The 57,171-nt window shown below is 62.9% G+C and carries 50 protein-coding genes and 1 rRNA gene (1 of these 51 only partly in view); 18 read left to right on the top strand and 33 right to left on the bottom strand.

The window, feature by feature from the left end; all coding sequences use genetic code 11:
- The 12 genes from MHX52_RS07225 to MHX52_RS07170 all read right to left on the bottom strand — a co-directional run.
- On the bottom strand, positions 1-778 hold the 5' portion of the coding sequence (locus MHX52_RS07225) for an acyl-CoA carboxylase subunit beta (RefSeq protein WP_034984417.1). The gene continues 815 nt to the left of window position 1, outside the view; only the first 778 of its 1,593 coding nucleotides appear in the window; its start codon is at positions 776-778; its stop codon lies beyond the left edge, outside the window.
- 75 nt (positions 779-853) lie between these two features.
- Positions 854-5,908: a polyketide synthase Pks13 gene (gene pks13 / locus MHX52_RS07220; RefSeq protein ID WP_239317395.1), complete on the bottom strand. Its 5,055-nt coding sequence runs from the start codon at positions 5,906-5,908 to the stop codon at positions 854-856.
- A gap of 97 nt (positions 5,909-6,005) precedes the next feature.
- On the bottom strand, positions 6,006-7,895 hold the full coding sequence (locus MHX52_RS07215) for a FadD32-like long-chain-fatty-acid--AMP ligase (protein ID WP_239317393.1): 1,890 nt from the start codon (positions 7,893-7,895) through the stop codon (positions 6,006-6,008).
- Positions 7,896-8,123: 228 nt separating this feature from the next.
- Entirely contained in the window at positions 8,124-9,053 is a 930-nt protein-coding gene (locus MHX52_RS07210; protein WP_049049316.1) for a cutinase family protein, read from the bottom strand.
- 106 nt (positions 9,054-9,159) lie between these two features.
- Positions 9,160-9,747, bottom strand: a complete 588-nt coding sequence (locus tag MHX52_RS07205; RefSeq protein ID WP_239317391.1) for a DUF732 domain-containing protein — start codon at positions 9,745-9,747, stop codon at positions 9,160-9,162.
- 2 nt (positions 9,748-9,749) lie between these two features.
- A complete protein-coding gene (locus MHX52_RS07200) occupies positions 9,750-11,711 on the bottom strand; it encodes an alpha/beta hydrolase-fold protein (protein ID WP_370642230.1) in 1,962 nt (653 codons plus the stop codon).
- Positions 11,712-12,216: 505 nt separating this feature from the next.
- The gene (locus MHX52_RS07195; RefSeq protein ID WP_239317390.1) at positions 12,217-13,230 is read right to left on the bottom strand and encodes an alpha/beta hydrolase family protein; all 1,014 of its coding nucleotides are present in this window, start codon (positions 13,228-13,230) and stop codon (positions 12,217-12,219) included.
- A gap of 320 nt (positions 13,231-13,550) precedes the next feature.
- The gene (locus MHX52_RS07190) at positions 13,551-14,579 is read right to left on the bottom strand and encodes a decaprenyl-phosphate phosphoribosyltransferase (protein WP_035005858.1); all 1,029 of its coding nucleotides are present in this window, start codon (positions 14,577-14,579) and stop codon (positions 13,551-13,553) included.
- Positions 14,576-15,178, bottom strand: a complete 603-nt coding sequence (locus MHX52_RS07185; RefSeq protein WP_239317389.1) for a phosphatase PAP2 family protein — start codon at positions 15,176-15,178, stop codon at positions 14,576-14,578. Before MHX52_RS07185 ends, MHX52_RS07190 begins: the two co-directional genes overlap by 4 nt.
- Positions 15,179-15,251: 73 nt before the next feature.
- Entirely contained in the window at positions 15,252-17,315 is a 2,064-nt protein-coding gene (locus MHX52_RS07180) for a glycosyltransferase (RefSeq protein ID WP_239317388.1), read from the bottom strand.
- A gap of 248 nt (positions 17,316-17,563) precedes the next feature.
- Positions 17,564-19,030, bottom strand: coding sequence for an ATP-binding protein (locus MHX52_RS07175; protein WP_239317386.1), 1,467 nt, complete (start codon positions 19,028-19,030; stop codon positions 17,564-17,566).
- A 193-nt stretch (positions 19,031-19,223) separates the two neighbouring features.
- The gene (locus MHX52_RS07170; protein WP_239317384.1) at positions 19,224-20,105 is read right to left on the bottom strand and encodes an EamA family transporter; all 882 of its coding nucleotides are present in this window, start codon (positions 20,103-20,105) and stop codon (positions 19,224-19,226) included.
- Positions 20,106-20,271: 166 nt separating this feature from the next.
- Here MHX52_RS07170 and MHX52_RS07165 point away from each other — a divergent pair, with 166 nt between their 5' ends.
- Positions 20,272-21,453, top strand: coding sequence for an ATP-binding protein (locus tag MHX52_RS07165; protein ID WP_239317382.1), 1,182 nt, complete (start codon positions 20,272-20,274; stop codon positions 21,451-21,453).
- Between the two features lie 20 nt (positions 21,454-21,473).
- Here the strand turns inward: MHX52_RS07165 and glf are convergent, their stop codons facing one another.
- Positions 21,474-22,676, bottom strand: a complete 1,203-nt coding sequence (gene glf / locus MHX52_RS07160) for a UDP-galactopyranose mutase (protein WP_239317380.1) — start codon at positions 22,674-22,676, stop codon at positions 21,474-21,476.
- 266 nt (positions 22,677-22,942) lie between these two features.
- Here glf and MHX52_RS07155 point away from each other — a divergent pair, with 266 nt between their 5' ends.
- From MHX52_RS07155 to MHX52_RS07140, 4 genes are all read left to right on the top strand, one after another.
- Complete coding sequence (locus tag MHX52_RS07155; protein WP_338027551.1) at positions 22,943-23,704, top strand: methyltransferase domain-containing protein; 762 nt, start codon at positions 22,943-22,945, stop codon at positions 23,702-23,704.
- Positions 23,705-23,841: 137 nt separating this feature from the next.
- Positions 23,842-24,618, top strand: a complete 777-nt coding sequence (locus tag MHX52_RS07150; protein ID WP_239317376.1) for a hypothetical protein — start codon at positions 23,842-23,844, stop codon at positions 24,616-24,618.
- A 5-nt stretch (positions 24,619-24,623) separates the two neighbouring features.
- On the top strand, positions 24,624-25,352 hold the full coding sequence (locus MHX52_RS07145) for an ATP-binding cassette domain-containing protein (RefSeq protein ID WP_239317373.1): 729 nt from the start codon (positions 24,624-24,626) through the stop codon (positions 25,350-25,352).
- Positions 25,349-26,131, top strand: a complete 783-nt coding sequence (locus tag MHX52_RS07140) for a hypothetical protein (RefSeq protein ID WP_239317370.1) — start codon at positions 25,349-25,351, stop codon at positions 26,129-26,131. The genes MHX52_RS07145 and MHX52_RS07140 overlap by 4 nt, the downstream gene beginning before the upstream one ends.
- Before the next feature lie 31 nt (positions 26,132-26,162).
- Here MHX52_RS07140 and MHX52_RS07135 read toward each other — a convergent pair whose 3' ends face one another.
- From MHX52_RS07135 to serS, 6 genes are all read right to left on the bottom strand, one after another.
- Positions 26,163-26,618, bottom strand: a complete 456-nt coding sequence (locus tag MHX52_RS07135) for a TIGR02611 family protein (protein ID WP_239317367.1) — start codon at positions 26,616-26,618, stop codon at positions 26,163-26,165.
- Positions 26,619-26,655: 37 nt separating this feature from the next.
- Positions 26,656-27,174, bottom strand: coding sequence for a PT domain-containing protein (locus MHX52_RS07130; RefSeq protein ID WP_239317365.1), 519 nt, complete (start codon positions 27,172-27,174; stop codon positions 26,656-26,658).
- Positions 27,117-28,835, bottom strand: a complete 1,719-nt coding sequence (locus MHX52_RS07125) for an HtaA domain-containing protein (protein WP_239317363.1) — start codon at positions 28,833-28,835, stop codon at positions 27,117-27,119. Before MHX52_RS07125 ends, MHX52_RS07130 begins: the two co-directional genes overlap by 58 nt.
- 98 nt (positions 28,836-28,933) lie before the next feature.
- Positions 28,934-29,752 (bottom strand): HAD family hydrolase, encoded by an 819-nt coding sequence (locus MHX52_RS07120; RefSeq protein WP_239317361.1) that lies wholly within the window; start codon positions 29,750-29,752, stop codon positions 28,934-28,936.
- A 9-nt stretch (positions 29,753-29,761) separates the two neighbouring features.
- The gene (locus MHX52_RS07115) at positions 29,762-30,712 is read right to left on the bottom strand and encodes a 1-acyl-sn-glycerol-3-phosphate acyltransferase (RefSeq protein ID WP_239317359.1); all 951 of its coding nucleotides are present in this window, start codon (positions 30,710-30,712) and stop codon (positions 29,762-29,764) included.
- A 103-nt stretch (positions 30,713-30,815) separates the two neighbouring features.
- The gene (serS, locus tag MHX52_RS07110) at positions 30,816-32,090 is read right to left on the bottom strand and encodes a serine--tRNA ligase (RefSeq protein ID WP_239317357.1); all 1,275 of its coding nucleotides are present in this window, start codon (positions 32,088-32,090) and stop codon (positions 30,816-30,818) included.
- A gap of 142 nt (positions 32,091-32,232) precedes the next feature.
- On the opposite strand from serS, the gene MHX52_RS07105 reads away from it, so the two are divergent.
- Both MHX52_RS07105 and MHX52_RS07100 read left to right on the top strand, forming a co-directional pair.
- Positions 32,233-33,348 (top strand): septum formation family protein, encoded by a 1,116-nt coding sequence (locus MHX52_RS07105; protein WP_239317355.1) that lies wholly within the window; start codon positions 32,233-32,235, stop codon positions 33,346-33,348.
- 13 nt (positions 33,349-33,361) lie between these two features.
- The gene (locus MHX52_RS07100; protein WP_239317353.1) at positions 33,362-33,712 is read left to right on the top strand and encodes a metallopeptidase family protein; all 351 of its coding nucleotides are present in this window, start codon (positions 33,362-33,364) and stop codon (positions 33,710-33,712) included.
- Here the strand turns inward: MHX52_RS07100 and MHX52_RS07095 are convergent.
- On the bottom strand, positions 33,709-34,560 hold the full coding sequence (locus tag MHX52_RS07095; RefSeq protein WP_035005891.1) for a histidine phosphatase family protein: 852 nt from the start codon (positions 34,558-34,560) through the stop codon (positions 33,709-33,711). The two genes, MHX52_RS07100 and MHX52_RS07095, sit on opposite strands and share 4 nt — an antisense overlap.
- A 3-nt stretch (positions 34,561-34,563) precedes the next feature.
- A complete protein-coding gene (gene pheA / locus MHX52_RS07090; RefSeq protein WP_239317351.1) occupies positions 34,564-35,568 on the bottom strand; it encodes a prephenate dehydratase in 1,005 nt (334 codons plus the stop codon).
- A 96-nt stretch (positions 35,569-35,664) separates the two neighbouring features.
- Here pheA and MHX52_RS07085 point away from each other — a divergent pair, with 96 nt between their 5' ends.
- From MHX52_RS07085 to MHX52_RS07075, 3 genes are all read left to right on the top strand, one after another.
- Positions 35,665-37,032, top strand: coding sequence for an amidase (locus MHX52_RS07085; protein WP_049049292.1), 1,368 nt, complete (start codon positions 35,665-35,667; stop codon positions 37,030-37,032).
- Positions 37,022-37,756, top strand: a complete 735-nt coding sequence (locus MHX52_RS07080) for a CPBP family intramembrane glutamic endopeptidase (RefSeq protein WP_239317350.1) — start codon at positions 37,022-37,024, stop codon at positions 37,754-37,756. The genes MHX52_RS07085 and MHX52_RS07080 overlap by 11 nt, the downstream gene beginning before the upstream one ends.
- Before the next feature lie 81 nt (positions 37,757-37,837).
- On the top strand, positions 37,838-39,241 hold the full coding sequence (locus MHX52_RS07075; RefSeq protein WP_239317348.1) for an LCP family protein: 1,404 nt from the start codon (positions 37,838-37,840) through the stop codon (positions 39,239-39,241).
- 44 nt (positions 39,242-39,285) lie between these two features.
- Here the strand turns inward: MHX52_RS07075 and MHX52_RS07070 are convergent, their stop codons facing one another.
- From MHX52_RS07070 to MHX52_RS07060, 3 genes are all read right to left on the bottom strand, one after another.
- Positions 39,286-40,158, bottom strand: coding sequence for a DUF5926 family protein (locus tag MHX52_RS07070; RefSeq protein ID WP_255721483.1), 873 nt, complete (start codon positions 40,156-40,158; stop codon positions 39,286-39,288).
- A gap of 34 nt (positions 40,159-40,192) precedes the next feature.
- A complete protein-coding gene (locus tag MHX52_RS07065; protein WP_239317345.1) occupies positions 40,193-41,104 on the bottom strand; it encodes a glycerophosphodiester phosphodiesterase family protein in 912 nt (303 codons plus the stop codon).
- 79 nt (positions 41,105-41,183) lie between these two features.
- Positions 41,184-42,179 (bottom strand): L-lactate dehydrogenase, encoded by a 996-nt coding sequence (locus MHX52_RS07060; protein ID WP_239317342.1) that lies wholly within the window; start codon positions 42,177-42,179, stop codon positions 41,184-41,186.
- Between the two features lie 235 nt (positions 42,180-42,414).
- Here MHX52_RS07060 and MHX52_RS07055 point away from each other — a divergent pair, with 235 nt between their 5' ends.
- A complete protein-coding gene (locus MHX52_RS07055; RefSeq protein WP_005297298.1) occupies positions 42,415-43,017 on the top strand; it encodes a superoxide dismutase in 603 nt (200 codons plus the stop codon).
- Positions 43,018-43,286: 269 nt separating this feature from the next.
- Positions 43,287-44,048: an LppP/LprE family lipoprotein gene (locus MHX52_RS07050; protein WP_239317339.1), complete on the top strand. Its 762-nt coding sequence runs from the start codon at positions 43,287-43,289 to the stop codon at positions 44,046-44,048.
- A gap of 20 nt (positions 44,049-44,068) precedes the next feature.
- Here the strand turns inward: MHX52_RS07050 and msrA are convergent, their stop codons facing one another.
- Both msrA and MHX52_RS07040 read right to left on the bottom strand, forming a co-directional pair.
- Positions 44,069-44,773 (bottom strand): peptide-methionine (S)-S-oxide reductase MsrA, encoded by a 705-nt coding sequence (msrA, locus tag MHX52_RS07045; protein ID WP_239317422.1) that lies wholly within the window; start codon positions 44,771-44,773, stop codon positions 44,069-44,071.
- Positions 44,774-44,812: 39 nt separating this feature from the next.
- Positions 44,813-46,474: a TM0106 family RecB-like putative nuclease gene (locus MHX52_RS07040; protein WP_239317337.1), complete on the bottom strand. Its 1,662-nt coding sequence runs from the start codon at positions 46,472-46,474 to the stop codon at positions 44,813-44,815.
- 189 nt (positions 46,475-46,663) lie between these two features.
- Between MHX52_RS07040 and MHX52_RS07035 the strand changes: the two genes are divergently transcribed.
- The 4 genes from MHX52_RS07035 to MHX52_RS07020 all read left to right on the top strand — a co-directional run bounded on the left by MHX52_RS07035 (position 46,664) and on the right by MHX52_RS07020 (position 50,323).
- A complete protein-coding gene (locus tag MHX52_RS07035) occupies positions 46,664-47,290 on the top strand; it encodes a DUF6474 family protein (protein WP_035005910.1) in 627 nt (208 codons plus the stop codon).
- Positions 47,291-47,344: 54 nt separating this feature from the next.
- On the top strand, positions 47,345-49,117 hold the full coding sequence (locus tag MHX52_RS07030) for an alkaline phosphatase (protein ID WP_239317335.1): 1,773 nt from the start codon (positions 47,345-47,347) through the stop codon (positions 49,115-49,117).
- Between the two features lie 239 nt (positions 49,118-49,356).
- On the top strand, positions 49,357-49,701 hold the full coding sequence (locus MHX52_RS07025) for an Lsr2 family protein (RefSeq protein ID WP_035005917.1): 345 nt from the start codon (positions 49,357-49,359) through the stop codon (positions 49,699-49,701).
- A gap of 76 nt (positions 49,702-49,777) precedes the next feature.
- Positions 49,778-50,323: a DUF2020 domain-containing protein gene (locus MHX52_RS07020; RefSeq protein WP_239317333.1), complete on the top strand. Its 546-nt coding sequence runs from the start codon at positions 49,778-49,780 to the stop codon at positions 50,321-50,323.
- Here MHX52_RS07020 and MHX52_RS07015 read toward each other — a convergent pair.
- Both MHX52_RS07015 and MHX52_RS07010 read right to left on the bottom strand, forming a co-directional pair.
- Positions 50,304-50,486 carry a hypothetical protein gene (locus MHX52_RS07015; protein WP_035005919.1) on the bottom strand — a complete coding sequence of 61 codons (183 nt, stop codon included), beginning with the start codon at positions 50,484-50,486 and terminating at the stop codon, positions 50,304-50,306. The genes MHX52_RS07020 and MHX52_RS07015 overlap by 20 nt on opposite strands.
- Positions 50,487-51,287 carry a class E sortase gene (locus MHX52_RS07010; protein ID WP_239317330.1) on the bottom strand — a complete coding sequence of 267 codons (801 nt, stop codon included), beginning with the start codon at positions 51,285-51,287 and terminating at the stop codon, positions 50,487-50,489.
- Positions 51,288-51,366: 79 nt separating this feature from the next.
- Here MHX52_RS07010 and yidC point away from each other — a divergent pair, with 79 nt between their 5' ends.
- Positions 51,367-52,305, top strand: a complete 939-nt coding sequence (gene yidC, locus MHX52_RS07005; RefSeq protein ID WP_035005953.1) for a membrane protein insertase YidC — start codon at positions 51,367-51,369, stop codon at positions 52,303-52,305.
- Here the strand turns inward: yidC and MHX52_RS07000 are convergent.
- The 3 genes from MHX52_RS07000 to MHX52_RS06990 form a co-directional block, all read right to left on the bottom strand.
- Positions 52,302-53,045 (bottom strand): TetR/AcrR family transcriptional regulator, encoded by a 744-nt coding sequence (locus MHX52_RS07000; RefSeq protein ID WP_239317327.1) that lies wholly within the window; start codon positions 53,043-53,045, stop codon positions 52,302-52,304. The genes yidC and MHX52_RS07000 overlap by 4 nt on opposite strands.
- A 144-nt stretch (positions 53,046-53,189) precedes the next feature.
- Positions 53,190-54,101, bottom strand: a complete 912-nt coding sequence (locus tag MHX52_RS06995) for a universal stress protein (RefSeq protein WP_035005928.1) — start codon at positions 54,099-54,101, stop codon at positions 53,190-53,192.
- A 162-nt stretch (positions 54,102-54,263) separates the two neighbouring features.
- Positions 54,264-54,419, bottom strand: coding sequence for a hypothetical protein (locus MHX52_RS06990; protein ID WP_239317324.1), 156 nt, complete (start codon positions 54,417-54,419; stop codon positions 54,264-54,266).
- A gap of 21 nt (positions 54,420-54,440) precedes the next feature.
- On the opposite strand from MHX52_RS06990, the gene MHX52_RS06985 reads away from it, so the two are divergent.
- On the top strand, positions 54,441-55,457 hold the full coding sequence (locus MHX52_RS06985) for a pseudouridine synthase (RefSeq protein ID WP_080722718.1): 1,017 nt from the start codon (positions 54,441-54,443) through the stop codon (positions 55,455-55,457).
- Between the two features lie 11 nt (positions 55,458-55,468).
- Here the strand turns inward: MHX52_RS06985 and MHX52_RS06980 are convergent, their stop codons facing one another.
- The gene (locus MHX52_RS06980) at positions 55,469-56,980 is read right to left on the bottom strand and encodes an MFS transporter (RefSeq protein WP_239317322.1); all 1,512 of its coding nucleotides are present in this window, start codon (positions 56,978-56,980) and stop codon (positions 55,469-55,471) included.
- Between the two features lie 89 nt (positions 56,981-57,069).
- Positions 57,070-57,171 (bottom strand): 5S ribosomal RNA (gene rrf / locus MHX52_RS06975); the annotation flags it as partial.

The raw sequence follows: 57,171 nt of genomic DNA, 5'->3' as shown, positions 1-57,171 counted from the left end.
AAGGTAGGAAGTCCAGCAGGTCCTTGACGTAGTTGAAAGCGTCTTCCTCGCTGGTTGCGACGTAGGAGACGTTGCCGTTGCGGGCTTGCTGACGCGCCCCACCGAGCTCTTCCATCGAAATCTTCTCGCCCGTCACCGATTCGATAACCGCCGGGCCCGTCACGAACATCTGCGTGCGGCCTTCGACTGCCACCACAAAGTCGGTGGTCACGGGGGCGTACACGGCACCGCCGGCGGACGGGCCGAGCAGGATGGAGATCTGCGGGGACTGGCCGCTCAGCGGCAGCTGGCGGCGGGAGATCTCGGAGTACATCGCCAGGGACATCACTGCATCCTGAATGCGGGCGCCGCCGGAATCGTTAATGCCGATGACTGGGCAGCCGATGCGGATGGCCATGTCCATGACCTCGCAGACCTTCTTACCGAAGGTCTCGCCTACCGAGCCGCCATACACCGTCTTATCGTGGGCGTACACTGCCACGGTGCGGCCACCGACCCGGCCGTAGCCGGTGACCACGCCGTCGCCGTAGGGGGCGTCCTCCTCGCCGGGGGTGCGTCCCAGCGCGCCGATCTCCACGAACGTTCCCTCGTCCAGCAACGCGTCGATGCGCTGGCGGGGCGTGGTCAGCCCGGCTTCGTCGCGCCTGGCCTTGGCCTTTTCGGACCCCGGGTCCTGCGCCTGTTCCAACCTCCGGTGCAGCTCCGCCAACTTCTCGGCGGTAGCGCCGGTGGCTTCGGTGCCGTTGGCGGCGGTTGCTCCCTCATCGGCAGCAGTCACAGTGAAAGTCCCTTCGTTTTTCGACAAACCCCTTCTCCTAAGGGGCTATCTATTTAGTGGCCGTGTGTGTTTCAGCTAGGCGCCATCCGCAATGTGCTTGGCGATCACACGTCCCACTTTAGAGATCTCTGGCTCGTCCACAATAGCCAGGTGGTCGCCGCGCAGCTGGACGATCTCCAGGTCCTCGACGATCTCGCCCCAGCCACCGTCCGGAGCCACCTCGGCGTAGGCCGGTTCCAGCTCGATCGCGCCGTCGTGCATCCGCTCCGCGCGGAACAGCGTGACCGGCGCCTTCACGTCCGCCCAGGCCCAGAAGTCCAGGGATTCCAGGATGCGGTTATCCACGAAGCTGGCTCGCTGGTGTTCCAGCACGCCCGCGGGCAGGCCCATTCCCTTGGCCTCCGGGGAGGTCAGGAACTGCTGGAACATCTGCATCATCACACTCTCGCCCTGCTGGTCCAGCAGCTCGTGCGGAACCTCTAGCGGCAGGCCGTAGGTCTTCTGCGCGAATGCCGCGTAGCGATCCCACCGCGCGTGCATTTCTTCCTTCGTATCCGGGGCGGGGTTCTTCGGCTGCACGGTGTCCAGCAGTACGATGCGCTCGACCTCCGCGCTCGTTTCGCCAGCCGCGGCGCGCTTGCCCAGCTGGTGGGCAACTTCGTACGCCAGGGCGCCACCGAAGCTCCAGCCTCCCAGCAGAATCGGGCGGTCGTCGGCCAGCTCGATGATCTCCTCGAGGTAGGCCGAAGCGCGGTCAGCCAGCTCACCTTCCAGCCGCTCTACGCCGTAGACCGGCACGTCCTCCGGCAGGCGGCGCATGAGTGGCGCGTACACCACCGAGGAGCCACCTGCCGGGTGGAACAGGAACACCGCAGGCTGAGTGCTGCCTTCGGGGCGTGCCCGCAGCACGCGGATGTTGCCCTCGACTTCGCTTTCGAGGCTGCTGCGCACCTTCTCGCTCAGCGGCTCGAGGGTTTCGGCGGCCAGCACATCCTCGGCGCTGACCTCCGCCCCGGAGCGCTCGGACAGACGCTCCGCAATGCCCCGCGCCTGCTCCTCATCGATGCTCGGCAGCTGGCTCGTCACGCCCTGGGCGGCCTTGCCGGTAACCTTTGCCCAGGTCGCAAACACCAGGCGCTCGCTCGCATCTCGCGGTGCCACGCCGCCCCCGGTCGCGGTGTAGTCGGTCGCAGCACCGTCTTCTGCGCCATCTTCTTCGCTACCGTCTTGTTTAGTGACGCCACCTTCTCCCCCGGCAGCGGCCTCAGCACCGTCGGCAGCATCGGCGCCGTCAGCGCTTGTGTGACGCTCTGCAATCATCTGCTCCACGAGCGCGATCACGTCATCCACCGAGCCATCGCGGAGTGCCTGAACCTGCAGCGGCGGCAGGTCGAAGTCGTACTCCACGCGGTTCTTGATGCGCATGCCCATCAAGGAATCCAGGCCCAAGTCGATCAGCGGCAACTCGCCCGGCAGATCCTCGATGTCGTAGCCCATGGATTCGGAGACGATGGCGCGCAGGCGATCCCCGGCGGACTCGCCGGAGTTCGGATCCCAGCGGTCAGCGGACTCGTCAACCTCGGGCAGCGCGTTGCCCGCGCTCTCCTTTGTGGAAGCGTCAGCGGCGGAAGCATTCGGCGCCTCGCTGGCCTTGGCGGTGGCTGGAGCCGAGGCGGCGTCAGTACCCCCAGCGCCAAAAGCCCCAACCGCACCACCGAGAGTGGCGACGAAAGCCTCCGCGACCAGTGGCATCGACTGCGCACCGGGCGCGTCGGCGGCGTAGACGGACAGGGACCAGCCGCCGAGGGAACCGGCGGCGATGGTCGTCAGCTGGCCCGCCGTCGGCAGCGGGGCGTGGTCGCGGGTGGCGGCCACCGTGGCGCCGTCGGCCAGCACCTCCGCCGCAGCTTCGGCCAGCAGCTCGATGCTCGGCACATCCTCGGCCGGCACGCTGAAGACAACGCGGCCGTCGGGCAGATCCACGCGCGTGCCCGGCAGATCCACGGCAGGGCCGGAAGACGGGCGGGCGCTCGTCCAGTGGCGCTGCAGGTTCCACTGCGTGCCCGGCACCTTCGGCAGGCTCGCGCGGGAGCCACCTGCCAGAGCCTTCAGGTTCAGATCCGCGCCCTGCACGTACAGCTCCGCGAGGGTGGACAGCAGGGTCTGGGAAACCGGCTCCTTGCGCTTGAGCAGGAACATCAGCTTGGAATCGCTGGCGTTGTGCGCGAAGGAGTTGTTCATCAGCGGCATCAGAGCCACCGGGTTCGGGGAGAACTCGATGAAGGTGCGGTAGCCATCGTCGAACTGCTTGCCCGTCGCCTCGGAGAACCAAACGGGCTGGCGGGTGCAGCGCAGGAAGTACTCAGCATCGTGGACGACCTCGCCCGGCTGGTACACGCGGCCGCGGTCCACGGTGGAGTACAGCGGGGTGTGGATCGGCTGCGGATCCAGGTCGCTGATCTCGTAGTGCAGCTCGCCCAGGATCGGATCCAGCATCGAGGTGTGGCCCGCGCCCTTGACCTTCAGCAGGCGGGCGAACTTGCCCTCGCCCTCCAGGTATTCCACCAGCTTCTGCACCGGCTCTGCCGGGCCGCCGACGGTGGTCATGCCCGGCGCGGCGTACACGGCGGGCTCCACCTTGGCGTATTCAGGGTGCTCGGAGGTGAAGGTGGCGAGCTCCTCCACGCCGAACTCCACCACGGCCATGGCGCCCTGCTTGTCCTCTGGCAGCAGGCGCTCGCCCTCGCCCATCAGGCGGGCGCGGTGGCAGGCGGTGCGCACGGCTTCCTCGGCGGTGATGCCGCCCACGGCGTAGGCCGCCGCGATCTCGCCCATGGACTGGCCGACGACGGCGGCGGGCTTGGCCCCCAGGGCACGCATGAGGTCGTTCAGCGCAATCTGCACGCAGGTGATGCCCACCTGGGCGCGCTCCGTGTCGTAGTTCTGCTCGTCGTCCAGCACCATCTCGACGAAGGACCAGCCGGATTCCGCCAGCACGACCTGGTCCAGCTCGTCCAGGCGGGAGGCGAAGAACTCGGAGAGCTCGTAGAGGTCCTTGGCCATCTTGCGGTGCTGGGAGCCGAAGCCGGAGAACACCCATACCGGACCATTTGCCGAGGGCGAGTCGGCAGTCTTCACCGTCGCGCCCTGCTTGCCAGCGGCGATGCGCTGCAACCCGGCGATGGCTTCGTCGAAGGTGGCGGCGGAAACCACGCCGCGGGAACGGCCGTGGTTGTGGCCAGCCAACGCGAGGGCTACACCGCGCAGTTGGTCGGCCTCATCGCCTGCCTTGGTGAAGGATTCCTTGTTCTGCTCCAGGTACGCGGCCAGTGTTTCCGCGGCCTGGCGGCGGCGGGAAGGCAGCAGCCCGCTGACGGGCAGCAGCACGCGCGGGGCCTCGCCCGCAGAGTCCTCGCGGTCCAGGCCGATGGGGGCTGCGGAGTTTGCGCCGGCCGCCCCGATGCCCGCCGCGGCTTCTTCTTCCAGGTCCGGCGCCGCGATGACCACGTGCGCGTTCGTGCCACCGAAGCCGAAACCGGACACGCCGGCGATGGCGCGGCCGGAGTACTCCGGCCATTCGCGCGGATCCTCCACGACCTCCAGGTGCTCACGGTCGAAATCGATGTACGGGTTCGGACCGGTGTAGTTCAAGCTCGGCGGCAGCACGCCCTCGCGCATCGCCAGCACGACCTTCATCACGCCCGCGACACCTGCGGCAGCCTCGGTGTGGCCAAAGTTCGTCTTCGCGCTGCCCAGCAGCAGCGGCTCGGCCACGTCGCGCTGGCGGCCCAGAACAGTACCCAGCGCCGTAGCCTCAATCGGGTCACCCAGGATGGTGCCGGTGCCGTGCGCCTCCACGTAGTCCACGGCCTGCGGATCGATCCGCGCGTCGGCGTAGGCGCTGCGCAACACGTCCACCTGCGCATCCGGATTCGGGGCGGTCAGGCCGTTCGAACGGCCATCGGAGTTCACCGCCGAGCCCTTGATCACGGCCAGCACGTTGTCGCCGTCGCGGCGCGCATCCTCCAGGCGCTTCAACACAACCACGCCCGCGCCGTCGGAACGCACGATGCCGTCGGCATCATCGCTGAAGGCACGAATGCCGCCCGTCGGGCTAAGCACGCCGAGTTCGGAAAACGCCACCGTCGCAAAGGGGCTGCATAGGAGGGTGACGCCACCCGCCACAGCGACCTCAGAATCACCATCGCGCAGGGAGCGCACCGCCTGGTGAATTGCCACCAGCGACGAAGAGCAGGCCGTATCCATCGCCACGGACGGGCCGCGGAAGTCGAAGGCATAGGAAACGCGGTTGGCGATGATGGAGCTGGAGTTACCCGTCAGCGCGTAGGTGTGCGCCTCCGCCGGGTCGGCGGAGATCAACATGCCGTAGTCATTGTTGGTGTTGCCCATAAACACGCCAACGGGCTTGCCGCGCAGCTGGTTGGCGGGGATGTGCGCATCCTCCAGCGCCTCCCACGTCAGCTGCAGGATGATGCGCTGCTGCGGGTCCATGTTCGCAGCTTCCAGCGGGGAGAGTCCGAAGAATTCCGCGTCGAAAGAGGCGATGTCCTCGATGTAACCGCCCGTCAACTGGGCCTGCTCCATACGGCGGGTCATCTCCGGGTCGCGGGAGTACTCCGACCAGCGTCCCGCTGGCAGTTCACCCACGCCGGAGCGGTAGTTGGAGAACAGCTCCCACATCTCATCCGCATTGTCGGCCCCGGGGTAACGCCCCGCCATGCCAACCACAGCAATGTCGCGCTGGCCCAGTGGAAGCGGGCCACCTGCGCTGGACGCCGCTCCGGCGGAGGCGGTGGCGTCACTACCAGAAACAGCGCCAGAACCGCGACCCTGCATCAGGTGCTCGGCCAGGGCGGCGATGGTGTTGAACTCGTAGGCAATCGTCGCGTCGAGGGTGGTGCCCAGCAGGCGCTCCAGGTCGCCGGACAGGACCACGACGTCGCGGGAAGACAGGCCGAAGTCCTGCATCGAGCGCTCGTCGGAGATCTCCGCGGCATCCAAACCGGTGGTGTTCGCCACCCAGGTGCGTAACCACTCCCGCATCTGCTGAATCGTGGCGGGGCGGGATTGCTGGTCAGCCGTGGGGGCGCCCTGCTGGTTGTCTGCCATGGAAGGTCGCGTTTCCTTTCGTGCCGGGATGCCTTAGAGAAGGCGTGAGTGAGTCACCGTAGCGCTATATTTTAACGCGCCCAGGTCGCTTTATGGATTAAGCGCCCAGCGTGCCCTCCAGATACGCTTTCGCAGCCACGCGGCGGGCGATCTTGTTGGCGGAGGAACGCGGCAGGGTGCCCGGCGCGATGATGCGCACATCGGAAGGCTGCACACCATGGGTGGCGGTGACGGCCGCGCGCATGGCCTCGATGGCCTCCGCGTCTCCGTCCTCGCTGGCGTCCGGGTCGCGCTCGGCAACAATGATGAGCCCCTCGACGGACTCACCATCAGCGGCACCGTTTGCGGAACCACCGGCCTCCACGGCGAAGGCGGCGATGACGGCCGGGGCGGTCTGCTTAGTAGCCTCGTCGGCGGTGGCCTCGATGTCCTGCGGGTAGTGGTTACGACCAGCGACGATGATGAGGTCTTTCAGGCGGCCGGTAATGAACAGGTGGCCATCCACGATGACGGCCAGGTCGCCGGTGCGCATCCAATTGTCCTCCGGCGCGTCACCCGCGCGGCTGTCAGAATCCAGGCGGTTGGCAGTAGGCAGGGCGTTGCGGAACGTTTCCTGAGTCTCCTCCGGGCGGTTCAGGTAGCCCGCGGCCATGTTGTCGCCGTGGACCCAGATCTCGCCGACGTTGCCGTCGGTCAGTTCCTTGCTGGTCTCCGGGTCAACAATTGCGAGGGTCTGTGGGAGGCACACCTGACCCAGGGAGACCAGGGAGAGGCTGTCTGCGTCGTCCGCGCTGCCTTCCACGGCGGTGCCGTCGGAAAGCTCATCGCGCTTGAACCACTTCGTCAGCGGACGCTCATCGGTCTGCGGGGTGGTGACGATCAGCGTGGCCTCGGCCAGGCCGTAGGACGGGCGCATGGCTTCCTTCTTGAAGCCGTAGGGCTCGAAGGTATCCAGGAACTTCTGCACCGAACTGTGGTGCACCGGCTCAGAACCGTTGATGATTCCGTCGACGGCAGATAGGTCCAGTTCAGCCAGCTCCGCGACCTTCGCCGGGTCGGCGTAGCGCACGGCCAGCTCCAGGGCGAAGTTAGGCACGACGGTGTAGACGTTCTCGTCTTCGCTCTGGCGGTTCAGCTGACGGATCCAGCGAGTCGGGTCCTGGATGAAGTCACGCGGGGACATCAGGTCGAAAGGCAGGCCCAGGATGATCACAAAAGCGGACAGGATCACGCCCATGTCGTGGTGCAGTGGCAGCCAGGTGCTCAGACGCAGTGGGGACTGCAGGTTCGCCGCCTTGAAAATCTGCAGCACGTTGGTGACGATCGACTTGTGGGTGAGCACCACACCCGCCGGGGTGCGGGTGGAGCCGGAGGTGTACTGCAGGAACGCCTCCTCGCTGGACTTCGGCGCCAGCGAAGGGTCCGCCATGATGGCGGCCATGGGGTTCTGCCAGTCGTCGGCCAGCGCATCCGGCAGCGCGTCCACCGTCAGCACGCGGGGGCGCTCGGTGGTGGGAGTAGAGGCGAAGTGCTTGCGCACGGCCGTGGCGGAGCGCTTGTTCGTCAGCACCACCGTCGGCTCGGAGGAGCCCAGCACGGCGGTCAGGTGGCCGGTGTGGCCCGGCTCGTTCGGGTCATACAGCGGCACGGGCACCATGCGGGCGTACATCGCACCCAGGAAGGCGTACATGTACTCCGGGGAGTTGTTGGCCAGGATGGCCACGCGGTCGCCGGGCTTGGCGATCTGCTGCAGGCGGACGCACACGGCCTTGATGCGGGTGTTTACCTGCGCGCGGGTGATCTCATGCACCGTGCCCTCGCGGGACTCGCTGAAGTCCCAATGGCGGATCAGCACGTTATCTACCGTGCCCTCCATCTGCGCCATAGTGTAAAGCATCTCGCACATACCGGAAAGGGTGAGCTGATCGGGGACATTGATGCCACCCTGCTCATCGTAAAACTGGCCCATTGCTGCAGTGATGTCCACGCGGGTCTCCTCTACTTATCCACTCGGTTCAAACAGTATCGGGTTAGCTACCTAGCTCTAACGCCATAGCTCTAACGCCATAAACATTTAGTTTCACTTGTGAAACACATCGTACCGGGGAGCTCTGCTGTTACCCGGCAATTTCGCATTCCCGTGTGCCGTGTGCCCCCATCGCTCGAGCACACGGCACACAATAACCTCAATATGAGCCCGCCGAAGCAACTGCAGCTACTGCACGCGCTCGTTAATCAGATCCCGCGCCCATCCAACGATGTACTCCGGAACGGTCTGGCCCTCCACGACCTTCCCGTTTGTCGCATACTCCGCATGCACAGCGTTGGCGGCCACCAGGTCCTTGGCTCGCACAAGAGCGTTGCCCAGATCCGCTGGGGCGTCACAAATAAGATCCGCAGGGGCGCAGTAGTTATTCACTCGATCGTTCAGTTCGCCGAACCCATCCGGGCGCGGGCCGCGCATCGTAGCGCCCGGCACGATCGTCTGAATCAGCCCACTGACCGGGTTTAGCGCGATCTCCGCTCCGGTGCCGCGGATGCCCTGCGCACCAACGAGCTTGCCCTTGTCCAGCTCCTGCCTGCCGTCGGCGATCAGCGATACTCCCAGCACCCGGTCGGCGGGCACGGGGCCGCGCCCATTGCCGATCTCTCCCGCCAGGTCGCCGGTAATCACCGCGCCCTGGCTAAAGCCGGTCAGGATGAAGGACGTTGCTGGGCACTTCTCGTGCGTAGCCCGCAGCTCCTCCTTCATCCGCTCGAAGCCCTGGTTGCGGGAGTCGTCATAGCTCATCTCGTGCTTCGCGTTCATGTTGCGGAACTGCGCGGTGTACGGCAGGGTCCACACCTTCACCTTGTCCGGGGAAAACTCGTCGGCCAGCGGGCGGGTGACGTTCAGCATCAGCGAGTGAGGGTTGGCGTGCGGCGCCAACGGATCGTCGTCGGCCTTGGATTCCCACGTGCCCGGCGCGGCCAGCACCTCCACGTCCACGCATCCGGGCGGGTTCTGCGCCTCCGGGGCGGGCGGAGGGGTGGGCTTGCCCGGCCCCGGACCATCAACGTCGCCGGTGAGCAGCCAATTGCCCACGCCCACCACAATGAGCGCGAGCAGGACCAGCACGGCCAGGATGGTCAAAACCTTCTTCATAGCTTCTTTCTAGACCTTCCTCTAGGGGTTCCAGAGCTTCTAAAGCAAAACCAGGCTGCCCTCGCCACCTATGGCGGACAACCTGGTTATGGGAAACGAGTGACCACTAACAATACGCGGATTTCGCAGCCTCGCGAATAGCGTCCTCGGCCTTCTTCGGATCGCCGTCGATCACACCGTTGGCCTCCAGCTGGCCTGCAGCCAACGGGGTGTACACATCGGCCTGCCCACCGCCCTCGGCGGTGCAGTGCGCGTGACCAGCCGCGATGAGCTGATCTTCCAAGCCACCGATCTCCGCTGCATCGTTGGCCTTCGCCAGGTCGATGCCGCTGTCCTTCAGGCGCTTCAGGAAGTCCTTGTCCTGATCGCTACGCTGCGCGCCAGAGGGAATGTCGTCGACCTCGTCCACAGTCCCATCGCTTGCCGGGACACCACCACGGTCGCCGGCGGGCTCTGGGGCGTCATTACCTTCCGAAGAACCAGACTCGCCGTCCTTGTCGTCGGCCCCGTCCTTGCCGTCCTTGTCGTCGGACTTCTCGGTCGCAGACTCCGTCACCGAAGGCACCGTCGTGGACTCCGCCGAATTGTCGACCGTCTCATCACCGCCGCATGCCGTCAGCGTGGCCAGCGATAGTAGCGCCGCGCACGCGGCACCGACGGCCACACGAAACTGCCTATTCTTTGTGACGCCCACAGTTAGAGCACCTCAACGCGTCCGTTGACCTCGCGGATCTCGCCGTGCTGGAACTTGATCCGGGTTCCGCCCGCCGGGATATCCTCGTGGTCGCTGGTCGGGTAGCCGAGCTTGCCCTGCTCCCAGCCGCGCTTACCCCACTCGTCGAACACGTTGCCGTAGTAGATCACGTGTGCGCCGGTGGACGGGGACCAGTAGATGTTGCCGTGCTCGAACTCGGAGAAGCGGCCGCCCTTGATGGCCTTCTCGCCGCTCTTTGGCTTGCCCAGCTTGGAGGTTACGCCACCCAGCTGCAGGTACTTCTCAGCGATCTTGCCCTGGACGTAGTTGGTCTTGTTGTCCTTGTCGCGGATGATCACGCCGTTCTGGTACTTCTGCATGTAGCTATCGCCGACCTTCTCCAGCTCGGAGATCGGGTAGCCCAGCGGGCCGTTCTCCCAGCCGGTCTTGCCCCACTCATCCATGAAGTCCTTAGGCACAGCGTGGGCGCCGGTCTCGTGGGTCCAGTAGATCGCACCGTTCTCGAAGGTGGTGTAGCGGCCGCGACCGTTGGAGATGACATTCTCCTCGGAGGTCGGGTAGCCCAGCCAGGAGTCCGGACCGTTCATGGAGGCGTAGTGGGCGCCGATGCGACCCCACACGTAGTGGGCGCCGGTCTTCGGGGACCAGTAGGCGCGGCCGCCACGGAAGTCCTGAACCTTGCCGCCGTCCTTGGCGTCGTACTCATTGGAGATGCAGGCGCCCAGGGTCTCCGGGGCGTTCTTCATGTTCTCCGCGATGGCACCGCCAATCTTGCACTTCGCACCGCGGTCAGCTTCCGGGACACCCAGGGCGTCCGCGATGTGCGGCCATGCCTGGATCATCTCGTACTGCCAGTACGGCCAGTCGTGGGTTCCGGAGGGGCGGAAGGCCGTGATCGGCTTCACGCCGGCCTTCTTCGCGTACTTGACGAAGGTCTCGGTGGTCATGCGGGACATAGCCTCCAGGCCGAAGCCGGCCATGTTGGAGGGCATGCCCGGGATGGTGCCCGGCTTGTCGTACTTGCCCGCGTTGCCGTTACCTGCGGAGACGTAGACGGTCATGTCCTTCAGCGCATCCACGCCCAGCTTCGGGTCGTGGTCGATCCAGTCCTGGGAGCCGAACTCGCCCCACATCTTCTTGGCGTCGTAGCCGTTGCCGTCGTTGGTGGCGTAGGCGATGGCTTCCGGCATGCCGTAGGAGGTCGTGTCCAGGTAGCCGGAGAAGGAGCCGACGAACTTCCACATCTCCGGGAAGCGCTCGGCCAGGTTCATTGCGGCGGTACCACCCATGGACAGGCCGGTGATCGCGCGATCCTCGTTGGCGCGCCAGCCCTCGCGCAGGACGGGCGGCAGCTCCTTGGTCAGGAAGGTCTCCCACTTGTAGTGCTTGCCGTTCTCCGGCTCGTTCCAGTCCGTGTAGAAGGAGGACTCGCCGCCGACGGGCAGAATCACGTTGACGTTGCGGTCTGCGTACTGGTTGGCGATGTTGGTGGACAGGGTCCAGCCGGACTCATCCTCGCGGGCGCGCAGGCCGTCCAGGGCCCATACGGTCGGGAACTTGCGGTCGGGCTGGGAGTACCAGTCGCGGGCCAGCAGGATCTGCACCTTGATGGGCTTGCCAGGCATGGCGGCGGAGTTAATGAAGACGTTGGCCCAGCGCTCGGTGATCCACTCGACGCGGTCCACGCTCACGCCCTCCGGCAGGCCGTCCAGGTGCTGCTCGGTAACCTCGCGCGGGGTGCGCTTCGGAACGCTGTCCGGGTCCAGGTAGCTGGTGCCGGAGCCTGGGCCCATGGAGCCACCGAGGGAGCTCTGCGCGGTGGCGGCCGGCATCATTGGCATTGCCAGCGCAACGGAAAGCGGCAGAGCCAGGATCGCCGCGCTCTTACGGCGGAGGCTGCTGGCGGAGCGAGTGCGACGGGAGAGGTTCGCTGCTAGGCGCATAGTCTTCATTCTTTCTGTTGCTCTTTGGTTGTATGTGTAGCTTTGTCTAGTGCGTGTCTAAGCGCCGGTTCTTGCGGCCGAAGCAGGTTCCCCTCCTGCTTCGAACACCACCGGGCGCTTCTTCAGGCCATTCTCTATTCACGTTTACGTCTATCGCGACCTGGATCTTCTCAAGCTTTTCGCGCTTGTATCGCAGGTGCGCTTCTAGCACGTGAGCAATTATGGCAAGCAAAAGCGCTTTCACATGGACAACACGCGGAACATTTAAAGTTTTACTTGAGGGTTAGCCTACCATGTTGCCAGTGTTACTTATGTGATTCTTGATGTTCTTTCTTATTGACGCCCCTACACCCCGTTCGTAATAAGCCTCAATACCCCACCAGCGCCACCCGCACCCCAGCCCCTCACGCGCAGCGCCAACCCCAGGCAAGCAAAAGCCACCGCCCCAGGCAGCACCTAGGGCAGTGGCTTTAAGAGTTTAGGAAATCGCTAGAGCGTCCTAAGTTTAGGCACCCAGCGCGCGCAGGATGTGCGGGCGAGCCTTGCTCAGCTCCGCATCCCAGTACGGCCATGCGTGCAGGCCGTTGATTGGGTAGCTCACAACCGGTCGAGCGCCAGCTGCGCGGGCAGCCATCTCGAACTTCGCAGTGGAGGTACGCGCCATCCACTCCAGACCAATACCAGCAGCGACGCCCCTCGGATTCTCCAGGAACTTCTCGCCGCGGGAAGGAACGCCACCGGAGGCGGCCAGGTACAGCGGCATGCCACGGAAACGGCCAGCCTGAACGGTCGGGTCATTACGGAAGCGGCGCGGATCGACCGGGCTGCCCCACATATCCCAGATGTTTGCACCCTGGTCAGCGTCAGACATCGCGTACTGGATTCCGGCATACATACCCGGCCAGGTCGGGTTCAGGTAACCAGACAGGGAGGTCGCCTGCTTGAACTGGTTGCGGTGCCATGCGGCCAGGTTCATTGCGGCAGTACCGCCCATGGAAAGACCGACGATGGAGTTGCGGGTCGGGCTCACGCCGAAGTTGCGCTGCAGGTAGCCCGGCAGCTCGCGGGTCAGGAAGGTCTCCCAACGCGGCTTCTTCGGGCCACCCTTACCGCCGTACGGGCCCATCCAGTCCGTGTAGAACTGAGCCTGCCCGCCGACCGGCATAACCAGGGTCACGTCGTCGTTGACGAACTTCTTCACAGCGTTGCCCGACCAAACCCAGGCGTTCCAGTCCTGGCGTGCACGCAGACCGTCCAGCATGTAGACGCCAGCGTTACCGCCACGGGAAGATGGCTTGATCTGCACCTGGATCTTCTGACCCATCGCCGGGGAGTAAACCCAGCAGTTCTGCAGGTAGTACTTGTGCTTGCTCCAGTGGCAGCCCGGGCGCAGGTGGCCACGGTTGTCAGCAGCAGCGGTGGGTGCAGTAACAACGGCCATGCCCAGCGCAGTGGCAACAGCTACCAGGAACGCAGTGAGCTTGGAGCCCAGACCCTTGGTCTTCTTAGTCGTGTTCATGTAGTCCTAAATGTCTTGAAACGTTCTGACGAGAGACGCGCCGAAGGCTCATCTCGAAACACAGGATGCGTGTACGTTACCAAATCTTTACGATCGCACTCAAAGTATTGATCGAATCTCTTTCACGAAACGCTACATCCCTAGAACCTTCTCAGCGAATCCTTAGAGGCGCCTATTCACACGCCTCCCTCGCTCCACTCACGCCACTGCAACCCCATCACTAGCAAGCTAGAAATCCAGCGCACCCCCCGAAAGTGCAGAACGCCGACTCCCCCGCAAAGGAGAAGTCGGCGTCACAAAGAAAGAACAGAGAGTTAAACCTAGAACAGTGGCACGATGTACACCGCCATCGCCACACAGAACAGCCAGGCCAGAGCCAGCAGCTGCAGGGTGCGATCCTCGAGGGCGATCTCGTCGGGCGCGCCGCCCTCACCGCGGTCAACGTCCGCGGCGTAACGCAGAATCGCGATGGTAAACGGCACCATCGAGACCTGGTACCACACGGCGGCCACACCAGACTCGACCGTCTGCGCCAGGCCAAAGCCCCACAGCGCGTAGCTCAGCACCACGGCGGTGGCGGCCAGGGTCCAGACAAAGCGCAGGTAGGTCGGGGTGTAGCTCTCCAGGGACTTACGGATCTTCGCGCCCGAGCGCAGCGAAAGCTTCAGCTCCGCGTAGCGCTTACCTGCCGCCATGAACAGCGAGCCGAACGCCGCGACCAGCAGGAACCACTGCGAAAGCAGGATAGAGGCAGCCACACCGCCGGCCATCGCACGCAACATGAAACCGGAGCTCACCAGCGCAATGTCGATCACCGGCTGGTGCTTCCAGCCGAAGCAGTAGCCCAGCTGCAGCGCGATATACACCGCCACGACAATCGCCAGGTTCGTACCCGACGAGGCCAACAGCGAGCCACCAATCGCCGCAATGATCAGCACCACCGACATCGCGTACGCCAACCCCACCGGCAGCACACCCGCCGCGATCGGACGGAAGCGCTTGGTCGGGTGCGCGCGGTCGGCCTCCACATCGCGGGCATCGTTGATCAGGTAGATCGAGCTGGCCGCCAGGCAGAAGGCAATGAATGCGATCAGCACGTCCAGTAGTACGCGGCTGTGGAAGAGCAGCTCCCCGCCAGCAGCCGCAGGAGCCGCGATGACCAGCACGTTCTTGACCCACTGCTTCGGACGCAGCGCCTTGATCATCGCCTCCGGCAGGTTGCGCGGCGGGCGCAGCTTCTTAGTTTCGGTGGCGGTGCTGGTCGCCTGGTTGGGATCTTCCAGCCCGGACGTGTGCGGCTCCGTGCCGATCAACGGCTCCGGCCGGCCGTTGCTAGGCTGTTCGCTCACTGACTCTTCTCCTCACTGTTTTTCTTTGTGACGCCCCCACGTCCCCCATCGACAACCCTGCGCACGGCAATGGCCGTGGCAGCGCCGATGCAGCTTCCGAGGGCGACGTCAGAGGGATAGTGTACGCCCAACACCATGCGCGACAGCGCCATCGCCGGGATGCCCACGAGGGGCAGCGCCCCGGTGCGGTTGTTCGCCGACTGGGCAAAGGCCACGAGGGCGGCGGTGGAGCTGGTTGCGTGCGAAGACGGGAAGCTGAGCTTCGAGGGAGTACCGACGCCGATCTTAATGCGCGGATCGTGCGGGCGGGGGCGGCGGATGATGCGCTTGAGCACCACACTGGCGGCGTGCGCCAGGAAGGCGCTGACGCCCACGGTCAGCCATCCGCGGCGTTCCGGCCCGTCAGCGGGCTTGCCTTGCGCGGCGGCCAGGCCGTAGCCCAGGGCGGCGGAACCCATCCAGCCGAGGGCGTGCTCGCCGAAGTGGCTCATGCCCCTGGCGGTGGGCAGCACTCCCGGCTTGCCGGTCAGCTGCTTTTGCAGTGCGACCAGCAGGTCGGATTCGCCCAGCGGATCGCCGCTTATGCGTGTGGAGCTCATTGTTTCTGCGTTGTCCTTAGTTTCAGTAATTCCAGTAATTCCAGTCTGAATCTTGTTCGTTAGTTCCGGGGGGTTACTTTTCAGCCGCGCGCTCGGGCTCGAAGATCTGCGCCCAACCTTCCCGACTGGTCAGGTACGGGTGCGCTGTCCGGTAGGCATCGCGGAGCTCGTCGAAGCGATCCGCGACCTGCTTCTGCAGGCGCATAGACTCCTGTGCCAACGCGAGCATTTGGCCGCGGTCGCGCTTGCGGTACACCACTCCCTTGCCATCAGCGGTGGTCACGGTCGCCCCGTCCACTCGGGAGAGGCTGAACCAGCGCGCCTCGATGGGCGGGAGGTTCACCTGCGGTGCGTGGTGGTGGCGGGCGTCGGCGGGCTTAGCGTTGTTCAGCAGACCCTTGGCAAGCGTGACGATCTTGGCCTTCTTGCTCAGTGGGATGCGTGTGAGGTCGGCCGGGGCGCCCGTCGCGGCGGGCAGGTCGGTGGCCGACGGGATAACGACCGCGTCGGAGTAGTTCTTGCGCAGCTTCGCGATGCGCGGCAGAGAAGTCTCCAGGATGTCGAACAGCTGATCCGGACCAGCCAGGAAGTCCTTCATCGCCTCGTTCTGGATTGCGACGGTGGAGTACTCCAGGCACAGCAGGTGCTTGGCGGCGGCCTTGGCCATCGAGGCAACGATGCCACGCGGGCTGCCATCGTGCTGGATCGCAGCGACAATCAGGCGGTTACGCAGGTGGAAGTATGCCTGCCAGTCGATGGCATCGTCCTTATCGGACCAGGCCATGTGCCAGATCGCGATCCCCGGCCAGGAGGCGGTCGGGAAGCCAGCATCCTTCGCGCGCAGGCCGAACTCGCCATCATCCCACTTGATGAACAGCGGGAGAGGCTGACCAATGGTTTTCGCGACAACGCGCGGGATCATGCACATCCACCAGCCGTTGTAATCAACGTCGATGCGGCGGTGCAGATCCTTGGAGTTCTCCGAACTATTCGGGGTGCCGTAGCCCTTGCTCACCACGTCCCGGGCCACCGGAGCGATGGGCTGGCCTGCCGCGTTGTGGGCCGCACCATCGCCCAGGTCGCGTAGTGGGTGCTGGTAAAAGTCATGGTCGTAGTGGGTGTGGGGTGCGGCGGTCCACATGAAGGAGCCACGGTCGATGACCTCACCCATGGTGTGCAGGTGGCTGCGCTCCTGCAGGTTCAGCATCTGGCCGCCGATCAGCATCGGGGACTTCGCGTAGCGAGCAGCCGCCAGGGCGCGCAGCACGCTATCGGGCTCGATGGCGATGTCGTCGTCCATGTACAGGATGTACGGGCTGGTGGTACCTCGCTCCTCGTGGAGAGCCTCGTACATGATGCGGGAGTAGCCGCCGGATCCGCCCAAGTTGCCCTGTTGCACGATGTGTAGACGGTCGCCGAAGTGCTCCGCAACCTCGTCGAAGTCCGGTTCGTCGGCGGGGTGCTTGTCGCCCTGGTCGGGCATGATGATGGCCTCGATGCGGCCATCGACCTCGGGATCGGAAGCGAGCGCGTGGAGTGCTGCGACCGCGTCGGCCGGACGGTTGAACGTTGGGATGCCGATGGTGACGCTCGGCTCAGCGACCGGCAGCGTCTCCCCTTCGAAGGTCTGCTCGCCGGCATCGACGTTGGCGTACCAGCCCGCGGAGTGCAGGCGGGTTTCCTTCTCGCAGGTCAGGTCGAACCAGATCCAGCCGCCGTCCTCGAACGGGGCCAGGGAGATGGTGAACTCGGCGATTCCGTGGCCGCTTTCATCAGTTTCGATCTGGGCACCCTCGATGCCAATGCGGGAGCCGTCGTACTTGGAGCGGTATAGGTCTACGCGGGCCTCACCAGTGATTTCGATGCGCAGCTTGACCTCGTCCAGCTGGGACCAGCGGCGCCAGTAGGAGGCGGGGAAGGCGTTGAAGTAAGTCTCGAAGGAAGTCTCGCTGCCCGCTGGCAGGATCGCTTCGGTACGGGAGATGGCGTTTACGCGGCCGGGGGTGGTGGCCTCGTTCTCTACGAAGTACAGGGAACGCACGTTGCGTGGTTCGCCGCGCTTCGGCAGCAGAATGCGCGCCAAGCGGGTGGCGTCGAACTCATCGTTGGTATTGGCTTTCACTGGCTGAGCGTTCATTTGCTGAACACAGACCTCCGCATAGGCAATAAAGACATTGGAATATATCCGATTATCCACGAAAGCCCGTCACAAGAGCTTGTGCGACACAGCCCCAGTTCAGCCCGAGTTGGGCTCTTAGTCGAGGCGCCCCCGCTTAGCCGCTGATAACTTCACACCTAACATAACACTGTGGGATGTTAGGCGGGAAGCTAGGTGTTATGCTGTTCCCGCACCCTCATTTAGCTGCAGTTTTCCACTCTTTTCCACTATCTACCAGGGTTCTTCCGATCTTCAAGCATTCGATAACGCTGCTTCGGGCTCCGCGCAGGTTCCGTTCGCTCTACCAAACCTTCACCAATCAGAGCATTGACTGCTTTTTGTACAGCTGTCCGGCTCAACTGGGTTTTCCCTACAATTTCGCTAGTCGAAGAAGAGGACCCCTCTTTTAGAATTGCCAGAACATGGTCCCTCGCCGTTGTATACCTCTCCTGGGTAGCAACCCGCCGACGGTGGAATATTATTGTGAAACTATCAAGCCGATTAATGTACTCAGGTTTTGGCATAAGAGCGTCTTCCAAGGACTGATTAATCGTTGCGATACCCGTACCACGGTTTTCCGCCACGCGCCCCGCCTGATTCCCTTCACCCGGCAGGGAAACTTCCTCCAAGAAACTTGAAATCCGTTGGTTACGAGTGGAGCTAACCCCGGGTTCCCCCAGATGACGAACCGTTACACCACCATATAGGCCGCCTGGACTTGTAATCTCTAGCCGATCTATAAACATATTGATCTGCACCTGACTCCCCTGTGCTGATGGCGAGTAATCTCGGTGCATCAGCGCATTCACTAAAGCCTCACGTACGGCAATTGGCGGATAGTCGGGAAGATCGATCCGAAACTTTTCACTAATCATGGCCCCAGTGCGCATATTCCGCTTGACTATATCGACACCGGCGTCAACCAGTTCGGGGATAGTACCCGTCAGCCTTGCACTGTCGAGAAGCCTCAAACCAGTGGTTACGCTACCTTTACTTGTCCCTGGAAAGAGCGCAAATGTAACAGTCAAGCGTGGGAAGAACTCTTGAGGGTAGTCCCCCATAACCAACAAGGCAGCCAAGGTCGCACTCCCATCCTTGGTGATTCTGAGCCTTCTTAGCGCTACTTCACGACCTTCTTTGAAAGTCTTGGGGCGCTGCCGCTGCTGCACCTGCAGATATTCTCCGAGCACCTCTGGATCTAGATCCTCTACAGTGGCCTCGGGAACTGGCCTTTCGTCCCATTTTGGCTGGGTATGCTCTTCGAGAAGCTTGTCGATTTCGTAATTTGAAAGCTTGGTATCCCCCTCCCCCGTACGAATGTAGCTTCCTCCGTATCGGCCTTGATCCGTTACGTAGCAAGGTTTGTCGAAAGGGCTGAATTCCTCCAGTTCCGCCGCGACGATACGGCCCCCTTCAAAAGGAAGCACCGATATTTGCGGTCGCACTGGTGGCGTCACTTGCCTGCAGCGCGTCTCTAGCGCATCCTGCGCTTTGAGAGCATCGAATTTGTCTACTGGAACAAATCCAGCATCTTCGTCAAGTCCGACAATGATGAGACCGCCACCAGCATTAGCAAAGGCACTCAGAGTTTCACGAATACTCTTGCCGACGTTGCCCTTAACTTCGACAGCTTGAGTGTCTGAACCTACCAGGCGTAGATTCGCGACGATTTCCTTCAAAGAACCTTCGTCCATGGTGGCTCCACCTAAAACAACTTCCCACTCATCTTCACACCTAACATAACACTGTGGGATGTTAGGTGGGAAGCTAGGTGTTATGCTTCTCTTCCCATTCAGTGCAAGAATGACAGACTCGCCGCAAGAAGCCTGCACTGTTTCACATTGGTGAAGCTGTGAACAGATCCTGCGGAGGCAGAATGACTTTGTTTCAGTTCTGTGCATTAAGGGGCGGCGCCAGATCCCGAGATTCCTGGGCTCCGCGCCAGGTAATAACGGCGCCGGCTGTCGCGATCAGGACGATGCCCGTCGCCATAGACCAGGTGAGCTGGTCTCCAGAAAAAGCCCAGCCCAGGACCGCTCCGATCACAGGATCCAGCGCAAAGAGCGTGCCAACAACCGCCGCCGAAACAATTCCAGCAGCGATCGTATCCACTACATAGGGAACAACAGCGCCGATGAAACCAGAGATGACGATGATGCCCCACATCGAGCCGTCAACATGCGGCACCGCCGGGACAGAGAACGGCGCGAGCACAAGTGCCGCGACAACCACAGACAGCGCCAGATCCGCCATGCCACCACCCTCGGTTTTGCCAACGCGGGCAGCAAACAGCGTGTAGGCGCCGAAGAAAATCGCACCGACCGCGCCGAATCCAAGACCGACGATGTCCAGGTCGTTGGAGGGCTGCGCGATCAGAGCAACGCCGACGAAAGCGGCGATGGCCCACAGGCGGGAGCGCCACATGGTCAGTCCTAGAAAAGACACGACGCAGGGGCCAAGGAAGTCGATAGTGACGGCGACGCCTTGGGGCAGGCGGGCGATGGCTGCATAAACCATCATGTTCATCATGGCAATTGCGATGCCGTAGACCACGATGTTGAGGGCGCGGGTGCGCGTCATGCCAGACAGCTTCGGGCGGAAGATGACCACCATGATGATGGCGGCGGCAGTCATGCGCAGGCCCGATACGCCCGGCGCGCCGACCGTAGAAAGCATGTCTGTGACCAGTACCGCCGCGGTTTGGGTGCCAATCGAGCCGATGAGAACCAGGAGGATCGGCGCCACTGGCAGGGTGAGAAACTTGCTCACTCGCCGCGACGATGGCTTTTGCTTGGTTGCCTTTGTTTGGGTTTTCTCACGCGACATCCGTGCAACATTAGTGCAGCTTCCTCTAGTTGAGGCAATCGAGATCTAGCAACAAAATAGTAAAGATAGTAAAAATAGTAAAGATAGTAAGAGATAGTAAGGAGGCAAGATGCCGCCCACTCCAGCTCGACCTAAGAACCCCTTCACGGCAACAGTTGGGAAGACGCCGCTGGTACTTGCGGGACGCAGTGAATACCTCCACGACTTCGACGCTGCCATCCAGGATGGCCCCGGAAGCCATGAACGTATCTCCATCATTACCGGCCCTAGGGGTATCGGCAAGACTGTTTTGTTGAATGAATTTGAAGCGGTCGCAAAGACCCACTCGTGGCACGTTATCTCCGAAACCACGACCCGTGGTTTCAACGACCGCATCCGCGACCGCGCCTTCAGACTCCTACAGGATCTTTCCGATGAGCCCACACGCCGCCTGTCGGGCATCAAGCTCCCTTACCTCGGCTTCGAGACCGAAGCTACTCCCTCCTTTTCGCCCACACCGACGTTGAGGTCGGTACTCGAAGAGCTTTTCGACCGACAGGCTGAGCTTGACACCCGACTCAACCAAGAACCAGTCGGCCTACTTATCACCCTGGACGAGCTGCACTACGCCCACATGGACGAAATCATTGAGTTCGGGACAACCATTCAACATCTCGTCCGCGAAGACCGGGAGATTGCGATTGCGATGGCTGGCATTCCTGGCGCCGTGAAACCACTTCTTGCCGCTGACGAAGGTCGTAACCCTGTGACCTTCTTGCGCCGCGCGAACAAGATTGAAACCGGAATGGTGCCGATCGAAGAAGTACACACAGCGCTTTATAAAACCACCGAACAAGTCGGGGTCTCGTGGACCCTTCAAGCACTCGACAACGCAACCAAAGCGACCGGTGGCTACCCCTTCATGATTCAGCTAGTTGGGCAACACGCTTTCCGTAACTACACCGGCAACGCGATCGACGAAGAAGCAGTATCTCGCGGAATTGGTGACGCCCGGAGAAAGCTCGGACAGCTTGTGCACGAACCTTCGATTGCAGATCTCTCTGAGGTCGACCGGACTTTTCTCATCGCAATGTCGACCGACGACGGCCCCTCGCGCATGTCGGACATTGCAACCAGGATGGGTGTGGACGCGCAATACGCGGGAAAATACCGCAAACGCCTCATTGACGCAGAAATGATTCGCCCAACGGGTCACGGGTTCGTCGATTACGAACTGCCGTATATGCGCGAGTACCTACGCTCCCATCACGCGACCGATGCACTAGAGCAGTTCTCCATCTGGCCGGAGTAGGAACGCCCCGAGCCCGCGCCCTAGTGCCCGCGCTCCTGCTCCAGCGGCTCGCCCGACTCAAAGAACGGCGCCAGCTTGTTGTCGTACATCGACAGCGCAGAACCGATCGCCATGTGCATGTCCAGGTACTGGTAGGTGCCCAGGCGTCCGCCGAAGAGCACCTTGTTCTGTGCGGCTTCCTCAGCGGCCAGCTTGCGGTAGGCCTCCAGCTTCTCGCGGTCTTCCGGGGTGTTGATCGGGTAGTACGGCTCGTCGCCCTCCTCCGCGAAGCGGGAGAACTCCTTCATGATGACCGTCTTGTCCTTCGGGTACTTGTCGCCCCGCTCCGGGTGGAAGTGGCGGAACTCGTGGATGCGGGTGTACGGGAACTCGGCATCGTTGTAGTTCATCACCGGGGTGCCCTGGAAGTCGCCGGTGTTCAGCACCTCGGTCTCGAAGTCGAGGGTGCGCCAGCCCAGGTGGCCTTCGGCGTAGTCGAAGTAGCGGTCCAGCGGGCCGGTGTAGACAACCGGCGCGTCCGGGTTGGCCGCGCGGACCTCGTCGCGGATCTCGAACCAGTCGGTATCCAGGCGCACCTCGATCTTCTCGTCGGCGGCCATGTTCTCCAGCCACGCGGTGTAGCCCTCCACCGGCAGGCCCTCGTAGGTGTCGTTGAAGTAGCGGTTGTTGAAGGTGTAGCGCACCGGCAGGCGGGAGATATTAGAGGCCGGCAGTTCCTTCGGGTCGGTCTGCCACTGCTTGGCGGTGTAGTCGCGCACGAAGGCTTCATACAGCGGGCGGCCAATCAGGGCGATGCCCTTTTCCTCAAGGTTCTTGGCCTCTGCCGGGTCCAGCCCGTCGGTCTGGTCCTTAATCAGCTGGCGAGCCTCGTCCGGGCTGTAGTACTTGCCGAAGAACTGGTTGATCAGTCCCAGCCCCATCGGGAACTGGTAGGCGGTGCCCTTGTGCATTGCAAACACGCGGTGCTGGTAGTCGGTGAAGTCCGTGAACTGGTTGACGTAATCCCACACGCGCTTGTTGGAGGTGTGGAACAGGTGCGCACCGTACTTGTGAATCTCGATGCCGGTCTCCGGCTCGGCCTCGGAGTATGCGTTACCGCCGATGTGGAAACGCTTCTCCACCACCAGCACATTCTTGCCGACCTGGGTTGCCGCGCGCTCGGCCACGGTGAGGCCGAAGAAGCCGCTGCCGACAACGATGAGGTCATACTTGTTATCGCTCATGAAACCCAAGGGTACCGACAGGCGTGTTCACCAACATGGCGACGCGCTTGACTCTGTTAAATTCACCACTTTAGGTAAGGCTCCCCTATACAAATAGGGGGAGTACCCCATATACTTCATTAATGAAGGCTCTGGCGCCCTCGCTGGAGCAAAACAGCAGATCAACGCACTTGGATTTTATCATGAACCTCTCTGCCCTCCCCATGCAAGACCGTCCAGATTCTGAAGTTGGTGGCCACTGGCTTCTTGCACGAGTGGGAAAGAAGGTGCTCCGCCCAGGTGGACTTGAGCTCACCAACCAGATGGTGCAGGCCGCAGATGTCCGAGGTAAGGACATCGTCGAGCTCGCCCCCGGCCTTGGCCTGACCGCGCAACTCCTGACCGAGCAGGGACCGAAGAGCTACACGGGTGTGGACGAGGATCCCGACGCCACCGCCTCCACCACCGAAGCCCTCACTGAGCTCACCGCGTCCATGACCGCCGAGAACAGCAGCGCAGTTTCGACCACCATCCCAGAAATTGCAATGGTCACCGCAAACGCCAAAAGCACGGGACTTCCCGATAGCAGCGTGGACGTTGTCTTCGGCGAGGCCATGCTGACCATGCACGGCGAAAAGGCGAAGTCCGCCATCATGGCCGAGGCGTTCCGTATCCTTCGTCCAGGTGGAAAATACGTCATCCACGAACTATGCCTGGAGCCAGACACTCTGGCCGATGAGGACAAGCTGGAAATCCGGCGCGCCCTAGCTAAGTCCATCCGCGTCAACGCACGCCCGCTCACCACTGAGGAATGGGATCAGTTGGGTAGGGACGCCGGCTTCACCGTCGCCGAGCACCACTACGCCGACATGGCTCTGCTCAAGCCCAAGCGCAACCTGCAGGACGAGGGCATCAAGGGAGTGCTCCGCATTGCCTTCAACCTGATCCGCATGCCGGACGCTCGCAAGCGCGTTCTCAACATGCGCAGTGTGTTCAACAAGTACTCCGACCACCTGCAGGCCATCGGAGTAGTCCTTGAGAAGGCCTAGTTCCCATGTCTGACAATGATCTGACAGGCCCATTTGGAGACTCGGGAAATGTCTCCGAAGGAATTCCGGAGAAGCCTCGGCAGAATGAACAATCCAGCACCAAGAGGATGACTGCCAGCGGGATCAATTGGCCAACCGTGGGAACAAGCGTACTGGCCAGCGCGGTCGTGGCTGCACTGTTCTTGGGATTTGGGCTGCAGGTGGGTCGCGACCGTATGGATAGTGCTGAGGCGCTGGCCAACACCCAGACTGCGCCCGAACAATCGCTCCAGTCTGGCTCAGACTCCCTTCAAGCAGATTCCACTCCGCGTCCTTCCGCAACCCCATCCGCGACTGCCACCCCCACCCCATCAGCAGCTGCGTCAGCGAATGGCGGCAGCAGTAACTCCGGTACAGTGGCCGGAGCTGCAGGAACTGCGGGCGGTGCTGTCACTGTGGGAGCAGAGGACACGGGCGCAACAGGCAATGCTCAGCAAGCACAGTCTGGCGACAACACAGCCGACCCAAACACCGGCTGGTACCCAGCACAAGGCATCAGCGCGTCCTTCGCTGCAACCAACCCAATCCCTTCGCTGGACGACCTCAACGGCGTGATCCACGCACTAGTCGCCACCCCAGGCTCCGACGAAGAAAAAGCCAACAACCTAGAGGGCGGCATCTCCGCGGCCGTAGTCCCACGCACCGTGTACAACCTCGGCATCTTCCGCGAACCACTCGGCTGGAAGCGCGTCTCCGGACCGCTGAGCGTCAACGGCAACACCGCCTCCGCCACGCTGAACGCCAGCTCCGCGGGTAGACCGACCATCTCCATGCGCATCAACTTCATCTACCAGGACGGCCGATGGAAGCTAGCAACAAGCTCGCTGCGCAACGGTGTTCAGGCAGTCGGCCTGCCCGTGGCTGATGCCTTCTAGGTGGCATGATGATTGAAGTAGACAACCTCACCCATACGTTTCGCGCGCGGGGAGACCGCACCACCAGCCCACTCCAAGACGTCAGCTGCACGTTTGAAGACGGGACGATCAACTATCTGCTCGGCCTCAACGGAACGGGCAAGTCCACCCTGCTGGGCTGCATCGCCGGCATCCACCGGCCCACGCACGGATCTGTCCTTATTGATGGACGCGCACTGTCCGAGCTGCGCTATCCACTGCGGTCTGTCGGCAGCCACCTCAGCTCGAACAAATTCCAGAAAACCCACTCAGCGTTGACCCATCTTCGCTGGCTGTGCAAGCTAGCTAATGCTCCGGAGGAACGAGCCGCCGAGCTGCTGAATGCAGTGGAGCTCAACAGTGTGGGCAACACTCCCATTGCTAACTATTCCTTAGGCATGCGTCAACGTCTTGGCATCGCAAGCGTGCTAGTCGGCAATCCACGCAACATCATCTTGGATGAGCCACTCAACGGCCTCGATATCCAAGGCGTGATGTGGCTACGCTCGCTGATTCAAGGCTGGGCGGACGAGGGGCGCTGTGTGCTGATTGCCTCCCACCATCTCAAGGAGGTAGAGGCAACCGCTGGCACCGTCACCGTCCTGAGCCAGGGCAACATTGTGGCCTCTGGAACCACAACCGAGGTGATTCAACAGAATCAGGCCACCGACCTCGAACAGGCGATCGCTCAACTGATCCCGGAGCTAGGGTCATGAACCTTTTCAAGAATTCACTGAACAACCTTCGCACCATTATTTCTGCAGAACGCGTGCGCTTGTCTGGGTCACGTGGCCCACTCGTTCGAGTGGCACTTCCCTTGGGCTTCCTCCTGCCTCTGATCATCACCTTCGTGGTCGCCGCAGTGGCCGAATCCATCCAATCAGCTGGAGGCATCTTTCAGGCCCAAGCCGTCCACACAACTAATTCAGCATACTGGCCCATCCATTTGGGAAGCATCGTGTTTGCCGCCATGGCAGCGCACGCTCAAGCTTCAGCGAACAGCCCCTTTGTCCGCGCAGCGATTCCTTGGCAGAAGACCGATCAACTAGCTCGCTGGCTCTTCCTGAGTGCGCTCGCAGCTTTTTCTACCGTGATTAGCGTGGCCCTGTGTCTGCTCTTGTTGCCGTCTTTCTTCCCAGTGTTATACGGCCAGGTGAACTTCTTTTCTCCAAATGCCACGCGCATGCTCATCACCGCCCCCATCTATTCCTTTTTCGCCGTAGGAATAGGAATCGCAATCGGCAAGGTGCTCAACTCGTCGGCAGCAGCCATCGCCACGCTGACCATTTGGGCTCTGTTGGTGGAAAATGCCGTGTGGCTGGTGCCCGGCGGCGCAAAAATCACCAGTTGGTTGCCGTTCCTCAACGGAGTGTTCGCCACGGGGCAAGACCTGGCACTGTTCCCGCCATGGGGACGGACGGGCGCGATGGTCTACTTCGCCGTGGTTGCGCTTTTGCTCTTTGGGTTGTCGCTCATAAAAAGGTCACGCCCCTAATCACGCGTCCGGCAGTAGCCGGTTCGCGTGACTACAAGTCAAGCCGCACGAAGCTAACCAACCCCTCCGGCAGCTTCTCCAGCAACGGCTGCAGCCAACTCTTCGTCCAGTCCAGCACACCAGTGTTCCAGCCGAGCACAAACAGCGCGATCAGCGTCACCCAAATCAGGATCAGCAGCAGGAACCCCAGCGCTCCCTTGACCAGCTTGCTCTGCTTGTCCCACCACTCGTCGAACTTGTCGTACTGCCGGATACTCCACATCAGCAGGCGGTGCGGCCACTCCAGCTCCAGCGACAGCACACCAATGCCGATGAACACCATGAACCAGCCAGGTGCTGGGAACGGAATCATAATCAGACCAACCAGGACCACCAGCCAGCCGGCCACCAGCGTCAGCGGGCGGACAAGGTAGCCGTGTTTCTTGTCCTTCAGCCGGCCATGATGCGCACGGATTCTCTCCACACGCTCGTGAACGGCGTTGCCCATCTTTGACATGGTTTACAAGATACGCGAGACCGCGCCCCTATGAAGAAAGACCCCAAGAAGAGAACATCCCAACGAATGAGTTGAACAGCGCACCCAGTGACCTGAACAGAGCGTCGAAGACGCTCTGGATTCCACTCAACGAACTTCCGGGCGCGCTGTTCCCACTACTGCCGCTCACTGGTTTGTCGGCAGGCTTCTCACTCGGCTTGTCGGTAGGCTCGTCCGCCGGATCATCCGCAGGCTCATCGGTTGGGAGGTCAGGAAGGTTCTCCTCGGCGTCTACCTTCGAAGGATCACGCAGCAGGTTCAGCTCCGCGTATTCGTTGTACGTCGCGGAATCCACGTAGACGGTCGTGGCCAGCACGTCGCCGTTGTCCTGTGCCACCAGAACTCGTCGGTCGCCGCTGGTTCCCTTGGCATTCGGGATCGTCACGGACCTCTGGATCTCCATCGTGGCCGGATCCACCCAATTCACGGTACCTGTCCCCTCCTCGGAGACTACCGCCGTGCCATCAGGCAGGAAGTCCACGCCCGAGACCTTATACAGGTTGCCCACCTGCTTCGCCTCTCCGTGCGGCACCAGCTGACCGTCCGCGTAAGTGAAGAACTGCACGCGCGAGTCCTGCTTGTAGGCGGCATTGTAGAACGCCACGTTCTCCCCTTAACAGTCATGCCGGACATCAGTCGGCCCAGATCCTCGCCGCCCTCAATCGCGCTGACCTTACCGTCGGTCGTGATCAGCAGCGGATCCACGCGCCAGGTTTTGTTGTCACCGGCGTAGACATTGTTGTTGGCAAAGTAGAGGTAGTTTCCGTCGGACAGCTGGGCGAAGTCGCGCATGGCGTCGAACGAATATCCATCGCCCCAGAATCCGGCCAGCGCGTATTCATCCTTGGCGGCACCGGCGACCTGTGGGATTGTTTCGCGCGGGTCGTCTATTTTCATAATCGACGACGCCCCCGTTGCCCCATCAACCGTCGTCAACTGGGCTTCGCCGCTTGCCTGCTTGGACAGCACCGTGGCACCAACATCTGCGGTGAGCGTGAGGCCGACCGAGGTGTGCTCGATGGCGGTTTCGTCCTTGATGTTCTCAAGGCCGTTAATGCTGACGGTGCCACTCTTGAGGGTGCTGGTGGTGGCATCCACCCACCACAGGCGGTCGTTGTCGGCCAGTGCGTAGAGCACATTCGGTGCGCCGGCCTGCTCGATGATGGTCACTGGTCGCATGGTGCGCAGGTCCACAATGGTGAGGTTCTTGCTGCCAGCAACCACGCCGAATTCCTGGTTGATCAGGGTGCGGATGGCGCCGGGTTCCACCTCGGTGCGTGCGGTGCCGATCAACTTCACGCTGCCTTCGTGGACGGTCGGTTCGCCGCCGATTCCCTGGTAGGTGAAGTTCAGCGACGCCAGTGGGGACTCCAGGTTGTAGAAGCCGGAGAAGGTGTCCACGCCGTCTTGGGTCAGGCGTGGAACCAGGTTCGACCAGGTCACAGTGTTGGAGCCTGCCGCATTCTTGTCAGCTGCGCCGTCGTCAACTGCCGTGCCTCCAGCCGTGAACGTGGCACTGGAAGGGTCGATATCGGCGATTCGAGCGCGCTGCTTCTCGAAGATCGCGCCACCTGGATACTGCTTAGAGCGCACGTCCGCCTCTACGTAGGAGCCCTCGTCGGAGAGGACCACAGTCGGCTTGCTGATGGTCAGCTCCAGATCGCAGTTGCCGCGCTGGGCGGGCTGGCCGTTACAGTACCGGAAGTACTCCACGGTTCCCTTAAAGTCCGCCCGAGTGACGTGGCCGGTCTCCTCATAGGTGGCTTTGTCTAGTTGGAAGCGATAGGCCTGCTCCACCTCGCTGCCCGTGTTGCTGCCGTTGTTTCCGTTGCTGTCGTTGCTGTACATCTTGGTCGCGCCGTCGGAGACGTTGGTGGCGCCGCCGACGTAGCGCAGGAACGAGTCACGCAGAGCCCAGTCCATATACTCGGTCTGCGCTGTAGCATCGCTTGCAACAGTCTCGCTCGCGGCACTATCAGCCGCGGTCGACTCTGGACCTGTCGCGGCCACAGCAGCAGAGTCGTTCGCCTGGTCGGCATCAGTTGCGACGTGTGCTTCAGCGTTCACTGGTGCCGCACCTGCAGCCCCCATAATCAGTGACGTCGATACCCCCGGCACCGCCAACGCCACAGCAATCGCACCCGCAGCAACAGTTCGGGTTACACCCATAGAATTCCTCCTTGAAAGTCATACTCAAAAACAGATTCAAGAAGTTAAGTTAGCCTAACAAAGTTAGGTAATCCTAATTCAGGGTTAGCGTAAATATTTCAGAACCAGCGCGACAGCACCGCAGCCACGCCGTCCTCGTCATTCGTCAGGGTGACCTCGTCGGCGATTTCTTTCAGCGATTCCTCGGCATTGCCCATCGCCACGCCGTGCCCCGCCCAGGTGAGCATCTCCGTGTCGTTGGGCATGTCCCCAAAGGCGATGGTCTGCGCGGCATCCACGCCGATCTGCGCGGCGATCCATTCCAGCGCGGAGCGCTTGGAGATCCCCGCCGCTGCGACCTCCACCAGGCCCCCTTCATAGCTGTAGGTGGCTTTCGCCTGGGTGGCGTCAATAAAAGGGCGCACCGCGGCAAAGAGCTCGGCCGAGGTTCGATTGGGGTCCCGGACCAGCAGCTTCACCACGGGCGTAGCGGCGAGCTCTTCGAGGGACTGGACGGCATGCTCGGTGGAATCCCAGGCGTGGTCGTAGCCGGGAGAGACGGAAAATAGTTCGTCGGCGCGGTCAAAGGCACTGGTCCCGGCGCGCTCAACGGCGAAACCCACCCCAGGGACGGACTCGCTGAGCTGTGCAATGAGAGTGCGGATGAGTTCCGGCTCGAGGGTCGCGGCGTGCACGATCTGATCCCGGTCGGCGTCATAAATAATGGCACCGTTGGCGCAGGCACAGACGGGCCGGACAGGCAGCTGCTCGAAGACGGGCATCAGCCAGCGCGGCGGGCGGCCGGTGGCGATGGTGAAGACGGTGCCTTCGCGCAGCATCGAACTCACCGCGCGGCGCATCCGCTGCGAGACCCGCTCCCTGCTGTTGAGCAGGGTGCCGTCAACGTCGCTGACCACCAGCAACGGGGAATCCTGCATCGCTCGGGCCTACTTTTTGCGCAGACGGTTGATGCGCTGGCGCAGCGGCACCAGGATCTTGTTGATTCCTGTGGCCTGCTCGCGTTCGCGGGCCTCGGTGGCGGCACGGAGCTCGGCCTCGGCCTTCTCCTTGGCGCGCTTCTCCTTGCGAGCCGCGGCATCGGCACGGTCCTGGACGGTAGCTTCCTCCAGCGTCGGAGCGGCTCCGCCGAGGGCGGCCGGCACCCAGAATTCGCCCTTGGGCATGGGGCCGAAGCGCTCCTCCCAACGCTGGCGGGTCAGGTCCATCTGCTCGACCATGGTCTGGTGTAGTCGCTCGGTGGTGGCCTGTGCATCCTCGGTGACCTCGACCGGCTTGCCGACGGTAATCACCAGCTGGGTTTCCTTCGGCCGCCAAATCGGCTTGCGGCCCTTCGTCCACACGCGCTGGGAACCCCAAATGGTCAGCGGGATCAGCGGCACGCCAGCCTCGTAGGCGATGCGTGCGGCGCCCTGGCGGAACTCCTTGATCTCGAAGGACCGGGAGATGGTGGCCTCCGGGAAGATGCCCACCAGGTCGCCGGCCTTCAGCTGCTTGATGGCCTGATCCACCGAGGCCTGCCCGTCCGCGCGGTCGACGGGGATGTGGTTGTAGGAGCTCATGAGCGCGCCCACACCCTTGACGTCGAAGATCTCCTTCTTCGCCATGAAGCGCACCACGCGGCCGCCGCGCACGTGCGCCGGGATGCCGCCGTAGGTGAAGTCCCAGTAGCCGGTGTGATTTACGGCGATCATGGCCGGACCGTCTGCGGGGATGTTTTCCGCGCCGTAGACCGCGCAATCCAGGTGCTGCATGTAGCGGAACCACAGCTTGGCGATGCCGATCGTCGGGAAGCCGTAGGGGAACTCCTTGGCTTCCTTGTGGCCGGTGGTCTTGGGCTGGTAGCCATCGGGGAAGCTGAAGCTATCGAGCAACGACATGGGTGGCGGTTACCTCTCCTGAGTCCTTGGAAACTGTGGCTCAACCAGCGCGCGGGGTCGCACACTGGGCCGAGTCGGCGCTTTAGGCGCCGGATTCGCTGAGCTAATTGCTGGGCTTCAGAATATCTTTACCGACGAAAGGACGCAGCGCCTTCGGCACAACCACGGAGCCGTCGGCCTGCTGGTGATTCTCCAAAATGGCCACCAACCAGCGGGTTGTCGCCAGGGTGCCGTTCAGGGTGGCGGCGGTCTGCGCCTTGCCGTCGGCATCGCGGTAGCGGGTCTTCAGGCGGCGGCCCTGGAAGGTGGTGCAGTTGGAGGTACTGGTCAGCTCGCGGTACGTCTGCTGGGTGGGGACCCACGCCTCCGTGTCGAACTTGCGGGCCGCCGAGGAGCCGAGGTCGCCGCCGGCGACGTCGATCACGCGGTAGGGAACCTCGATGGCCGCCAGCATTTCGCGCTCCATAGCCAACAGCTCCTGGTGCAGCTCCGTGGCCTCCTCCGGCTTGCAGTAAACGAACATCTCCACCTTGTCGAACTGGTGGACGCGGATGATGCCGCGGGTGTCCTTGCCGTAGGAGCCAGCTTCGCGACGGAAGCAGGAGGACCAGCCGGCGTAGCGCAGCGGACCGTTAGAGAGGTCGATGATCTCCTCGGAGTGGTAACCGGCCAGTGCGACCTCGGAGGTGCCGACCAGGTACATGTCGTCTTCCTCCAGGTGGTAAATCTCATCGGCGTGGGCACCCAGGAAACCGGTGCCGGACATAACCTCGGGGCGCACCAGCACCGGCGGGATCATGAGCTGAAAGCCGTGCTCCATGGCCTTCTGGGCAGCCAGCTGCAGCATGCCCAGCTGCAGCAGCGCACCGTCGCCGGTGAGGAAGTAGAAGCGGGCGCCGGAAACCTTCGTACCGCGCTTCATGTCGATTAGCCCCAGGGATTCGCCCAGCTCGAGGTGATCCTTCGGCTCGAAGTCGAACTGCGGCGGCTCGCCCACCACGTCGAGGGTGACGAAGTCCTCCTCGCCACCGGCCGGCGCGCCTTCCTCCACAATGTTGGAGATCTGCATCTGCAGGTCGTAAACGGCCTGCTCGGCGCTGGACTGGGCCTCCTCCAGCTTCTTGACTGCCTCGGCCTTCTGCTTGCCCTCCTCGCGCAGGGCCTGCTTCTCCTCGTCGGAGGCGGAGCGCATCTTCTGCCCCATCTCCTTGGAGAATGCCTTCTGTTCCGCACGGGCCGCGTCGGCGGCGCTGATGGCCTCGCGGCGCTGCGTGTCGGCCTCCAGCAGCTGGTCGATCAGCGCTGGATCCTCCCCACGAGTGCGCTGGGATTCACGGGCTACATCGGGGTTATCGCGCAGAAACTTCAGATCAATCATGGTGCTTAGCTTAGCCGGTTCGCCCTCGTAGTTGTCTGCCCAGTTCCCCCCTATGGCACAACCCCTACTAGACTGGCCTCACAATTAGAGTCCAATACTGTCGTTTACAGTCAAAAACCCGAAGCAGATTTAGAGCGAGCCCATGACCACCAGCGAAGCGAAAACCCGCCGCAGAGCACGCAGCCTCACCATCGCATTGTTCTCCGCCCTGTGCGGTGGTGTCAGCGCTGCAGCGTTCGCCTTCGTCGCGCCCGAGGGCAGCACCCCGCTGGTACCGGCTGATGAAAAGCAGGGGCAGCACGTGAATAACACCACGTTCACCGAAGCCAGCAACGGCGACTGCGTAAATTGGAAGCCCGGCAAAGACGGTGTGAACTCCGGCTTCGCCACCGTCGATTGCGAACAGCCCCACCGCTTCGAGGTCAGCTCCCGCGAAGACCTCGGCCAGTACCCCACCAGCGAGTTTGGCCCATCCGCAAAGCAGCCGGACTTGAAGCGTCAGGAAGAATTGACCAACGAGCTATGCACCGGACCGACGATGCAGTACCTCGAGGGCAAGCTCGACCCGGAGGGGCGCTACTCCATCTCCCCGATCCTGCCCCCGCAATCCGCGTGGAACGACGGCGATCGCACGATGCTGTGCGGCGTGATGGTTCCAGACGCCACCGGCCGCACCACCGAGACGACCGGTTTTGCGGCAAAGCAGGATCAGTCGCGCTACTTCGAAAAGGATCGTTGCGTACGTGCCGATGGCGACCTAACCAACGAAGTTCCGTGCGAGGAGAAGCACGCCTGGCAGGTGACCTCCGTGGTGAACCTCGGCGAGGAGTTCCCTGGCGCCTGGCCGGATACGAAGAAGCAGAATGAGTTCCTGAACAAGGTCTGCACCAAGGCCGCGCAGGATTACCTGGGTGGCGACGATGCGCTGTATAACTCCACGCTCACGCCATTCTGGACCACTCTGCAGCGCCAGTCCTGGGATGCAGGCTCGCGCACCGTGAACTGCGCTTTGACGTTCGGCCGCCCCGGCGGCGGGTTCGCCACCCTCGTCGGCGATGTGCGCAGCGAATTCACCATTGACGGCCACCCGCCGAAGACCCCGCCGAAGCGCAACCCGCTACGCCGGGATGCAGGCTCCGAAAATGCTGACAATGCTGGCGCTCCCGACAACGCCGGCAACCCCGGCGCCGATGCAGCACCAGAGGGCGGCACCCCGGCCGCAGAAGCCCCGAACGCCAACCCAGCCCCAGCGCCGTAGGTGGATACTCCCCATGGCCATCGAAGTTTCCCCAGAGCGCTTCGAAGAGCTCGTTGACCTCGGCCTTCGGCGCATCCCCCGCGAGCTGTTGGATAACGTCAGCAACGTCGCCATCGTCACCGAGGACTACAACCCCGAAAGCCCGGACATCCTGGGTCTCTACGAGGGCATCGCGCTGACAGAGCGCACCTCCGAGTACACCTCTGCCCTGCCCGACAAGATCACGATTTACCGCTATGCCCTCGAGGACATCTGCGACACCGAGGAAGAGCTAGTCGAACAGGTCGCCATCACCGTCATCCACGAGCTCGGCCACCACTTCGGCATCGATGACGACCGCCTGCACGAACTCGGCTGGGGCTAGAGCGTCGCCGCGCCCCACCCCAGCACTTCGAAAGAGCCCTCCAGGCTATCGAGCACCCCGGAGCGCGCCGCCGTTGTCTCGACCCTGTTCGTTTCTGTTTTATTTTGTGACGCCCCAGGCCGGCCCACCGCAACGTCTGCCAACTCGGCAATGTTGTCTGGCACGCGCAGGGTAATGACGTTGCCGTTGGCCAGGTAGTGCATGAAAGCCCACTCCGGATCCACCCCACCCAGGAAGCGGGCGACCAGGCGGATCACGGCACCGTGGCTGACTAGCGCAACATCGGTGGGCTCAGCGCCGTTCTGTACTGCCTCCCGGTTCGCCGCCTCGTTGTCGGCCAGTGCGACCAGCAGCGTGGCCAGGTATTCGCGCAGCACCTCCGCGCCAGACAGACCGCCGGGCACGACCTTGTCGACTCGGCCGAGCATCCAGGCACCCAGGATGGAGTGGTAGGCCTCGTGAGAGTCCTCGTCGTTCTTCATCTCGTACTGCCCGGCGGGAATCTCGGAGACCCGCGGCAGTCGCTGCAGTGCTGCTTGGATGTGATCCGTCGCGCGGGCGGAGGCGGTGGCGTCATCTAAAGATCCCCCGCGGGAAAAGCCCGCAGGAACGATCTCTCCGCCGAAGGCACCGGCCAGTCCCACGGCCGTTTGCTGCGCACGGGCGGCAAAGGAGGAGGCGATCTTCAGGCGCTGGGTGCGCTCGGTGAGCCAGTGGCCGGCTTCGGCGGCCTGCTCCCAGCCCAGCTCGGTGAGGTCGGCGCCGGGTAGCGCGGTATCCAGGGCGTGGATGGCGTTGGAGGTCGTCTGGCCATGCCTGACCAGGAAAAGACGTGTCGATTGTGCCATTGCCTAGCTACCCTTCTGGCCGCTCTTGAGTTCCTCAATCCATCTACTGGATTCAGCGTAGTTCGGCGGGGCACTGCCCGCATGGCGATGCAGCGGATGGCTGGTGGATTCCGCGACCGGCAGAGCCTCCGCCGAGGGCCAGCTGCCCAGGAAGCGCACGTCCTCCGCGCGACGGTACAGGCCAGCCAGGGCTTCGGCCACGGCGGCGTCCTCGATGTGGCCGACGATGCCGATGTGGAAGACGTAATTACCGTTGGCCGCGCCCTCGCCCTTTTCCCCAGTACGGCGGGGGCGGGAGCCGATGCGCGCCATGTCCACCTGGCGGGTGGACAGCTCGGCGATCGCATCCAACAGGCTGGAGGGCACGTTCGGCAGCCAGAGCACCATGCCACTGCGATCGTTGCCCGTGCGCTCGGTGGGCTTACCGGGGTTGCCAACCAGAATGAAGCGGGTCTGGGCGCCAGCGACATCGGCCACCCCCTCGGCCACGGCGTCCAGCTGGTGGATCTCCCCCGCACGGGCCGGTGCTGCGGCGGCATCCGCCTGGCCGGCCTTCACTGCGGCCGCGGCCGCACCGTTACTGGAGGCGGGGACGAAGGAAACGTCAGGCAGGTTCTCCGCCACCCAGTTGCGCACCTGCGCCTCGGCGACGGGGTGGGTGGTCAGCGTCTTGATGTCCTCGAGCTTGGTGCCGGGGCGCACCAGGATAGAGAACACCACCGGTACGAGCACCTCGCGGTAGATCTGCAGCGGCTTACCGTAGGTCAGCGCATCTTCCGTCTGCGAGACCGGACCGTCCACGGAGCTTTCCAACGCCACGCAGGCGAAGTCGGCCTCGCCGTCGCGCACCATGTCCAGCGCCACCCGTGGGGAGGTGACGGGAATCTCGGTGGCGCCCTCCGGCACTGCGCCGAGCTGCTTAAACTGCTTCAGCGCCTCTTCGGTGAAGGTCCCTTCGGGGCCGAGGAACGCTACGCGCCCAAAAGAATCATTTGTGGAACCACTCATGCAACGCAGTCTAGTGGAGAACCCCACCAGGGATTCCCTGCCATTCTCGGAGACTAGGCTTCCCGGGCTATATCCCGGGTATATCCTTGGGAAGCAATGAACCGCACGCCCGACCAGCCCAGCACTTTTGCCGCCCGCCTCGCCCGCGCCCGGCGCGATACTGGGCTCAGCAACGCACAATTGGGCGTGGCCCGCGTCTACGACAACCCCCACAGCTACGACTTCCTGCGCAGTCACCCGGATCTCCCCCTCGGCGGCGAAGAGGTGCTGATCAAAGACCTGCAGCAGGTGGCGGGCGAGGTCACAACCATGGGGTCGGTCCACCACAGCTTCGTGGCCAACTACCACGACACGACCGCCCACCGCCTGCTGGTGGGCGGGGCCACGCTGGTCGGCGCGTCTTCCTCCGCGGAGTACGGCACCACCGCCTATACCGAGCCCGTCGGTATGTCCCAGCCCGTCAACCCGCTGAATTCCGCGATGATGGTCGGCGGTTCCTCCGGCGGGGCGGCCACGGCTGTCGCCCGTGGATTGGTGAACATCGCCCACGCCACCGACGGCGGCGGTTCCATCCGCATCCCCGCGGCCTGCTGCGGGCTCGCCGCGTTGAAGCCCGCCCACAACCACCGGTTCGGCTCGTTCACGCCGGTCGCGCAGGGGTTTATCGCTTCCGACCTGCCCGCTACCGCCCGCGCCTACGGCTTGCCAGCGCCGGATACGGACACGCTGCACCTGGAGCCCGCTCACCCGCCGCGGCCCCTGCGCATCGGCTACACCAACCAGCCCTTCCACACCCGCAGCGTCGTCTCCCCGGACATCGCCGCTGCCACCGCCGCAGCCACGGCATTGGCCACCACGCATCCGCTCGTCGAGTCCGTCACCCAGGCGCCAGCCCCCTATCCCCCGGCTACCTTCCAGCTCTTCCGCGACCTCATCGCCGCCCGCTGTGCGGACCTGCCGGGCACGCTGTCGCCGATAACGACCTGGCTGCGCGACGAAGGCCGGCAGGTGCCGAAATGGCGGCGTCAACAGTTAGAAGAACAGATAGTCGGGCTAGACCCACAACGGGCGTGGCCGCACTTCGATGTGATCGCGACCCCGACCCTCGCCTGCGCGCCGCCACCTCCCGGGGCGTTTTCGCAGCTCACGCCCGCCGATAACTTCTGGGCGCAGACCGCCTGGACCCCGTGGGGCACCCTGTGGAACCTGACGGGATGGGCGGCCGTCACGCTGCCGCTCGTCGCCCCCGAGCGCGTGCCCGGCCGCTGGCCGATCGCCCTGATGCTGGGTGCGGTCGGCAATCGCACGAACGCCGCGACGCTGCTTTCCCTCGCTGCTTTTCTTATGGACGCCGCCTCGCGCCTGCCCGCCGAAAGCCTCAGCGTTGCGGTTCCGGGCGATATAGAGGCCCTGGATTTCCGCGTCAAGCCCGACAACAGCCACAGCCATGAGCATGAGCACTAGCACCAGCGACCGCACGGCACTGCGGTGGGAACTGCTGCTTGTCCTGGGCATCACCTTCGGCACCCCGGGGCTGCGCGCCATCGCCCGGCTGGTGGAGGCAACCGTCAGCCCGGAGACGCTCAACGAGCAAAAAGCCACCCTCAACCAGGCACAATCGGTGCTGCCCTGGCTGGATCCGATACTGCAGCTGCTCTCCAGTGGCGTGCTCTTCGCCTGGGGCGGGTTGGCGATATTCCTGCTGCTACGGCACCTGCCCACCCCGGCGCTGGTGCGCAGCTGGCGGCTGTGGGGCCGCGACTGGCTGCACGGGGCGGGGCTGGCCGCGATCATCGGACTACCGGGGCTGGCGTTTTATCTCGGCGCGGTGCACCTGGGGCTATCGAAACAAGTCGTGCCCACGGGCCTGGACGAATCCTGGTGGCGGATTCCGTTGCTAATTCTGAACTCCTGGGCCAATGGATTCGCCGAGGAACTGGTGGTCGTGGCCTGGCTCAGCACGCGACTGCGGCAGCTGCGCATCAGCTGGGCGTGGGTGTTCGCCGCCAGCGCGCTGCTGCGGGGCAGCTACCACCTCTACCAGGGGTATTCCGCCGGTCTGGGCAACATCATTATGGGTGTCATCTACCTCTGGTATTTCAAGCGAACCGGGCGGATCTGGCCCCTCGTGATCGGCCACGGGCTGATCGATACCGTCGCATTCGTCGGCTACGCTGTGCTGTTTTAGTGCACAGTTGGGCCCTTCGAGCGCCGCTGTACCATTGCATTGACGCCAGCCCTGCCCCCGGAACCCGTTATTATTGTCCCCATGAATTCTCGCGATAATTTCGGCCCCCGCCGCCCCGCCAACAATTCCGGCGGCGCGGACGGTGCCGGGGGTATGGAGATCGCCCGGGACCGTCACGGCAAGCCCATCCTGGATCGCTACGGGCGGCCGGTACGTAAGGGCGTCATCCCTCCGAGCAGCAACGAGCCCAACGGACCCACCGAGTCCACCGGGCGCAAGGAGCCCCAGCGCCGCGAGATCCCGAATCAGCCCGAAGGACCGCGCTACCGCCGTGCCGAGCCGCTCCCGCCACGCGATGCCAACCCCGATGCCAACCGGGGTTACCAGCCGCAGCCGGGCCAATATCAGGGTCAGTATCCGGGCCAACAGCCCCAACAGGGGCAACCTTTCGGCGAGCCGCAATTCGGCGGCTACCCCGAGCGTTCCGGCAGAGGCCGCGCTGGCAGGGGCGAGCCCCCGCGCCCCACTCGGCGCCCCCGTGGGCGGACTACCCAGCGACCGCGGAAGCGCAAGCGCTTCGGCTTCTTCAAGGCGCTAGGTCTGCTGCTGGCCATCGTGCTGGCGTTCAGCATCGGCGCGGCCGTGTGGATCGATACGAAGCTCCAGCGCATCGACGCCCTACAGGATTACGACGGTCGCCTGGGGAACACCTCCGGAACCAACTGGCTGCTAGTTGGCTCGGATTCCCGTGCCGGGCTGAGCCAGGAGGACGCCGACCGTCTGATGGCCGGGGAGCTGGATGAATCGGTGGGGCGCACAGACACGATCATGGTGGTGCACATCCCCCGCTTTGGCGGAGACGCGACCATGCTCTCCCTGCCGCGCGATAGCTGGGTGGACATCCCGGGCTACGGGCAGAACAAGCTCAACCAGGCGTTTTCCCTCGGCGGCCCGGCACTGCTGCAGCAGACCGTGGAACAGGCGACGGGCATCCACCTGGACCACTACGCAGAGATCGGCTTCGGCGGATTCGCCAATGTTGTCGACGCAGTCGGCGGCGTGGAAATGTGCCTGGACGAGCCGCTGGATGACCCGATGGCGGGCATCAACCTGCAGGCCGGCTGCCAGGAACTCGATGGGCCGACCGCGCTGGGGTACGTGCGCTCCCGCTACGCCTCGGCGCAGGGAGACCTGGACCGCGTGGAGCGCCAGCGCAAGTTCCTGGCCGCGCTGTCCAATAAGATCAAGTCCCCCGGCACCCTGCTGAATCCGTTCAAGAACTTGAAGGTCGCGGACGCCCTCAGCGCGAACATGAAGGTCAACGAGGGCGACCACGTGTGGAACCTCGCCTCGCTAGGCCTGGCAATGGCCGGCGGCGCGAAGCAGGAGACCGTGCCGATCGCTGGCTACGAAAACACTTACGCCGGCAACGTCGCACTGTGGGACGAAGCCGGCGCAGAGGAGATGTTCGCGGAGCTGCGTTAGGCAGTAGCTGGCTAACTCGCTAGCCAGCTACAAGCCAGCCGCTGCTAGCGGATGGTTACCTCGCGGGACTGGATGGTCTGCTTGGCCTTCTGCTCGTCGGCAGTCAGCGGAGCATCCTTGGCCAGGGCTTCTGCGATCTTCGGATCCAGCGCCTCCAGGCCTTCCTTCCAGGAAGCGGACTCGCGGCTGCGGTCCAGGTCCCACACCGGAACCAGGATGCCGTGGGTGCGGAACACACCGGCGAACTTGGAGCCCTCGCCCAGGTGCAGTTCACCAGCAGCGTGCAGGCGGGCCAGAGCGTTCAGCAGCTCCTCCTCGCCCTCCTGGCGAACCCAGCGGATGTGCGCCTTGTCGGACGGATCAATCCACCATGCGGCACCCTTGATGTCCGCCTCCACGCGCTCGGAAGGCAGCACGGATTCGTTGGCGCGCTGCAGGGTGGCGGCGATCTGCGGGTTGTTGCGGTTTTCCTCGGTCAGCCACCAGGCGAAGTCCTGGGCGACGGTGATCTCGGAGGCAGCGTCCTTGTTCAGGATGTCCGCCAGGGCGGGCTCAGTGCCGTCGGCCACGCCGACCTCCAGGGACTGGCCCGGCTCGGCCTGCTTTACCCAATTCAGGGCAAATGCCAGGTCACGGTTCGGGTTGTCACCGCGGCGCTGGGTCTGCAGTGCGACGAAGGCCTCGCCGCCGTCTTCCTCCGAGCGGCGCAGTGCTGCGACCGCACCCGGCAGGACGGTAACGATGGAGATCTTGTGCTCCGCGTCCTTCACGTCGGCAACGAAGTGCGCCGAGGGGACGAATTCCTGCAGGGCGATCAGGTCGGCCTCCATGGCGAAACCATCGAAGGGGCGCGGGTCCTTCTGCAGCTTCGCGCGTTCCGCGGCGCGGGCAGCGAGCTTCGCCTGGCGGCGGCTCATGCCCTCGGGCAGGTTCTCTTGATTCTTTTTCTTCTTAGCCACGGTCGTTAATTGTACCTGGCTGCACCAAGGAAAATGCAGCAGCACTGGTTTCTCTAGCTGCTCCCAGCTTGTCTGCTCCCAGCTTGTCCAGCCCCAGCTCGCTGTCGCGCCACATCCGCGCCCGCCCGGGGTAGTTCGTCGCCAGCCAGGTCACTCCCTGGCGCGCAGCCCACCGCACTTCGTCCTCCTTGTCGGCAGTCCACACGTAGGTTCCATCGCCAAAGCGGCCGATGATGTCGGGGCGAATCCGACCACGTGCGACCGACAGGCCGTGGGCGTCCACCACATGCAGCGCCTCAAGCCCCGGGTTGAGCATGCGCTGGTACTCGCGCCGCAGCAGAATGCGGTGAACCGCCGGGTTGATCATCTTGAAGCGCACCAGCGATTGCGGGCTGAAGCTGATCAGATGCACGTGCGCGCTCTCCGCCAGGTGCGCCCGCTGCAGTTCGTAGTGCAGGGCGTGCTCGACCTTAGGCCCGTAGCGGTTCGGGTGCTTGGTCTCGATAAAGATGTCTTTTTTTAGTGACGCCCCCTCTCCAGCGCCTGCCGCCCCAGCCCTCTGGCTATGCTCCTGCCCGGCGTCGATGCGCGAGGAATTCACGTCGTTAAAAAAGGTCAGAAGCTCGCGCAGAGTAAGCACCTGCGCGGGCTCCTCGGGAGTGCCGACGTTCAGCTCCCGCAGCTGCGCCAACGTCATCTCACTGACCACGCCGTTGGATTTCGCGGGCTTGTCCACCGCCACTCGGTCGATGGTGCGGTCGTGCAGGCAGACGAGTTCCCCGTCGCGAGTCAGGCGGATGTCGCATTCGAAGCCGTCCGCTCCCCTTTGCTCGGCCAGTTCATAGGCTGCCAGGGTGTGTTCTGGGCGTTCCTTGGAGGCTCCGCGGTGGGCGACAATTTTCATACCCTCTATTTTTAGTGCTCCGGCGTGCAACCGGCATCCGCTCACGCCCGACAGCCTCCAAGTTTCACTTATTGTTTACTTAAATCAGCCCCGCTTCGCCCATCACCTTGCGCAGCACGTTCGCGGAGTGATCAAACCTCTCCTTTTCTTCGGCGTCCAGTTGCAGCTCCACGGCGTGGCGCACGCCCTGGCGGTTAATCACCGCGGGGGTGCCGATGTAGATGTCCTCGAATCCGTACTCGCCCTGCAGCAGGGTGGAGATCGGCAGCACGACATCCTGGTTGCTGAACACCGCCTGGGTGATGCGCGCCAGCCCCATGCCGATGCCGAAGCTGGTGGAGCCCTTGGCCTGGATGATCTCGTAGGCCGCGTCGCGGGTCTTCACGAAGATCTCGTCGACGTCCTCGTCGGCGGATTCGCCGATCAACTCCAGCCGGTGATGGATGGAGGTGCCCGCCACCGAACCGGCGGAAAGCACCGGCAGCTCGGTATCGCCGTGTTCGCCGATCACGTACGCGTGCACGGAGGTCGGCGCGAGGTCGAAGTAGCGGCCCAGTGCATAGCGGAAGCGCGCGGTATCCAGAATCGTGCCGGAGCCGATCACGCGGCTGGAGTCCATACCGGAGAACTTCCACGTCGCGTAGCTCAGGATGTCCACCGGGTTGCTGGCGACCAGGAAGATGCCGTTGAAACCGTGTTCCATCACGTCGCCGACGATCGTCTTGAAGATTGCGGTGTTCTTGGCAACGAGGTCCAGTCGGGTCTCCCCCGGCTTCTGCGCCGCGCCCGCGCAGATGCAGACCATCGCGGCGTCGCGGCAGTCCTCGTAGGTGCCAACCGAAACGCGGGTGTTGTGGTGCGACCACGGCACTGCGTGGTTGAGGTCCTGTACGTGGCCCCAGGTCTTGCGCTCGTCCAGGTCGATGATGGCCAGGTGGTCGGTCAAACCCTGGTTAACCAGGGTGTATGCGTAGGCGATGCCGACGTCGCCCGCGCCGATGAGAACGATTTTGGAGCCGGGGGTTGGTGGCGTGGTGGTGCCGTTGGTGTCATTGTGCGGTTGTGGAGCAGTCATTGTGGCCTTCTTCCTTCTGGTTGCCCTGTAGGTGCCTTCGTTCTTTATTGACGCCCACGGCCAGCATAGCGCTGTGTCCAGACACGCTCACCACATGATTTTCTGACCGTTGAACTTTTGATACGTGGCGTCCATAACTAATAAGTTCCTAAGAGAAAACCTTGCAGGAACCATATTTTCGCGCCACACTTGTTGTCATAAGCACTTCCGACGTGTGAAAGGAACTTTAGAAACTATGGCTAAGTACGAACTTCCCGAGCTGGACTACGCATACGACGCTCTGGAGCCCCACATCTCCGGCGAGATCATGGAGCTGCACCACACCAAGCACCACCAGAACTACGTTAACGGCGCTAACGCTGCCCTCGAGAAGCTGGAGGCTGCCCGCAAGGACGGCTCCATCGCTGGCGTAGTTACCGCACTGTCCAAGGACCTTGCTTTCAACCTGGGTGGCCACACCAACCACTCCCTGTTCTGGAAGAACCTCTCCCCGAACGGTGGCGGCGAGCCGACCGGCGAGCTGGCTGAGGCTATCAACCGCGACTTCGGTTCCTTCGAGGCATTCCAGGAGCACTTCAACGGCGCTGCTCTGGGCCTGCAGGGCTCCGGCTGGGCAGTCCTGGGTTACGACCACATCGCTGGCCGCCTGGTTATCGAGCAGATGACCGACCAGCAGGGCAACCTGTCCATCAACCTGACCCCGCTACTGCTGCTGGATATGTGGGAGCACGCCTTCTACCTGCAGTACAAGAACGTTAAGGCAGACTACGTGAAGGCTGTCTGGAACGTCTTCAACTGGGACGAGGTTGCAAAGCGCTACGAGGCTGCCCAGAAGTAAAGCTGCATCAAGGGGCGCCCGCGTAGGCGCCGCCCCAGCACTGAAAACTAAATAGAGCTGGCCCTGTATCAGCGCCGGAAGCATCTTCCGGCCATTTGATACAGGGCCTTTTGCGTCCCCAGAAATGTAGCTCCAGAACGCACCCCTAGAAACGCAACGGGCCCGGCGAACGGTTTCTTAAACGAGCACTCACTCAACTCACGCTCGATTGGACTTTCGCAGCTGGCCCACAAGTCACCTACACACTCACCCGAGATTGGAGAAGAACCATGAAGGCTCACGCACGAACCATCCGTTTCAACCACTCCCCCACATCCCATCGCACGCGCGGCGCACGCCGCACCCGCCAGATTGGTGCCGTGGTCGCCTTGACCGGCCTGCTGCTGGGCACCGCAGCCTGCGGCGACGACGGCAACGATGAAGGCGCTCCTGCTGCATCTGCAACCTCCAACGCGGAAGCCGCGGACGTTGGCTCCGCCGACAAGGGCGAAGCGCCCAAGGAAGGCAAGGACCAGAACGCAGAAGGGGCAAACACCGAAAACGCCGCAGCGCCGAACCCCGCCGAAGGTGAGGATGCCGAGGGCGGCGATGGTAACGCCGGCTCTGACGGCGGCAACCAGGACTGCTCCGAACAGCCAGACTCCCCAGAGATCACGAACAACATCAGCAAGCTGCCGCCGAACCAGTTCGGCTGGAAGCCCACGGGCGAGTCAAACTACAACCCCTGCAACGACCTCAGCTACGCGCTGATCACCCAGGCGCAGCAGGGTAACAGCCAGTTTGCGACCCAGCTGATGCTCTTCCATAAGGGCAAGTACATCGGCGTTGGCTCCGACACGGTTCAGCAGACGGAGATCCTCTCCGCCACGGATTCCTCCGTCACGGTGCGCATGCGCGACTGGGAGGCGCTGCAGGAATCTGGTGATGCCAATGTGAATGCTGGTAAGTACTACTCGGACGTCACCTTCCGCTGGGACGGCAGCAAGGTCGTGCCCGAGGGGCGCATTCCGAACCAGAACCTCCCCAAGTAGAGTCCGCAGTCGCTGGCTCGCTAGTCCCCTAGTACCCCGACGGGGCAACTCACGCCGTTAGGCCCGTGGTTGCAGTACCCGTCGGGGTGCTTGTGTAGGTACTGCTGGTGCTCGTCCTCGGCCAGGTAGTACTGCCCGTCGCCAATCTCCGCCAGCTCGGCAACCTCCGTGGTGATCTCCCCGAAGCCCGCGTCGCTAAAGCGCTGCTGCCAGCCTGTGATGGCCTGCCGCACGCGCCCCAACTGCTCGGCATCCTGCGTGTACACACACGAACGGTACTGCGTGCCCACGTCATTGCCCTGCCGGTCGCCCTGCGTCGGGTCGTGGTTCTCGAAGGCGATCTGCAGCAGTTGCTCCAAGCTCACCGCGGCGGCGTCGAAAACAACCCGCACCACCTCGGCGTGGCCGGTCCGCCCGGTGCATACCTCGCGGTAGGTGGGGTTCGGAGTGTATCCGCCCGCGTAGCCCACGGAGGTGCCCCACACTCCGTCCACGCCCCAGAACATGCGCTCCACACCCCAGAAGCAGCCCAGACCCAGGACGATCTGCGCGGGTTGCTCCAGCCCGTCGGCCTCGGCCCAGTAGCTATCCTCCAGGCCGGTCAGCGGCGTGCCCAGAACCACATTCGGCTGCGGATTCTCTAGCACGGGCGTGCGTCCGCCCTTCAGCGCGTCCTTCGGCCCGACTCTTTCAGCCCGGTACGGCCCCTGGCTATTGAGCGCCATGATGCGTTCGAAGAAGTTCGTCATGCCTTGTCCCCTTTCTTATTGACGCCGCAGCTCCCGCAATCCCGGCGCGCCCCGGCGCAGCCACGCGCGAACCGCCGCGGTCGCCACACAGTCGTCGGCGTTGTAGCGCTCCAGCTTACGCCTAGCCGCCTGCGCCGTACTGCGGGATCCGCCGATGGCCTGCTCAAACAGTTCCACCGCCGCCTTGCCGTTGATGCCCGCCTGGCTGAATTCGAACCCCGCCAGCGGAGCGATCGTCTTTAACCCCAGCGAGTCCGTGGGCGCCAGCGCCTTCTTCACCAGGCCGAAGCAGTCGCACCAGTGCTCGGAGGCGACGAAGGCATTCACCTCCTCCAGCGTGGGCATGGTCACCTTCACGTTGGTGCCCGCGACCGCGTAGCGGCGCCCGCCATAGCGCTCGGCGGCGTGGCGCAGCCAGTAGTTTTCCCCTTGCGCGGCATACACCCACACCTGGAAGTTCTTTCCGTTCTCCAGGGCGCGGTCCTTCTGCGATTGCATCCAGTGCCAGAACTCGGCTACGTGTTGGCCTTCGTCGCCTTCCCGGCTGAAGTCTCCGAACCCGATGTAGCGCGAGCCGTCGAAGGTACCCCAGAGGAACGTGCCGCGGTTGGGGTGGGCCTCCATGTCCACGTCGATCTCCACCCAGTCACGCAAGCCCCCGACGGCGTTGCGCGCGCTACCGCCCCAGAGTTCCGGCTGCTCTTGCCAGTTCTTCTTCGGGCGGCGAAGGGCCACTTGCCCGTCCATCCAGGCCTGTGCCAGCTCTGACTGTTCCCCGTTCCCGGAGGCCGCCAGCTGCGGCAGGGTCTCGACCCCCTTCTCCCGCCACTTGCGGGCCTTGTCCCCCGGCAGCAGCAGGCTGATCTCCTGGCTCTGCAGCAATTGGGCCCGGCAGTGATTATGAAACTCGCAGGTCTGGCATTCCTTGATTCTGCGTGGCTTGGTCGGGATCGGTTCCTCCAACGCGGCCTGCAGGCCGGGGAGGACGGAGGGGGCGTCAAAAAAGAAACAACGTGGCCTGCCCGGCCCGGCGCGACCGATCAGTGCGACGGTGCTGGCGGCGAAGCCCCATTGCCGCAGTACGACGTGGGCGATGGCCACCTTTTGGGCGTCCCCGGCGGCGGCGCGATGGCGGAAGTCAATCGGCGCCGGCACCGCCAAACCCAGGGCGCTAATGTCCGTCACCCGGCAATCCGCCATCTGCGTGGCTCGCGCGCGGCGCGCCACAGAGTGTGAGGAGATCGCGACGGGCGTGTACTGCATAAACTCGTCGACCCCCTTGCCACGGTCCGCGCGGACGAGCAGGTCCAGCTCCACCCGGAAAGGCCCTTCGGCCAGCACGGGGCGGGTGATCAGCCGAGCACCGGAAGCCAGCGCTTCCAGAGTCTGCTCGACGGCGGTGTCGGGCTCGCTAGGGTCGATATCCACCCTCGTGGGGAACACTTTGTCGCCGATCCGCGGCTTGTTTGGCAGGCGCCGAAATACCTGCTCCCGCCGGAGCGCGGCGTTGGCTTTGTGCTGAACGGCCTCCACGTAGGCCTCGAGGTCCTGTGCAATGTGGATGCGCGGGGTGACGGGTGGTTCCTGCTGTTCCTTGTGACGCCGCAATACCGCACGGTGGCGGCAGCCCACGAGGTCGCTAGGGCCGAGCGGCGGAAGATCTTCAGGCAGGCTCACAATAGTTTCTAAGCCTAGCGCGTCCCCCGGACAGGCAGCGCGCCTCCCCAGAAGGTTGAGTGCCCAAAAAGTTAAGCCTCCTCCCCGGGGTGTCGGAGTACAGTGAAGCAAGTACAGTAAAGATGTTTCTTAAGTAATCTGGTTGAACAGTAAGACAGATCAAGACAGATCAATTCGCATCGGAGTGACATGGGACTGCTCAGCGGTATGCGCAAGCGCCGTCAGGAAAAGAAGGCCATCGAGAAGGCAGCGAAGGTTCGCGCCAAGGCACAGGTAAAGGCCGACTCGAAGCTGGAGAAGCGCAAGGAGGCCTACCTGCGCAAGACGGCCAAGCAGGTGCGCAAGATGGATGCCAAGGAACTCAAGGCGCAGCGCAAGCACAACGAGAAGATGGCGAAGGCCTCGCTGGAGCAGATCAAGGCCGGTCGTTTCAACGCCAAGAAGGTGTTGAAGATCGCCGGCGCTGCCCGCGTAGCCGCCCCCTTTGCAATCCCGCTGTTCTACCGTGGCGCCACCGCCCTGCAGGAGGCCTCCAACAGCTCCGCAGCTCGCCGCAGTGGCCTGGCTACCAAGGCAACCGCCCAGTTCCCGGGCGATGGCGGCCTGCAGCAGGCGCGCATCAAGAAGATCCGCAAGTCCCTGGACGATGGCGTGCCGACCGGCTTTGCCAAGGACATCTCCGAGCGTATGGACGACCTGGATACGGCCGTCGAGAACTCCCGCTCCATGAACGACGGCCAGGCGAAGCGTGTGCTGCGTTCCGTATCCAACGAGCTGGATCTGGTGGAAGCCCAGATTAAGGCCAAGCGCAAGTAGGGCTTGGGGGGATCTCACCCAGCGAAACCCGTTTGCGCGTGGTTTTATTAGGCTATGACGAACAAGCCTCAGGAAAACTCCACCCCTGCCCAGTCCGGCCAGTTCACCCGCCGCCAGGTTCTACAGACCAGCGCGGCCGGCGCAGCTGCCGTCGGCATCGGCACCGTTGCCGCCAACTCCACCGCCTCTGCCGCGCCGCTGGGCTCCGCCAAGCAGCCGAACCCGCCCATCAACAAGAAGATGGGCAAGGAAGCCTTCCAGCATGGCGTTGCCTCCGGTGACCCCTACCCGGATAGCGTGCTGCTGTGGACCCGCGTGACCTCCAACGAAAACGACTACCCGGGTGACGGCAAGGGCCAGACCACCAACGTGAAGTGGGAAGTCGCCAGCGACGAAAAGTTCACCCAGATCGTCACCTCCGGCACCGCGAAGGCGGAGCCTGCCGGCGACATGACCGTGAAGGTAGAGGCCCGCGGCCTGGAGCCCTACACCGGCTACTTCTACCGCTTCACCACCGTCGACGGCCCCCGCAAGGGTCAGACCTCCCCGGTCGGCAAGACCCGCACCGCACCGGCCAAGGGCGCCGACGTCTCCGAACTGCGCTTCGCGCTGTTTAGCTGCTCCAACTGGGAGGCCGGCTTCTTCAGCGCCTACCGCGATATGGCGAACCGCGGCGACATCGACTACGCGCTGCACGTCGGCGACTACATCTACGAGTACCCGCGCGGCGAGTACACCGGTAAGACCGGCTCCGTCCGCCTGCACGAGCCGGCCAACGAGATCGTCTCCCTGGCCGACTACCGCCAGCGCTATGCTCAGCACCACACCGACCCGGACCTGCAGGCCGCGCACGCTGCGTGCCCGTGGATCGTCACCTGGGATGACCACGAGGTCGCCAACGATAACTGGTCCAACGGCGCGGAGAACCACCAGGCAGACAAGGAGGGCGACTTCATCGCTCGCCGCAACGCCGCCATGCAGGCCTACCTGGAGTGGCTGCCGATCCGCGCCACCCCGCTGTCCGAGAAGGGCCACATCTACCGCAACCTGTCCTTCGGCAACCTGGTCGAGCTGAACATGCTGGATCTGCGCACCTACCGCAACGAAAAGCCCGGCTTCACCGCTGCCCGCAAGACCGACGACGAGTCCCGCACCATGCTGGGCTCCGAGCAGTTCGGCTGGCTGACCAAGAAGCTGTCCACCTCGACTGCCCGCTGGAACTTCATCGGCAACTCCGTGATGTTCAGCCCGGTTCTAATCCCGCCGCTGGATCCAGAGGCCACCAAAGCCGTCACCCAGCTGCTGGGGCTGCCGGAAGAGGGCATGCCCTACAACTTCGACCAGTGGGATGGCTACGCCGCCGAACGTCGCCGAGTGATCAAGTACCTGGTGGACAACAAGATCCGCAACACGGTCTGGCTGACCGGAGACATTCACTCCTCCTGGGCCAACGACATTCCGGCCAAGCCGGGCACCTACCCGAACGGCGGCACCGCCGGCGTGGAGATCGTCTGCACCTCCGTTACCTCCTCCAACATCGACGACATTCTGAAGCTGCCGGAGGATAACGCGCTGTCCCACACAGTCGAGTACGCCTTCACCAACATGAACCGCCACGTGAAGTACCTGGACTTCGACTCCCACGGCTACACCGTCGTGCGCGTGACGAAGGATGCCGTGGACGCGAACTGGATCTTCCTGGCTCCGGACGGCAAGCTGAAGCCGAACCAGCCGCTGCACTTCGGCAAGGCCGCCACCACCAAGTGGGGCGAGGGCATCCACACCTCCAACGTGCGCATCGAACCGGCTAAGCACTCCGCCCGCTAAAAGCCTTAAAGCGCTTTATTACCCTCAGGTACACACCTGGGGGTATTTTATATTTATTCTTTTCTTAATGACGCCACCCTTTCCAGCGCCTTTACAGTTCATTTAGCTTTAAACAAAGCTCATCATTGATACTTGCCTTTAATGGGTTAGACTAGTGTTTGAAAATCTATTAACTAAGTAGCGCAGGTAGCAGCCCGAAAGCTATATGCAACAAACACTTGGAAGAAAGGAATGCCCCGATGGCACGCCGCGAAATTACCCAGTTCTTTGACGATCTGGACAATGCCCCACTTTCCGAGGAGGAGGTCAATGTCGTTGATTTCAGCGTCAACGGAATTGATTACACCCTGGATTTGTCCGCCAAGAACCGTGCGGCTTTTGAAAAGGCTTTGGCTCCTTACATTCAGGTTGCCCGCCGCAAGACCCGCGGTGGTGCCGGGCGCCGCACCACCGGCCGCAGCACCAACCCGGAGCGCAACCGCATGATCCGCGAATGGGCACGCGAGAACAACGTTGCGGTCTCCGAGCGCGGCCGCATTTCCGCCGACGTTATTGAAAAGTTTGAGAAGGCTCAGGGCAAGTAAACGCTTTTCGTTTTAGGAGATTCGAGGTTTTTCGAAGTTGGGGCGTCACAAGATAAAAAGAGCATCCCTAGCGCTGGTGGCAGGCACCGCGCTGGCCTTTAGCATCAGCGCCTGTGGGGGCGCGGAGGACGACAAGCCGACCTCGGAAACCTCCGCAGAACGCACCGTCGACCCGGTCAAGGGCACGGAGCTGCCGATTGACGCCACCCCGGAGCCAGTGGGGCAGGGTGGCCAGGAGGTTTGCCCCTACCTGGACGGCGAGTGGTTGCAGAACACCAACGGCCAGCGCCTCACCGGCACTGGCACGGACGAGCGCTTCGACCCTCCCGCCTGCGTTTTCTGGTCTTACGAGGACTACCCTCAGGCCACGGTGATGGTGCGTCACATGCGCACCAACTCCGATGCGATCGCGGTGGTCGACCATGCCGCGCCGATCGATTCCACGCTCAAGGCTCTTGACCCAGAAGGGTGGAGCGGCGGGCGCCGTGGTGGCGACGGGGAATCCGGCGCAGTGTACGCGGTGTGGAAGGACGAAACGGCCGTGGTGGTCACCACCGCACAGGAACAGTCGGTAAAGGCTCAGAAGATCGCTGAAGAGACGATCAAGAACCTGAAGCTCTAAGCAGTCCCTCCGAGACCCCCACATCGGTCCAGGGCATCATCGGTCCGACCCAAGGGAACACGACCTCCATGAGCAGGAAGAAGATGCCCACCAGCAGCACCAGGACGATCAGTAGCTTGACCCACCAGGGCCCGGGCAGGTTACGCCACAGCAGCGCGTACATTTAAGCTCCCTCCGTCAATTCCTCGGGCACCTCGCCGCCCTTCTTCGGCTCCGAACGGACGAGCGCCGCGTGGACGATCATGCGCTCCTTGTTGGAAAACTGCGGGTGGCAGGTCGTCATCGTCAGCAACGCCGCATCGTCCTTGGGGTGCACCTCGATGCGATCCTGGCCGGGGACGGGGTTGATCACGTTGATGTCGTTCGGGGTGGTGATGTAGCGCCCATTGACGCCCGCGTATTCACCGCTAGAGATCTTCTGCGCCAGCTCTGGGGGCATGCACTTCTCGGCCTCAGCCAGGCGATCGCCCGGGGCCACGTCGATCGGCAGCACACGGTAGATATTCCAGCTACCGGCGGTTTCTACCACGACGGAATCGCAGGTTTTCAGCAGACCCAGGTCATTGAAGGGGGAGCCACGGCCCACGCGGTGGCCGGCCATGGCGAAGTTACCGGGCTTACCTGGGGCTTGGGTTTCCTGGTAGTGGCCCGGCCCCTTGCTTAGGTCCTCGTCGGCCACGCCCTTGACCACAGAGAAGTTAAAGTCCGAGCCGAAAGAAGGGATATACAGGCGAGCAAAGGCAGCGCCTTCGGCCGGCTCGGTCAGCGGGCGGGGGTTCTTCTCGTCCCACTGATCATCCAGCTCTTGGGCGACTGCGGCCTGTTCGCGTCCGGATTGAACATCCGTCCAAAAAACATCCCAGAAACCGAAAAGCAGGGCGAGGACACCAAAGGTGATGAGGACTTCGCCGAAAACACTAATCGGGTCGAGCCGTGTTTTCGTCTGCCGTCGGTGTCGCGCCATGCGTCACATGGTACTACGTCTTGGGGCGTTTCCCCACCGTATCCCGCAGCTATCTCTTTTGGCGGGTAAGCTCTCCCTCATGAAGATTGTCGAGTATCCCGTTGCCCTATTCCTGAAGGCATGGCATTACCTTTTTGCCGATATTTTTGGCTGGGATGCAGCGCAATCTTGGTTGCTGGCACTTGTGCTTCTGATCGTCACCGTTCGGTCGCTGCTTTTGCCTTTCGTCTACCGGCAGTCCTATTCCAGCCGTATTTTGATTAACATCCGTCCAAAGGTTTATCGGCTGGAGCAGGAATACAGCGATGATAAAACGGCGGAAGGGCGCAAAGAGCTGGGAAAGAGGCGACGCGAGCTACAGAAGGAGCACGAATATCGCTTCTCCGATGGTTGCATTCCCGCGCTAATTCAAATTCCGGTCCTGATTGGCCTGTACCGCATGCTCATCCACGTCACCAGTCCGGATCCGGAAATCAACGCTTCCGTCAACGGCTTTGGCCCTCTGAATGCCGAGGAAGTCCAGTCACTGCTTTCCGCAAAGCTCTTCGGGGTGCCCATGGCCGCCTACGTGCAGATGTCGGATTCGCAGTTCGCGGAAATCCACACCACGCAGGAGCAGGTCTTTTGGGTGGTGTTCCCCATGGCCATTCTGGCGGCGATTTTCACCACTTCTAACTGGGGCTATTCCATGTACCGGAATTACCTCACGGTGGATCACAACTCAGGCCTGGCCCGCGGAATGCTGAAGTTGATGTGGCTAATCGGCCCGATCGTGTTGATTGCCCCATTCACTATTGCCCTGGGCGCGGTCGGCCCGGTTGCGTTGATGATCTACTGGGTGGGTAACAACCTGTGGACCACCACCCAGACGATCACCATTCAGCGGATCCTGGACCGCAAAATCCCTTACTCGGAGGAGTTCTTGGAGCACCACAAGCTGATGAAGGATCAGCTGGTGGAGCGGAAGAAGGAAAAGAAGGAAAAGAAGCAGGCTCGTAAGGCCAAGCGAAATAGCTAGATGTTGTAGCTCATCGGTGCCGTTAGCAGCAGCTGCTTCGCCAGGCCACGGGCGGTTTCCAGCGGCACGGTGTTGCGGGACATCTTCGCCCCGTTAAGCCCGCCGTCCATGAATACCATGAGCTGGTCGGCCAGCGTCTGCGAGGCATAGCCGAAGCGTTCTGTAAGCAGCTCGGCCATCGTGTCGCGGCACCAGCGGCGGTACTCCATCGCCGCGCCGCGGATGCGCTGCTCCGAGTCGGTCTCGGGCCGCGGGTATTCGCTGGCCGCGTTCTGGAAGTGCGAACCGCGGAAGTTGTTTTCTGGCTCCTGCTGAATACACAGGTCGAAGAACGCGATGATGCGATCCTCCGGCTTTTCGCGCTGGTCCGCCAGCGCGTGCCAGTCGTCGCGCCACTTCTGATCCAGCTCCTGCAGGTAGGCAACTACTAGGTTGTCCTTCGATCCAAACAGGGAGTACAGGCTGGCCTTCGCCACGTCTGCATCGCGCAGAATTCGGTCGATTCCGATCACGCGGATGCCCTGCGTAGTAAACAGGTTCGTCGCGCTGGCCAGCAGGCGCTGGCGCGGCCCGGGCCGGTTGCGACGGCTGGAGCGAGCAGTCTGCTTGGTGGCCTTTCCGGTTTTCTTGGCAGTCTTCTTTACGGTCTTCTTGGCTACCTTTGCACCGTCTGCCTTGGCCGAGGAGTCAGTAGAGGCCGCGGAGCCCGCCGTGCGGGATTTATCCTCTGCCGTTGCCATCTACTTCTCTCCTTATCCTTGTCATCCTTGTCATCTCTGACTGTCGGCCTTTAGCGCGCTTACTCGCATAAGTCTACAAAATCCTGCAGAGCCCATTGGACTCTACAGGATCTGTATTATCTTGCGCTATTGTTTTGCGCGTGCTTACTTGCGCTTCTTGTCCTTCGGGCGGACAACCATCATCGGGCACGGTGCGTACTGCAGCAGGGTGCGGGAGGTGGAGCCCAGCAGCATGCCCTTGAAGCCGCCACGACCGTGGGAGCCAACGATCAGCAGCTGTGCATCCTTGGCTGCCTCGGTGAGGGACTGCACCGGACGCTCGCGCTCGACGATCTCCTCGACCTGTACGCTCGGGTACTCCTTGATGAGCTCCTTCAGCTCGTCTTCCATCATGTTCTGACGCTCGACGATCATGCGATCCATCTGGTTCTGCGCATCCACCAGGCCAACGTAGGTGGTGTGGATCTGCGTGTCGGTCCAGGAGTGCACGGCGCGCAGCAGGGCGCCACGTGCCTCGGCCTCGCGGAAGGCGATCTTCAGTGCTTGGCGGGAGATCTCGGAGCCATCCACGCCGACCACGACGGGGCCGTACTTGTTATCGACGGTAACGTCGTTGTCCTTGCGCACAACTACCACCGGGCATTCGGCGTGGGCGACAACAGCGCTGGAGACGGAGCCCATGACCAGGCCGGAGAGGCCGCCCAGGCCGCGGGAACCCATGACGATCATCTCCGCAGTCTCGGAGAGATCCAGGAGAGTATCGATCGGGGCGCCTTCCTTGACGAGGTAGCTGACCTCGACGTCGGCACTGAAATCGGTGACGATCTTGCGGGCGTTCTCGATCTTGTCGCCGGCCTCGCTCTCGAGCTCGTCGTACAGCTCCTGCGGCGGAACCATGCCGTCGGCGTACATGAACTGCGGCATGGTGTAAGCGCTGACCAGCTTCAGTGGCTGCTTGCGCTTCAGGGCGGCGTTCGCAGCCCACCTAACGGCTTCGTTGCTGGCGTCAGAGCCATCAACTGCGACGATGATTTCCTTATCGCTCGTGGTAGCCATGGGAAACGATCCTTCCTTGCAAGGGCATTATTTGATTGATCCTCTACCACTTCCCATTATCCTCAAAAGCGCTAATCAATGCAGAAAGGGTGCCCATTTGCCCCCTATTCTCGGGACAAATCGGGCACCCTTGGGTGGGAATTTAGGTTTCAGATTGAGGTACTAGCCCTGGGTGTTGGGCAGCGGAACGTCATCCGCAGCGGGAGCGTTGGACGGGGAGAAGAACTCAAGCAGCGTGCGGAAGATGTTCAGCAGAACAGCGCCGAGGTCGCTCTTGAGCAGGTTAGACAGGGAACCGGTAATTGCAGCAATATCCATGCCGGGTAGCATAACGGATTGATGGGACCTTTACCAGTAAAAAGGGGCTTAAATCCTACGCGGATTCTTGTTCCCCCAGCTACCGACACGCCGTGGGTGGCAAAAGATTTTTTGTGGCACCTTATTTCCTCCCAGCGCCACCGCGCAGAAGATGATAATTTTAGTGCCGTTTTGGAGCGCTTCGCCGCAGGTGAAGTGTGTCTGGATTCCGGTGAAGCGCTCGCCCCGGATGACGTCCTGCGCCCCGGCAGCTTCATCAACTTTTATCGGCGCCCCGCCCCGGAACGCCCCGTCCCCGGCGAGATTACGGTGCTACACCAGGATGCGGACATCGTCGTGGTGGATAAGCCCCCTTTCCTGGCCACCCTCCCACGCGGCCAGCACATTACCGAGACCGCGCTGGTCAAGGCTCGTGTGCAGCTCGGCATTCCGGAGCTTTCCCCCTCGCACCGCCTCGACCGCCTGACCCGCGGGGTGCTGCTGATGACCGCCCGCCCGGAGGTCCGCGGCGCCTACCAGACGATGTTCGAGCGGCGCATCCCCCACAAGGTCTACGAGGCCCTGACTCCCCTGCCCGCGGAAGCCCCCTTCGCCCCCATCGCCCCGCTTGCCGATTGGCGTTCGTGGGATCCCCCTTCACCGGAGCGCCCGTGGCGCCTGGAGCACAGCATGTCCAAGACACGCGGGCACCTCAGCACCATCCTCACCGACGGCCCGCCCAATGCACTTACCCTGGTCACGGGGCTGCGCACCGAGTATCGCGACGGCCGCGAGGTTCTGGTCTGGCGCCTGGAGCCCCGTACCGGCAAGACCCACCAGCTGCGCGTCGTCCTGCGCTCACTGGGGCTGCCGATCCTGAACGATCCTCTGTACACCGAACTCACGGACGCGGCGCTCTTTTCTATTGACGCCCCTACGCCCCGGCCGGTCTATGTGGAGGACGAGGACTTTGCCGCCCCCATGGGCCTAATCGCCAAGGAGCTCCGCTTCCCTGACCCACTGAGCGGCGAGGAGCGGGAGTTCATCAGCCGGTTCTAACTGGCGCTGGATCAATCCTGCAGCTCCACGGTGACGCCGCGCAAGATTCGCGCCGTGTAGAGGCATCCGACCGCCAACACCACCACGACCAGGGCGGTAATCATTGCGAAGGCATGGGAGTAGGCCGTATCTGCGGCAGCTAGCAGCGGTTCGGCCCAGCTGGCGTCCGACAAATGGGCGATGTGCACCGCGGCATGCAGGCTCTCCGTCGCTTCTGCTGGGGCTCCGGCCGGCAGGGTGATCAACGCAGAATAGAAGGCCGTGACCAGGCTGCCGAGAACCGCGATAGAGGTCAAAGATCCGAACTCGTAGCTGACTTCCTCCACCGAGGAAGCCATGCCTGCGCGATGGCTCGGAACGCCTGAGATCATGGCGATGGAGGCTACCGCCATCACCGCGCCTAGCCCCATGCCCTTAATAAATAGGCCGCTGAGAAGAAGGGGCGTCGAATCCAAATAGCCATAAAGGCACACGCATAGAGCACCGATCGTGGCTAGGCCGAACCCGCCGGCGATCAGGCGTCGGATGCCGAAGCGAGTGAGGCGGGCACCGGCGTAGATGGAGGTAAATAGGGCGCCCACGGCTGCGAAGGTCACGTACACGCCGGAGTGCAGCGGGGATAGGCCGTCGGCGAGTTGCAGCTTCTGAGTGATGACGTACTGCAGTCCAGCGAGGGCGAACATGGACAGGGCGGCTCCCAGAGCGCCGGCACGGAACGCGGGGAAGCGGAAGATATCAAAGGTGATCAGGGGTTGCTCGAGCCCGTTCTGACGCCGCGTAAAGGCCCAGCCGCCCAGGAGGAGCAGCACGGCTGCCACGCCGATGACTGGCCAGTTCTGCGGGGAGTGGCTGCCCTCCTTGATGAGCAGGACTGCGCTGACCAGGGTGATCATCGCGTAGAAGGAGGAGATGAAGTCCCAGTGCTTGTCGGGTCGTGGCTGATCCTTCGGGGCGACAAAGGGCACGGCTATGAGCGCTGCGATGACAAGCGGGACGTTAATCAGGAAGCAGGATCCCCACCAGTACAGTTCCAGAAGCAGACCGCCGGCGATTGGGCCAAGGGCGGCCGAGACGGTTGAGAGGCTGCCCCAGATTCCGATGGCGAGATTCAGCTCAGCCGGGTTTGTGAAGGTAAGACGGATGAGCGATAGCGTGGACGGCATCATAGTGGCGCCGCCTACGGCAAGCAGGGCACGGCCGAGGATAAGAACCCCGGGGTTGGGGGCGAACGCCGCGACTAGTGAGGCGAGGCCAAAGATGATGAGGCCGGCGACGAACATGCGACGATGGCCGATCTTGTCCCCGAGGGTGCCGGTGCCGAGCAGTAGGCCGGCGATGACGATGGCGTAGATGTTGACGATCCAGAGCTGTTGCGTGCTGGATGCGCCGAGGTCCTCCACGAGGCTAGGGAGCGCTGTGTAGAGGATGGTGTTGTCGATCGTAATGATGGTGATGCCTACGCCGACTGTGGCTAGCAGCAGCCAGCGTTGTAGGGGCGTGGCGGAGGCTGGCTGTGTATTCATGAATCAGACTTTAGCAATACGGAAATGAGCATGAAAAAAGGGAGTGTGTACGTCGATAACGTACACACTCCCTCATTCTTTAGTTTTAGTGCCGGCGGTGACTTACTCTCCCACACCCTCCCAGGTGCAGTACCATCAGCGCAGGTAGGCTTAGCTTCCGGGTTCGGAAAGGGACCGGGCGTGACCCCACC

It is taken from the genome of Corynebacterium sp. ACRQJ (assembly GCF_022346045.1).
GTDB lineage: Bacteria > Actinomycetota > Actinomycetes > Mycobacteriales > Mycobacteriaceae > Corynebacterium > Corynebacterium evansiae.
This window is presented reverse-complemented; position numbering and strand designations above follow the sequence as displayed.

What these genes read in the sequence shown, in the direction of transcription:
- pks13 (WP_239317395.1), bottom strand. Translation starts at nt 5,908, where the DNA reads ATGGCAGACAACCAGCAGGGCGCCCCCACGGCTGACCAGCAATCCCGC.
- MHX52_RS07210 (WP_049049316.1), bottom strand. Translation starts at nt 9,053, where the DNA reads ATGAAGAAGGTTTTGACCATCCTGGCCGTGCTGGTCCTGCTCGCGCTC.
- MHX52_RS07200 (WP_370642230.1), bottom strand. Translation starts at nt 11,711, where the DNA reads ATGCGCCTAGCAGCGAACCTCTCCCGTCGCACTCGCTCCGCCAGCAGC.
- MHX52_RS07195 (WP_239317390.1), bottom strand. Translation starts at nt 13,230, where the DNA reads ATGAACACGACTAAGAAGACCAAGGGTCTGGGCTCCAAGCTCACTGCG.
- MHX52_RS07185 (WP_239317389.1), bottom strand. Translation starts at nt 15,178, where the DNA reads ATGAGCTCCACACGCATAAGCGGCGATCCGCTGGGCGAATCCGACCTG.
- MHX52_RS07180 (WP_239317388.1), bottom strand. Translation starts at nt 17,315, where the DNA reads ATGAACGCTCAGCCAGTGAAAGCCAATACCAACGATGAGTTCGACGCC.
- MHX52_RS07175 (WP_239317386.1), bottom strand. Translation starts at nt 19,030, where the DNA reads ATGGACGAAGGTTCTTTGAAGGAAATCGTCGCGAATCTACGCCTGGTA.
- MHX52_RS07165 (WP_239317382.1), top strand. Translation starts at nt 20,272, where the DNA reads ATGCCGCCCACTCCAGCTCGACCTAAGAACCCCTTCACGGCAACAGTT.
- glf (WP_239317380.1), bottom strand. Translation starts at nt 22,676, where the DNA reads ATGAGCGATAACAAGTATGACCTCATCGTTGTCGGCAGCGGCTTCTTC.
- MHX52_RS07145 (WP_239317373.1), top strand. Translation starts at nt 24,624, where the DNA reads ATGATGATTGAAGTAGACAACCTCACCCATACGTTTCGCGCGCGGGGA.
- MHX52_RS07140 (WP_239317370.1), top strand. Translation starts at nt 25,349, where the DNA reads ATGAACCTTTTCAAGAATTCACTGAACAACCTTCGCACCATTATTTCT.
- MHX52_RS07135 (WP_239317367.1), bottom strand. Translation starts at nt 26,618, where the DNA reads ATGGGCAACGCCGTTCACGAGCGTGTGGAGAGAATCCGTGCGCATCAT.
- MHX52_RS07125 (WP_239317363.1), bottom strand. Translation starts at nt 28,835, where the DNA reads ATGGGTGTAACCCGAACTGTTGCTGCGGGTGCGATTGCTGTGGCGTTG.
- MHX52_RS07120 (WP_239317361.1), bottom strand. Translation starts at nt 29,752, where the DNA reads ATGCAGGATTCCCCGTTGCTGGTGGTCAGCGACGTTGACGGCACCCTG.
- MHX52_RS07115 (WP_239317359.1), bottom strand. Translation starts at nt 30,712, where the DNA reads ATGTCGTTGCTCGATAGCTTCAGCTTCCCCGATGGCTACCAGCCCAAG.
- serS (WP_239317357.1), bottom strand. Translation starts at nt 32,090, where the DNA reads ATGATTGATCTGAAGTTTCTGCGCGATAACCCCGATGTAGCCCGTGAA.
- MHX52_RS07105 (WP_239317355.1), top strand. Translation starts at nt 32,233, where the DNA reads ATGACCACCAGCGAAGCGAAAACCCGCCGCAGAGCACGCAGCCTCACC.
- MHX52_RS07100 (WP_239317353.1), top strand. Translation starts at nt 33,362, where the DNA reads ATGGCCATCGAAGTTTCCCCAGAGCGCTTCGAAGAGCTCGTTGACCTC.
- MHX52_RS07095 (WP_035005891.1), bottom strand. Translation starts at nt 34,560, where the DNA reads ATGGCACAATCGACACGTCTTTTCCTGGTCAGGCATGGCCAGACGACC.
- pheA (WP_239317351.1), bottom strand. Translation starts at nt 35,568, where the DNA reads ATGAGTGGTTCCACAAATGATTCTTTTGGGCGCGTAGCGTTCCTCGGC.
- MHX52_RS07085 (WP_049049292.1), top strand. Translation starts at nt 35,665, where the DNA reads ATGAACCGCACGCCCGACCAGCCCAGCACTTTTGCCGCCCGCCTCGCC.
- MHX52_RS07080 (WP_239317350.1), top strand. Translation starts at nt 37,022, where the DNA reads ATGAGCACTAGCACCAGCGACCGCACGGCACTGCGGTGGGAACTGCTG.
- MHX52_RS07075 (WP_239317348.1), top strand. Translation starts at nt 37,838, where the DNA reads ATGAATTCTCGCGATAATTTCGGCCCCCGCCGCCCCGCCAACAATTCC.
- MHX52_RS07070 (WP_255721483.1), bottom strand. Translation starts at nt 40,158, where the DNA reads ATGAGCCGCCGCCAGGCGAAGCTCGCTGCCCGCGCCGCGGAACGCGCG.
- MHX52_RS07065 (WP_239317345.1), bottom strand. Translation starts at nt 41,104, where the DNA reads ATGAAAATTGTCGCCCACCGCGGAGCCTCCAAGGAACGCCCAGAACAC.
- MHX52_RS07060 (WP_239317342.1), bottom strand. Translation starts at nt 42,179, where the DNA reads ATGACTGCTCCACAACCGCACAATGACACCAACGGCACCACCACGCCA.
- MHX52_RS07055 (WP_005297298.1), top strand. Translation starts at nt 42,415, where the DNA reads ATGGCTAAGTACGAACTTCCCGAGCTGGACTACGCATACGACGCTCTG.
- MHX52_RS07050 (WP_239317339.1), top strand. Translation starts at nt 43,287, where the DNA reads ATGAAGGCTCACGCACGAACCATCCGTTTCAACCACTCCCCCACATCC.
- msrA (WP_239317422.1), bottom strand. Translation starts at nt 44,773, where the DNA reads ATGGCGCTCAATAGCCAGGGGCCGTACCGGGCTGAAAGAGTCGGGCCG.
- MHX52_RS07035 (WP_035005910.1), top strand. Translation starts at nt 46,664, where the DNA reads ATGGGACTGCTCAGCGGTATGCGCAAGCGCCGTCAGGAAAAGAAGGCC.
- MHX52_RS07030 (WP_239317335.1), top strand. Translation starts at nt 47,345, where the DNA reads ATGACGAACAAGCCTCAGGAAAACTCCACCCCTGCCCAGTCCGGCCAG.
- MHX52_RS07025 (WP_035005917.1), top strand. Translation starts at nt 49,357, where the DNA reads ATGGCACGCCGCGAAATTACCCAGTTCTTTGACGATCTGGACAATGCC.
- MHX52_RS07015 (WP_035005919.1), bottom strand. Translation starts at nt 50,486, where the DNA reads ATGTACGCGCTGCTGTGGCGTAACCTGCCCGGGCCCTGGTGGGTCAAG.
- MHX52_RS07010 (WP_239317330.1), bottom strand. Translation starts at nt 51,287, where the DNA reads ATGGCGCGACACCGACGGCAGACGAAAACACGGCTCGACCCGATTAGT.
- yidC (WP_035005953.1), top strand. Translation starts at nt 51,367, where the DNA reads ATGAAGATTGTCGAGTATCCCGTTGCCCTATTCCTGAAGGCATGGCAT.
- MHX52_RS07000 (WP_239317327.1), bottom strand. Translation starts at nt 53,045, where the DNA reads ATGGCAACGGCAGAGGATAAATCCCGCACGGCGGGCTCCGCGGCCTCT.
- MHX52_RS06995 (WP_035005928.1), bottom strand. Translation starts at nt 54,101, where the DNA reads ATGGCTACCACGAGCGATAAGGAAATCATCGTCGCAGTTGATGGCTCT.
- MHX52_RS06990 (WP_239317324.1), bottom strand. Translation starts at nt 54,419, where the DNA reads ATGGATATTGCTGCAATTACCGGTTCCCTGTCTAACCTGCTCAAGAGC.
- MHX52_RS06985 (WP_080722718.1), top strand. Translation starts at nt 54,441, where the DNA reads ATGGGACCTTTACCAGTAAAAAGGGGCTTAAATCCTACGCGGATTCTT.
- MHX52_RS06980 (WP_239317322.1), bottom strand. Translation starts at nt 56,980, where the DNA reads ATGAATACACAGCCAGCCTCCGCCACGCCCCTACAACGCTGGCTGCTG.